General features: G+C 62.4%; 52 protein-coding genes (2 of these 52 only partly in view). 41 read left to right on the top strand and 11 right to left on the bottom strand.

All coding sequences use genetic code 11. The annotated features are described in order from the left end of the window. The 3 genes in view from ASE39_RS07430 to ASE39_RS07420 are tightly spaced (at most 40 nt apart) and all read right to left on the bottom strand, a layout consistent with a single transcriptional unit that may run on beyond the window. Window positions 1-735 carry the 5' portion of an acetate--CoA ligase family protein gene (locus ASE39_RS07430; protein WP_057270702.1) on the bottom strand. The gene continues 1,368 nt to the left of window position 1, outside the view, so only the first 735 of its 2,103 coding nucleotides appear in the window; its start codon is at window positions 733-735; the stop codon falls past the left edge of the window. 40 nt (window positions 736-775) lie between these two features. Continuing rightward, on the bottom strand, window positions 776-1,924 hold the full coding sequence (locus tag ASE39_RS07425) for an acyl-CoA dehydrogenase family protein (protein WP_057228300.1): 1,149 nt from the start codon (window positions 1,922-1,924) through the stop codon (window positions 776-778). 36 nt (window positions 1,925-1,960) lie between these two features. After that, window positions 1,961-2,773, bottom strand: coding sequence for an IclR family transcriptional regulator (locus tag ASE39_RS07420; RefSeq protein ID WP_057270701.1), 813 nt, complete (start codon window positions 2,771-2,773; stop codon window positions 1,961-1,963). A 189-nt stretch (window positions 2,774-2,962) separates the two neighbouring features. Here ASE39_RS07420 and ASE39_RS07415 point away from each other — a divergent pair, with 189 nt between their 5' ends. The 10 genes from ASE39_RS07415 (at window position 2,963) to ASE39_RS07370 (ending at window position 10,884) form a co-directional block, all read left to right on the top strand. Beyond that, the gene (locus tag ASE39_RS07415; RefSeq protein ID WP_057270713.1) at window positions 2,963-3,943 is read left to right on the top strand and encodes a tripartite tricarboxylate transporter substrate binding protein; all 981 of its coding nucleotides are present in this window, start codon (window positions 2,963-2,965) and stop codon (window positions 3,941-3,943) included. 78 nt (window positions 3,944-4,021) lie between these two features. Further along, window positions 4,022-4,432, top strand: a complete 411-nt coding sequence (locus ASE39_RS07410; protein ID WP_082615356.1) for a hypothetical protein — start codon at window positions 4,022-4,024, stop codon at window positions 4,430-4,432. After that, window positions 4,429-5,604, top strand: a complete 1,176-nt coding sequence (locus tag ASE39_RS07405; RefSeq protein WP_057270699.1) for a thiolase family protein — start codon at window positions 4,429-4,431, stop codon at window positions 5,602-5,604. Before ASE39_RS07410 ends, ASE39_RS07405 begins: the two co-directional genes overlap by 4 nt. Window positions 5,605-5,637: 33 nt before the next feature. Beyond that, window positions 5,638-6,447 carry an enoyl-CoA hydratase-related protein gene (locus ASE39_RS07400; protein WP_057228311.1) on the top strand — a complete coding sequence of 270 codons (810 nt, stop codon included), beginning with the start codon at window positions 5,638-5,640 and terminating at the stop codon, window positions 6,445-6,447. Between the two features lie 51 nt (window positions 6,448-6,498). Further along, window positions 6,499-7,314: an SDR family NAD(P)-dependent oxidoreductase gene (locus tag ASE39_RS07395; RefSeq protein WP_057228313.1), complete on the top strand. Its 816-nt coding sequence runs from the start codon at window positions 6,499-6,501 to the stop codon at window positions 7,312-7,314. 103 nt (window positions 7,315-7,417) lie between these two features. Further along, window positions 7,418-8,386 (top strand): tripartite tricarboxylate transporter substrate binding protein, encoded by a 969-nt coding sequence (locus ASE39_RS07390; RefSeq protein WP_057270698.1) that lies wholly within the window; start codon window positions 7,418-7,420, stop codon window positions 8,384-8,386. Continuing rightward, on the top strand, window positions 8,386-9,219 hold the full coding sequence (locus ASE39_RS07385; protein ID WP_057270697.1) for an SDR family NAD(P)-dependent oxidoreductase: 834 nt from the start codon (window positions 8,386-8,388) through the stop codon (window positions 9,217-9,219). The genes ASE39_RS07390 and ASE39_RS07385 overlap by 1 nt, the downstream gene beginning before the upstream one ends. Beyond that, window positions 9,216-9,719, top strand: coding sequence for a nuclear transport factor 2 family protein (locus ASE39_RS07380; RefSeq protein ID WP_057228319.1), 504 nt, complete (start codon window positions 9,216-9,218; stop codon window positions 9,717-9,719). The genes ASE39_RS07385 and ASE39_RS07380 overlap by 4 nt, the downstream gene beginning before the upstream one ends. After that, window positions 9,719-10,528 (top strand): SDR family NAD(P)-dependent oxidoreductase, encoded by an 810-nt coding sequence (locus tag ASE39_RS07375; RefSeq protein WP_082606937.1) that lies wholly within the window; start codon window positions 9,719-9,721, stop codon window positions 10,526-10,528. The genes ASE39_RS07380 and ASE39_RS07375 overlap by 1 nt, the downstream gene beginning before the upstream one ends. Before the next feature lie 56 nt (window positions 10,529-10,584). After that, entirely contained in the window at window positions 10,585-10,884 is a 300-nt protein-coding gene (locus ASE39_RS07370; RefSeq protein ID WP_057228321.1) for a putative quinol monooxygenase, read from the top strand. Between the two features lie 338 nt (window positions 10,885-11,222). On the opposite strand, the gene ASE39_RS07365 is transcribed toward ASE39_RS07370, so the two are convergent. The 6 genes from ASE39_RS07365 to zorA form a co-directional block, all read right to left on the bottom strand. Further along, window positions 11,223-11,846, bottom strand: a complete 624-nt coding sequence (locus ASE39_RS07365) for a tyrosine-type recombinase/integrase (protein ID WP_057270712.1) — start codon at window positions 11,844-11,846, stop codon at window positions 11,223-11,225. A gap of 662 nt (window positions 11,847-12,508) precedes the next feature. Further along, window positions 12,509-13,831 carry a DUF2130 domain-containing protein gene (locus ASE39_RS07360; RefSeq protein WP_057270696.1) on the bottom strand — a complete coding sequence of 441 codons (1,323 nt, stop codon included), beginning with the start codon at window positions 13,829-13,831 and terminating at the stop codon, window positions 12,509-12,511. 60 nt (window positions 13,832-13,891) lie between these two features. Then, on the bottom strand, window positions 13,892-17,173 hold the full coding sequence (locus ASE39_RS07355; RefSeq protein WP_057270695.1) for a DEAD/DEAH box helicase: 3,282 nt from the start codon (window positions 17,171-17,173) through the stop codon (window positions 13,892-13,894). A 3-nt stretch (window positions 17,174-17,176) separates the two neighbouring features. Beyond that, window positions 17,177-19,114: an EH signature domain-containing protein gene (locus tag ASE39_RS07350; RefSeq protein WP_057270694.1), complete on the bottom strand. Its 1,938-nt coding sequence runs from the start codon at window positions 19,112-19,114 to the stop codon at window positions 17,177-17,179. Next, complete coding sequence (locus tag ASE39_RS07345; protein ID WP_057270693.1) at window positions 19,093-19,860, bottom strand: flagellar motor protein MotB; 768 nt, start codon at window positions 19,858-19,860, stop codon at window positions 19,093-19,095. The genes ASE39_RS07350 and ASE39_RS07345 overlap by 22 nt, the downstream gene beginning before the upstream one ends. Window positions 19,861-19,875: 15 nt before the next feature. After that, entirely contained in the window at window positions 19,876-22,053 is a 2,178-nt protein-coding gene (zorA, locus tag ASE39_RS07340; RefSeq protein WP_057270692.1) for an anti-phage ZorAB system protein ZorA, read from the bottom strand. A 1,004-nt stretch (window positions 22,054-23,057) separates the two neighbouring features. On the opposite strand from zorA, the gene ASE39_RS07335 reads away from it, so the two are divergent. The 31 genes from ASE39_RS07335 (at window position 23,058) to ASE39_RS07185 (ending at window position 56,009) form a co-directional block, all read left to right on the top strand. After that, window positions 23,058-25,487: a class I SAM-dependent DNA methyltransferase gene (locus ASE39_RS07335; protein WP_057270691.1), complete on the top strand. Its 2,430-nt coding sequence runs from the start codon at window positions 23,058-23,060 to the stop codon at window positions 25,485-25,487. Window positions 25,488-25,516: 29 nt separating this feature from the next. After that, window positions 25,517-26,719 carry a restriction endonuclease subunit S gene (locus ASE39_RS07330; protein WP_199864251.1) on the top strand — a complete coding sequence of 401 codons (1,203 nt, stop codon included), beginning with the start codon at window positions 25,517-25,519 and terminating at the stop codon, window positions 26,717-26,719. A gap of 72 nt (window positions 26,720-26,791) precedes the next feature. Beyond that, the gene (locus ASE39_RS07325; RefSeq protein WP_057270689.1) at window positions 26,792-27,550 is read left to right on the top strand and encodes a hypothetical protein; all 759 of its coding nucleotides are present in this window, start codon (window positions 26,792-26,794) and stop codon (window positions 27,548-27,550) included. Window positions 27,551-27,575: 25 nt separating this feature from the next. After that, window positions 27,576-28,508: an endonuclease NucS domain-containing protein gene (locus ASE39_RS07320; protein ID WP_057270688.1), complete on the top strand. Its 933-nt coding sequence runs from the start codon at window positions 27,576-27,578 to the stop codon at window positions 28,506-28,508. Next, a complete protein-coding gene (locus tag ASE39_RS07315; protein ID WP_082615354.1) occupies window positions 28,505-31,699 on the top strand; it encodes a type I restriction endonuclease subunit R in 3,195 nt (1,064 codons plus the stop codon). Before ASE39_RS07320 ends, ASE39_RS07315 begins: the two co-directional genes overlap by 4 nt. Further along, on the top strand, window positions 31,689-32,432 hold the full coding sequence (locus ASE39_RS07310) for a SprT family zinc-dependent metalloprotease (RefSeq protein WP_057270687.1): 744 nt from the start codon (window positions 31,689-31,691) through the stop codon (window positions 32,430-32,432). Before ASE39_RS07315 ends, ASE39_RS07310 begins: the two co-directional genes overlap by 11 nt. A 67-nt stretch (window positions 32,433-32,499) precedes the next feature. Next, window positions 32,500-33,660: a hypothetical protein gene (locus ASE39_RS07305; RefSeq protein WP_057270686.1), complete on the top strand. Its 1,161-nt coding sequence runs from the start codon at window positions 32,500-32,502 to the stop codon at window positions 33,658-33,660. 96 nt (window positions 33,661-33,756) lie between these two features. Further along, entirely contained in the window at window positions 33,757-33,927 is a 171-nt protein-coding gene (locus tag ASE39_RS26745; protein WP_158004242.1) for a hypothetical protein, read from the top strand. A gap of 1,527 nt (window positions 33,928-35,454) precedes the next feature. Further along, window positions 35,455-35,715: a hypothetical protein gene (locus tag ASE39_RS25715; RefSeq protein ID WP_081474688.1), complete on the top strand. Its 261-nt coding sequence runs from the start codon at window positions 35,455-35,457 to the stop codon at window positions 35,713-35,715. 633 nt (window positions 35,716-36,348) lie between these two features. Further along, window positions 36,349-36,549 (top strand): hypothetical protein, encoded by a 201-nt coding sequence (locus tag ASE39_RS26290; protein WP_139019220.1) that lies wholly within the window; start codon window positions 36,349-36,351, stop codon window positions 36,547-36,549. 8 nt (window positions 36,550-36,557) lie between these two features. Continuing rightward, entirely contained in the window at window positions 36,558-36,866 is a 309-nt protein-coding gene (locus ASE39_RS07285) for a hypothetical protein (protein ID WP_242421378.1), read from the top strand. Between the two features lie 161 nt (window positions 36,867-37,027). Next, window positions 37,028-37,495, top strand: a complete 468-nt coding sequence (locus ASE39_RS07280) for a Spy/CpxP family protein refolding chaperone (protein ID WP_057270683.1) — start codon at window positions 37,028-37,030, stop codon at window positions 37,493-37,495. Between the two features lie 17 nt (window positions 37,496-37,512). Further along, window positions 37,513-37,839 carry a hypothetical protein gene (locus ASE39_RS07275; protein WP_035198355.1) on the top strand — a complete coding sequence of 109 codons (327 nt, stop codon included), beginning with the start codon at window positions 37,513-37,515 and terminating at the stop codon, window positions 37,837-37,839. A gap of 17 nt (window positions 37,840-37,856) precedes the next feature. After that, window positions 37,857-38,582, top strand: coding sequence for a response regulator transcription factor (locus tag ASE39_RS07270; protein ID WP_057224823.1), 726 nt, complete (start codon window positions 37,857-37,859; stop codon window positions 38,580-38,582). Then, entirely contained in the window at window positions 38,579-39,982 is a 1,404-nt protein-coding gene (locus ASE39_RS07265) for a HAMP domain-containing sensor histidine kinase (RefSeq protein WP_057270682.1), read from the top strand. Before ASE39_RS07270 ends, ASE39_RS07265 begins: the two co-directional genes overlap by 4 nt. Before the next feature lie 421 nt (window positions 39,983-40,403). Further along, entirely contained in the window at window positions 40,404-41,369 is a 966-nt protein-coding gene (locus ASE39_RS07260) for an ABC transporter substrate-binding protein (protein WP_057270711.1), read from the top strand. Between the two features lie 22 nt (window positions 41,370-41,391). After that, a complete protein-coding gene (locus ASE39_RS07255) occupies window positions 41,392-42,228 on the top strand; it encodes an ABC transporter permease (protein WP_057270681.1) in 837 nt (278 codons plus the stop codon). Further along, a complete protein-coding gene (locus ASE39_RS07250; protein ID WP_056419373.1) occupies window positions 42,225-43,004 on the top strand; it encodes an ABC transporter ATP-binding protein in 780 nt (259 codons plus the stop codon). The genes ASE39_RS07255 and ASE39_RS07250 overlap by 4 nt, the downstream gene beginning before the upstream one ends. Window positions 43,005-43,155: 151 nt before the next feature. After that, window positions 43,156-43,872 carry a histidine utilization repressor gene (gene hutC / locus ASE39_RS07245; protein WP_225585014.1) on the top strand — a complete coding sequence of 239 codons (717 nt, stop codon included), beginning with the start codon at window positions 43,156-43,158 and terminating at the stop codon, window positions 43,870-43,872. Between the two features lie 64 nt (window positions 43,873-43,936). Beyond that, the gene (gene hutH, locus ASE39_RS07240) at window positions 43,937-45,478 is read left to right on the top strand and encodes a histidine ammonia-lyase (protein WP_057270680.1); all 1,542 of its coding nucleotides are present in this window, start codon (window positions 43,937-43,939) and stop codon (window positions 45,476-45,478) included. A gap of 40 nt (window positions 45,479-45,518) precedes the next feature. Beyond that, entirely contained in the window at window positions 45,519-47,243 is a 1,725-nt protein-coding gene (gene hutU / locus ASE39_RS07235) for a urocanate hydratase (protein ID WP_057270679.1), read from the top strand. A 106-nt stretch (window positions 47,244-47,349) separates the two neighbouring features. Continuing rightward, window positions 47,350-48,096: an IclR family transcriptional regulator gene (locus ASE39_RS07230; RefSeq protein ID WP_242421377.1), complete on the top strand. Its 747-nt coding sequence runs from the start codon at window positions 47,350-47,352 to the stop codon at window positions 48,094-48,096. Window positions 48,097-48,127: 31 nt separating this feature from the next. After that, on the top strand, window positions 48,128-48,877 hold the full coding sequence (locus ASE39_RS07225) for a glutamine ABC transporter substrate-binding protein (protein WP_057270677.1): 750 nt from the start codon (window positions 48,128-48,130) through the stop codon (window positions 48,875-48,877). A 26-nt stretch (window positions 48,878-48,903) separates the two neighbouring features. Beyond that, window positions 48,904-49,572 (top strand): amino acid ABC transporter permease, encoded by a 669-nt coding sequence (locus tag ASE39_RS07220; RefSeq protein WP_010465675.1) that lies wholly within the window; start codon window positions 48,904-48,906, stop codon window positions 49,570-49,572. Further along, window positions 49,569-50,363 (top strand): amino acid ABC transporter ATP-binding protein, encoded by a 795-nt coding sequence (locus tag ASE39_RS07215; protein ID WP_277814399.1) that lies wholly within the window; start codon window positions 49,569-49,571, stop codon window positions 50,361-50,363. The genes ASE39_RS07220 and ASE39_RS07215 overlap by 4 nt, the downstream gene beginning before the upstream one ends. Before the next feature lie 58 nt (window positions 50,364-50,421). Further along, window positions 50,422-51,312: a phytanoyl-CoA dioxygenase family protein gene (locus ASE39_RS07210; RefSeq protein ID WP_057270676.1), complete on the top strand. Its 891-nt coding sequence runs from the start codon at window positions 50,422-50,424 to the stop codon at window positions 51,310-51,312. Beyond that, complete coding sequence (locus tag ASE39_RS07205; protein ID WP_242421376.1) at window positions 51,312-51,953, top strand: HutD family protein; 642 nt, start codon at window positions 51,312-51,314, stop codon at window positions 51,951-51,953. Before ASE39_RS07210 ends, ASE39_RS07205 begins: the two co-directional genes overlap by 1 nt. A gap of 88 nt (window positions 51,954-52,041) precedes the next feature. Next, a complete protein-coding gene (gene hutI / locus ASE39_RS07200; protein ID WP_057270709.1) occupies window positions 52,042-53,385 on the top strand; it encodes an imidazolonepropionase in 1,344 nt (447 codons plus the stop codon). Next, window positions 53,375-54,772 (top strand): formimidoylglutamate deiminase, encoded by a 1,398-nt coding sequence (locus ASE39_RS07195; RefSeq protein ID WP_057270675.1) that lies wholly within the window; start codon window positions 53,375-53,377, stop codon window positions 54,770-54,772. Before hutI ends, ASE39_RS07195 begins: the two co-directional genes overlap by 11 nt. Window positions 54,773-54,801: 29 nt before the next feature. Next, on the top strand, window positions 54,802-55,623 hold the full coding sequence (gene hutG / locus ASE39_RS07190) for an N-formylglutamate deformylase (protein WP_057270674.1): 822 nt from the start codon (window positions 54,802-54,804) through the stop codon (window positions 55,621-55,623). Window positions 55,624-55,799: 176 nt separating this feature from the next. Then, window positions 55,800-56,009: a hypothetical protein gene (locus tag ASE39_RS07185; protein ID WP_010465662.1), complete on the top strand. Its 210-nt coding sequence runs from the start codon at window positions 55,800-55,802 to the stop codon at window positions 56,007-56,009. Window positions 56,010-56,045: 36 nt separating this feature from the next. Here ASE39_RS07185 and asd read toward each other — a convergent pair whose 3' ends face one another. Together asd and ASE39_RS07175 are read right to left on the bottom strand one after the other, a co-directional pair. Further along, window positions 56,046-56,897 carry an archaetidylserine decarboxylase gene (gene asd / locus ASE39_RS07180; protein ID WP_057270673.1) on the bottom strand — a complete coding sequence of 284 codons (852 nt, stop codon included), beginning with the start codon at window positions 56,895-56,897 and terminating at the stop codon, window positions 56,046-56,048. A gap of 63 nt (window positions 56,898-56,960) precedes the next feature. Next, window positions 56,961-57,671, bottom strand: partial view of an ABC transporter ATP-binding protein gene (locus tag ASE39_RS07175; RefSeq protein ID WP_057270672.1) — the 3' portion only. Its footprint extends 3 nt past the window's final position; 711 of the gene's 714 nt are visible here — the last part of the coding sequence; its start codon lies beyond the right edge, outside the window — the gene reads right to left on this strand; the stop codon is at window positions 56,961-56,963.

Here is a 57,671-nt window from a genome sequence, read left to right as displayed (position 1 = left end):
CACCTTGAGCGCGATCACGGGCTTGCCGTTGGCGGCGGCAAGGTTCACGGCGGCCACAAACTTTGCGCCATCCTTGATGCCCTCCAGCAAGGTCACGATCACCTTGATGTCGGGAGCATCGGCCATGTAGTGGATGAAGTCAGCCACCTGCAGGTCCACCTCGTTACCGGTAGAGGCCCACAGGCCGATGCCGATGCCCCGGTCCATGGCCTGCATCACGTTGCGTCCCAGTCCGCCGCCCTGCGTGGCCAGGCCGATGGGCCCCTTGACCAGATCGTGCGGGAAAGAGGGCGAGAAGGTCAGGCCCAGGCGATGGTTGACGTTGGTAAGGCCTGGGCAGTTGGGGCCATACAGGCGCATGCCGCCCGCATCGGCAATCTCTTTGAGCCGCACCTGGGCGCGTTCGCCTTCTTCGCCGGCCTCCCCAAAACCTGACGTCAGCACGATGGCAAACAAAACACCTCGCGCTGCGCATTCTTCGGCCACCGCCAGTACGCCCGATGCGGGCACCACGATCACCGCCACGTCCGGCGTTGCGGGCAGCGATGCCACACTGGGCCAGCAGCGATGCCCGCGAATCTCTGCCTTGGTCGGGTTGACGAGGTAAATGTCTCCGTCGAACTCGGAATGGTCCAGCAGATTGGTCAGCGTGCGCTCGCCAATGCTCTGCGGGCGGTCCGAGGCGCCCACAAGGGCAATCGAGCGCGGGCGTATCAGTCGTGAAAGGTCAGTCAATGTTGTCTCCTGGTCGTTATGGGTGCAGCGATGCCGTGGATCAGACAATCGCCGAGATACCCAGGATTTCGCGCCCGGCAATCAAGGTCTGCACTTCGGTGGTGCCTTCGGGAATCGTCCCGCCGCGCGTGTCGCGGAAGATGCGCTCGATGGGGTAGTCGGTGGCGTAGCCCAGGCCGCCGTGCACCTGCAGTGCCATGCTGGCGACTTCGTGTGCGGCCTCGGTGGCATAGAGCTTGGCAATCGAGCATGCGGTGCGCGCATCGGCATTGGCGTCCAGTGCGGCGGCCGCGCGCAGGCTCAGTGCCCGAGCGGCTTCCACGCGGATCGTCATGTCCACGATGAGCTTTTGAACTAGCTGAAAACTGCCGATGGGCTTGCCGAACTGGGTGCGGGTTCGGGCGTAGTCAATGGACAGGTCGAGCGCCGCTTGGGCGGCGCCCACGGCACCCATGGCAATGTTGACGCGCGCGCCGTCCAAGCCCATGAGCATCTTCTTGAGTGCGTTGCCTTCTTCGCCCAGCAGGTTTTCGCGGGGCACCTTGACGTTGTCGAACGCCAGCTCCGCAGTGCCGGTGCTCCGCAACACCATAGTGTCAACATTGCGCACCTCATAAGGCGATACATCACGCTCTACCAAGAAGGTGGAGAGCCCTCCCTGGCAATCGGGGCTGAACGTGCGGGCAACCACGATGCCGAAGTCGCCAAAGGCTCCGTTGGTGATCCACAGCTTGCGGCCGTTGAGGACATAGTGGTCGCCCTGCAGGTCTGCGCGGGTCTGGACCTGCGCAATGTTCGAACCCGTGCCCGGCTCGCTGATGGCGTTGAACACCTTGCGTTCGGATGCCAGCAGGGGCTTCAGGAAGCGTTCGCGTTGCTCTTCATTGGCTTCGGCTGCCAGCTTGTTGATGGCCGCGTTGGTGATGTTCACCATGGTCCGCAGCGACAGCCAGGTGTAGCCCGCCTCTTCCATGAGCATCGCCCAGGTCATCTGGTCCATGTCCATGCCGCCCAATGCCTCGGGCAGACGGCCGCCGATGTATCCGAACTGGGACAGCTCTTTGAGGAGTTCGAAGGGGAAGGTCTTGTCCCGGTCGTGCTGGGCCACGCGGGGTGCGACCTCGCTTTTCATGAAGCGGCGCACGCTGTCGCGCAGCATTTCTTGTTCGGAACTCATCGTTGCATACATGGCTATGTCTCCTGGGTTGAATGCATGGACCCGCCGCTATGCGGGCGTGGTGTCTTTGGTGGCCGCGCTGCGCCGGCCCGAGGCGGTGGCGCGCAGCGTGGGCGCGGGGTTCTGGGGGTGGAACACGAGCGCCCGTACCTCCTGCAAGGCCTGCAGGCACGCGTCTTTGGTACGACGCAGCCGTTCGGTGGGGCCGGCGATCGACAGCGCGAGGGGTTCGTCGCCCAGATAGCCAGCCACGGCGATGGCGGCCAGGCCGTCAAAGCCTTCGTTCTCCACCCACATCCAGCCTTGCTCGCGCGCTTGCGCGATCTGCGCCTCCAGCGCTGCGAGGTCGGTGATGGAGCCGGGGGCGATCTGCTTGAGCGGCTTGAGCCGCAGCTGGCGTGCAGCCTCTTCGGGCGTGCCCAGCGCCAGCTCGGCCTTGCCCAAAGCGGATACGTGCAGGGCGATCTTGTTGCCCACGTTCTCCACATAGCGCAGCGGGTGTGTGCCCTCGGCAAACGCCAGGACCTTGACCACGCCGGCCTCCACGCGGCCGCACATGCCGGTCTCTCCAGTCTTGTCGCGCAGCAGTTCGCAGGCCTCGGACGCCACCGCGTAGAGCGAATCCCCCGCAGCGATGCCTTTGGCAACCGTGAGCAGGCGGGCCGTGGGATAGAAGCGCCGGGTCCGCGCTGTCCGCATCAAGTAGCCCAGCTCATGCAGCGTGTGCAAGAGATCGGAGCAACTGCTCTCTGGCAGGTCCATCAGGCGCGCAAGGTCTGAGTTGGAGAGTTCGCGGCGCTCCCGGGCAAAGACCTCCAGAAGGGCCATGGTGCGAGACGCAGCGGGGACGATGGTGGGCATAAGTTCTCCGGTATTTCGTAGATATCAACGAATCATAGCTTTGACAGCAGGACTATTTATTGAGGAAATCTCTGTGAAATCTCGTTCTTTGCTTTCGATACGAAGATCAAAACTTCTTGCTTGCCTACGAAATATTGAAGTATTCTACGACCAGCCGCAATTCAGTGGCAACAAAAAATGGAGACAAGCATGCGTAGAACCTTCCGAAAACTGGTTGTTTTTGTCATCGCCTCATTGGCCTTCGGTGTGCTGCACGCTGCGGGAGATGCGTGGCCCAGCAAGCCCATCACGTTTGTGGTGCCGTTCCCACCCGGGGGCATTACGGACAGCACGTCGCGGCTTTTGGCCAAGCTGCTCAGCGCACAGCTGGGACAGTCAGTGGTGGTGGACAACCGCCCCGGGGCGGGCGGCTCCATCGGTGTCGAGTCGGCCTCGCGCCAGCAGCCCGATGGCTACACCATCATTTACGGCACGCAGGGAACGCATGGCGCCAATCTGGCGCTGTACAAGAACGTGCGCTATGACCCCGTGGCGGACTTTGTGCCCGTGCACGCCATGTCGGAAACGCCGCTCATGCTGGTGATCAACCCTTCGCGCCCGTTCAAGACGGTGCCCGAGCTGATTGCCTATGCCAAGGCCAATCCCGGCAAGCTCAACTACGGCTCCGCCGGACCTGGCACGGGCACCCACCTGACGGCCGAGCTGTTCCAGACCGCCGCCGGCATCAAGATGACCCATGTGCCGTACCGCGGCAGCGCGCCGGCACTGAGCGACCTGATGGCCGGCAGCATCGATCTGATGTTCGACTACCCGGCGGTGGTGCTGCCCCAGGTGCAGGCGAACAAGCTCAAGGCGCTGGCGGTCACCTCCAAGACGCGCCTGGCCAGCTCGCCCGACGTACCCACCGTGGGTGAGCTGGGCGTTCCCGAAGCCGAATCCACAGCCTGGGGCGCTGTGTTCGTTCCGGCCAAGACACCGCCAGACATCGTGAAGCGCCTGGGAGACGAGATCGCCAAGGCCATCGTTCACCCCGAAATGCTGCAGGCCACCGAGAAGTTCGGCAGCGTCCCGTTCGTCGGCCTGCGCGACGCCAAGCTGGGCGCCTTCGTGAAGTCGGAGATGACACGGTGGCGTGCAGTGGTTCAGCAGTCGGGCGCCAAGCTTGATTGACAGGCTGCGGGCAATCCATGCCCGCCCAGCAGCTTTCTTTTTCCCTCCCTTCTTCCTATGACCGATTCAAAGACTTCCTTGAAACCGTTGCAGCCCACTCTGTATGAGCTGGCTGAAGACGGCCACTCGCTCAACTTCTTCTTTGCACAGTGCGGCGCCTGCGGGGGGCTGAGCTTTCCTGCCAACGCGCCGGGCTGCATGCACTGCGGAGAGCCGCTGAGCGAAGCCCTGCGCGTGACCCGTCCAGGCGGTGGAGACCTACTGGAGTTCGTGACGCTGCATGTGCCGCTGCTGCCCGGCATGGCGGCGCCCAGCGTTGCGGGGGACATTCGCATCGCGCCCGGCATCGTCGAAGAAGGTGTGATGGCCGTGGCAGATGAATCGGCGCTGAAGCACGGTATGACGGTTCGCGCCGTTGCCGAAGTGAAGCCGGAAGAAGGCGTTTACGTCTGCCGCTTTGTGCCCGTGAATGAAGGAGCCGCTCAATGAGCAATACACAACAATCCACGTCGCGCAACTGGCTCGATGCCAATGGCGGCGTGTTTATCGCCGGTATTGGTCTGCATCCATACCAGTTCCCGACCGGAACGCCTTACACCGAGCTGGGCCTGACAGCGGTGCGCGCCGCACTGGCGGACTCGGGGCTTCCATGGGGCCGCGTGCAAAGCGCGTACGTGGGCACCACCTCCATCGGGATGGCAGCCGGCCGCGTCATGCTGCGCCACCTGGGGTCGACGGGCCTGGCGGTGACACAGGTGGAAAACGCATCGGCCTCCGGGTCGTTCGCCTTCCGCCAAGCCTGCATGGAAGTGGCCACCGGCATGAGTGATGTGGTGCTGGCAGTCGGAGTGGACAAACATGGCGACGGGCGCCGCGCCGCCAACAAGGACGGCCTGGAGCGACTGAGCGAAACGGCCACCATTCCCGCCGCCAAGTTCGCGATGATGGCGCGTACCTACCTGCGCGAGCGCGGAGCATCCGTGGAGGAAATGGCCAACGTGGCCGTGAAGAACCACGGCAATGCGGCGCGCAACCCGTTCGCGCAGTTCCGCAAACCGCGTACGCTGGAGCAGGTGCTTGCATCGCCCCGCGTGGTGGGAGACCTCACGGTGCAGCAATGCTGCCCGCGCGGCGAAGGCGCTGCTGCGGTGATGGTGGTCTCTGGCAACGCGATCCGAAAATTGGGACTGGATGCCCGGCGCTGCGTGCGTGTCAAGGCGTCGGTCGCAGGCAGTGAACGGCCCGAAACGCACTACGGCGACAGCGCTGTAGAGCTGGTCCGCACCAGCGCACAGGCTGCTTTTGAACAAGCGGGCATCGCCCCAAAAGAGCTAGACCTGCTGGAACTGCATGACGCCTTCTCGGTGGAGGAGTTGCTGTACAGCGAAGCGATTGGTGTGTGCGATCCCGGCGAAGGCGCCCACTATCTGGCGCGTGGCGATTCGCACATTGGCGGCCGCTGCGCCATCAACGCGTCGGGCGGCCTCATCGGCATGGGCCACCCGCTCGGCCCCACGGGTATCGGCCAGTTGGCGGAAATCACCCGCCAGCTGCGGGGTGAAGCCGAAGGCCGGCAGCACCCCAACGCGCGGTGGGGCATGGCCCACATGATCGGTCTGGGTTCTGTGTCCGTCGCCCATGTGCTGTCGGCATCGGCGTGACGGCACTTCAGATCTCTTTTTGAAAGCAAGCCAATGACTACCTCTGATATCCAGGACCTGGGCACATTGCTCTATGAGGTGCGCGACCGCGTGGCCGTGATCACCCTCAACCGGCCCGACCGCATGAACACGCTGGGCAGCACCATGAAGCCGGACCTGGCGCGCGCCTTCTTCGAGCTGGCGCGCAACGACGAACAGGTGCGCGCGGTTCTGATCACCGGCAGCGGCGACAAGGCATTCTGCGCGGGCGCTGACATCAAGGAGCGCGCTACCGACGTGGTGCGCGGCACGGAGTATTTCGTGCGGCAGAAAGCAACCCACGAACTGTTCCGCAACATCGAAGAGTTCGAGAAGCCCGTGATTGCGGCCATCAACGGTGTGGCCCTGGGCGGCGGGCTGGAGATTGCCTTGTGCTGTGACCTGCGCATCGCGGCCTCCCACGCGCGCTTCGGCCTGCCCGAAATCAAGCTGGGCGTCATTCCAGCAGCCGGTGGCACACAGCGACTGCCACGGCTGGTGGGTGAAGCTCGGGCCAAAGAGCTGATCCTGACAGCCGACTTGGTGGACGCGGAAACGGCACTGCGCTACGGCCTCGTCAGCCGTGTGGTGCCGCAAGCCGAGTTGATGACAGCTGCACTGGAACTGAGCCAGCGCATTGCGCAGCACCCGCCGCTGGCGGTCCGTTTTGCCAAACGTGCCATCAACCGAGGCATGCAGACCGACCTGGACTCGGGCCTGGAATACGAGCGCTATGCGGCCGCAATGATCGTGGACAGCGAAGACCGCATCGAGGGCATGCGCGCCTTTGTCGAGAAACGCGAACCCCAATTCAAAGGACGCTAGGGCCTTACCGCACTGGCGACTTCATCAGACAACACACACGAAAGGTATCCCATGGAACTCGGATTGAACGGACAGGTCGCGCTCGTCACTGGCGGGGGGCAAGGTGTAGGCCGGCAGATTTGCATCGAACTCGCCGCCGAAGGTGCGCGCGTGGTGGTGAACGACCTGTTTGCCGAACGCGCCCAAGCGGTGGCGGATGAGATCAACGCCGCAGGCGGGCAAGCTTATGTCGCACCGGCGGACATTACCCAACAGGAGGCGGTCGATGCCATGGTGGCCAATGCCGCCGAGCATTTCGGCGCACCCATCACGGTGCTGGTCAACAACGCGGGCATCATCCCTGAGCGCCGCGAAAAAGGGGGCCGCACACCCGCCTTCGTGGACACCCCCGTGGTCGACTGGGCCAAGATCGTGAACCTGAATGTCTACGGCACCATGCACTGTTGCCGCGCCGTGTTGCCGGGCATGGTGCAAAGTAAGACGGGTCGCATCATCAACATCATCTCGGAAGCGGGCCGTATCGGCGAGGCCAACATGGCGGTGTATTCGGGGGCCAAGGCTGCGATTGCCGGTTTCGCCAAGGCCCTTGCACGGGAGCACGGCCGCCATGCGGTCACCGTCAACTCCATCGCTCTGGGCGCCGTGTCCCATGAGGGCATCAAGGACGGTCCGTTGAACATCCACGCCACGGTAGAGAACAACGAGCTGCTGGGCAAGATGCTCAATGCATATCCCATCTCCAAAGGCGTGGGCCGCCTGTCCCGTCCGGGCGACGTGTCGGGCATCGTGGCGTTCCTGGCGTCGGACCGCGCGCTGTTCATCACGGGGCAGACCATCGGCGCATCCGGCGGTTTCGCGATGGTTTGATGCAGGACGGGGTGGTCGGTCAAACCGCCTCTGCGCCGCTCAGGTGCTAACCGTGCTGCGTTCTCATGCAGCACGACCGAACACACAACAAGGAGACAAGACCATGATGAATCGCCGCCATTTCTCGGCATCCATGGGGGCTCTGGCACTCTCGCCCTCGGTATTTGCACAGAGCGCTTATCCGCAGCGCCCGATCACCCTCGTCGTTCCTTTCTCCGCAGGCAGCGTGGTGGATGTCCAAGCCCGCCTGATCGCACGCGCGCTGAGCGACAACTTGGGCCAGCCCATCGTCATCGATAACCGGGTGGGGGTGAGCGGCTCCATCGGTGCCGAGTTCGTGTCCCGAGCGGCGCCCGACGGCTACACCCTGCTGATCGGCACGCAAGGCACGCAGGGCACCAACACGGCGCTCTTCAAGAACATCCGCTACGACCCGGTCAAGGACTTTGTGGCCATACACGGGCTGACGGGGAACGCGAATGTCCTGGTCTCCAACCCCGGCATGAAGTTCAGCACCGTGGCGGATGTGATTGCATTTGGCAAGCAGACCCCTGGGAAGCTCAACTTCGGGTCTGGCGGCAACGGCACGTCGGCGCACCTGTGCCTGGAACTGCTGCAAACCCAGACCGGTGCGCGTTTCAACCACATCCCCTACAAGTCCAGCACGGCGGCCATGGTCGATGTGATTGCCGGGAACCTGGATGTGATGTTCGACTACGTGCAGACCTCCCGGGCGCAGATCCGGGACGGGAAAATCACAGCACTGGCCGTCACCAGCACCAGCCGCCTGGCCGTGCTACCCAACGTGCCGACCATGGCCGAGGCCGGAATACCGAGCGTGGTGGCCATGAACTGGGGCGGGGTCTTTGCACCAGCTAACACGCCAGCGCCCATCGTCAAGCGCTTGTCCGACGCGGTAGGCCAGGCACTGAACTCGCCCGAGGTCACGGCGTCGCTGGACGCAGTGTCGAGCGTCAAGATGGGCATGCCACACGAGCAGTTCGCACCCTTCGTGGCGGCCGAGGCCGCCAAATGGGGCGAGGTAATCCGCAAGTCCGGAGCGAGCCTCTGATGCCGGCGCCCCAAGTGGCCGTGGTCACGGGTGCGGGCAGCGGCATTGGCCGCGCGCTGGCGCTGGCATGCGCCCGCGAAGGCATGGCGGTGGTGGCGGCCGACATCGAGGCCAAAGCCCTGGCGCAAACGCAGGCGCTGGTAGAGGCGGCAGGCGCCGCGTGCATGGTGCAGCGCTGCGACGTGTCCAACGCCGCAGACGTGGAGCGACTGGCCGAAGCCAGCTGGGGCCATTGGGGCGGTGTGGATTGGCTCTTCAACAACGCCGGTGTGGCAGTGCTCGGGACCGCCTGGGATGCCACGGACGACGACTGGAGGTGGGTGCTGGGCGTGAACCTGATGGGGGTGGTGCATGGCGTGCGCAGCTTTTTGCCGCGCATGCAGGCCCGGGGCAAGCCGGCCCACATCATCAACACCTCATCGGCTGCTGGCCTCGCCACCATCGCAGGTTCCGCCGTGTACTGCGCCAGCAAGCATGCAGTCGTCGCTTTCTCGGAATGCCTGGCCAAGGATCTGGAGCAGGTGGATTCGCCCATCGGCGTGTCCGTCTTGTGCCCCTCCCTGGTGGCCACGCACATTGACCAGTCACAACGCAACCGACCAGCCGCATTGCCAGAGGTGGGCCCCACGGCTGCCGCCTATGGAGAGCGCGTGCGTGCCGGCATGGCCGCTTCAGCCATCACTGCCGAGGATGTTGCACGCGCTGCGGTCGACGCGATTCATGCGCGCCGCTTCTATGTCATTCCCCATGCCCACACGGGTGCGTCCGTGTGGGACCGCACCCAAAAAATCATGGGCGATTTCCACCACATTCACCAGGAGAGTCTTCAGTGACCGCAGCCCACCCATCCGCCGACCTTGCCGCCTTGCACAACCATGTGACGGTGCTCACAGAACGCGTTGAACGCATGGAGAGCATCGAAGCCATCCGCGCGCTGCGTGCACGCTACCACGAATTGGTGAATGAGGATGCGGGCAACCGACTCTACGAACTGTTTGCCCCCGATGCGTATGTGGCCTACGGCGGGCGCCCCGAAGTGCGGGGCCGCGACAACATCCGTGCGTTCTTCGCATCGTTTCCGGTGCAAACGGCCCGGCAGTTCATCCACAGCCATGTCGTACAGGTGCAGGGCGACCGAGGCACAGGTTCCAGCTACCTGGACGGCCGACCTGTGAAGGACGGCAAGAGCTTTTACGTGGTGGGCCGCTTTGACGACGAGTACATCCGCCTGGAAGGCCAGTGGTTCTTTCAACGCGTCACCTTGAGCGTGCACTACATGATCGAAGCCACCGAGCGCTGGGACCACCTCATTCCGCTGCAAGGAACTCGTTGATGCACAGCACCGCCACCATGGCCTCGTTGCCATCCTTGTTTGATCTGACCGGCCAGCGAGCGCTGGTGACGGGCGCTGCCAGCGGTCTCGGGCTGGCCATTGCAGAAGCCCTGCTGGAGGCGGGTGCGGAAGTCGTGCTGTCCGACAGCGATGCGCCAGCGCTGGACGCCGAAGTGCAGCGCCTGCGCAAGACGTACACAAAGGTGCAGCAGCGAGTGATCGACGTCAGCGACGGCGCCGAGGTGGACCGCCACCTCGACGTCATCGCGGCCGCAGGGCCCATCGACTGCGTGTTTGCCAATGCGGGCATGAGCGCTGGACGCGGTTTCCTGGCCGAACAAGGGCGCCTGGAAAATGTGGACCCGGCAGCATGGGAAAAGGTACTTCAGGTGAACCTGACGGGCGTGCTGACCACGCTGCGCGCCGCCAGTCGTCACATGAAGCCCCGCCGACAAGGGAGGATCATCGTGACATCGTCCATTGCCGGGCTGAGGTCGGAGGCACATTCCGGCTACGCATACGTGGCCTCCAAGGCTGCGGTGAACAACGTGGTGCGCCAGGCGGCCATCGAGCTGGCGCCGTTCAACATTCTGGTCAACGCCATCGCCCCCGGCCCTTTTGCCACCGGCATCAACGGAGGCCGCTTGCGTCTGCCGGAGAGCGCCGAGCGTATGCGCACCTACATCCCGCTGGGCCGCATCGCCCAGCCGCACGAGATCCAAGGGCTGGCGCTGCTGCTGGCTTCGCCGGCATCGAGCTACATGACCGGAGCCATCATCCCCATCGACGGCGGTGCGAGCGCGCGTTAGCGCCTGAGACCATCAGTTCATTCCTATCCAACCACGAACACAGTGAAAGCAGCACCATGATCATCGTCACAGGCCATGTGATTGCACGCCCAGACACACAAGAGGCCGTTGAGCAGCTGGCCGTGGAGCATGTCCTGCGCTCCCGGGCAGAGCCAGGGTGCATGTCCCACGAGGTGAGCCGCGATGTGCAGCAGCCGCTACGCTTCGTGTTTGTGGAGCGCTGGGAAAACATGGCCGCACTGCAAGCCCATTTCCGCGTGGAAGCATCGCGCACGTTCGCACAGTCAATGGCAAGCTTGTGTCAGGAGTCACCGCAGATCGATATCTATGAGGCGGCAGCTGTTGCGGTACGCTGAAGGCGGCAGTTCCAGCCTGGCAATCCAGCCCATGAGATGGAATGACGGGATCGATTTTTCGCTGAATGACATTTGTGACCTCAAAACAGGCCACACATCATTCTTGTTGAGCGGTGACCGATTCCAGCGCGCTCGGTATGAAAGTCCTGACTTTGGCAAGCTCGGTGCCAAAACCGTAGGTTTGACTTGTCGTCTTCAGACTGCAAGCAGCTATGCGTTCCCGCAGCGCTAACGTCCGCTTTGACTCCAGAGAAACACGCCCAGCAGACTTCACAGCGCACCAACCCACGCCTCCAATCCGACGACAGAGTGAGGCGTGGATTTACGAATATCCCGGGTCAAATCTCCGTTTGTTCTGAGATTTCAAGTGCATCGTCTACTTCTATGCCGAGATACCGCACCGTTGATTCCAGCTTGGAGTGACCAAGCAGCAGTTGCACAGCGCGCAGGTTCTTTGTGCGTCGATAGATCAAAGTCGCCTTGGTCCTGCGCATCGAATGAGTTCCATACTCTGAGCGATCAAGCCCAAGTTCATCGACCCAATGTCCAAGAATCCTAGCGTACTGTCGGGTTCCCAGGTGGGGCGATCCGTGCAGTCTGCTGGGGAATAGGTAGTCATCAGATCTCAGCGCAGCCTGCTTGATCCATGCTGATAGGGCGTCCCGAGTCACTGCGGTAATCTCGAACTGGACTGGGCGCTTGGTTTTACTTTGCAAAATCGTCGCCCGTGATGCCAATTGATCGCCATGTGACACGTCGCGAACCTTCAGTGCAACAAGATCACATCCACGAAGTTTGCTGTCGATGCCTAAGTTGAAGAGTGCCAGCTCGCGAAGGCGTCGCTCCATCTGAAGTCGCACACGCAGAGCCCAGATTTCCTTGATCTTGAAGGGTGCCTTTTGCCCGACGATCTTGCCCTTGTTCCAAGGCTCATGATGCGCATTGCAGGTCGAAGTGTCCATGGCGGTCCCCCATTGATGGAGATGGCCTCGGAGCATGCGCGCATGCGGCACGTAGATATTGCGATTCATCAAAAAAATCACCTAGACCGGAGGGGCACTTGCTGCAATCTATGCGCAGCCCTCGCGTAGCTTGTGGGGAGCCAACCCCTGTACATGCGCCAGCTTATCCCGCAAGCTCAGCCAAGGCCACCGTACGTAGTGCCCGACGGCGCGATGCCGACGATCTCTGGCTCCGCAACTTGATACTTCACAAATGGGTCTTCTTCCACCCGGCTTTCATCTCGGCCTTGTCGCACGAGCTTCCGGTTGCTGGGATTAAGCGGAAATTGGTCTGCTAGCGGCGGAAGGCTGCAATCGCTGCTGAACGGACCTCTGGCGTGGCAGCTGTGGGCTGATCTGAGTAAGTCACGATTCGGCGCCTGCGCGGTAGCAACCTCCAACGCCAACCGCTCAGGGTTGCCTGTCCTGAGCTGCCGCTTTTCTCTCGGAGCCGACGGCTCGATTGGGCTGTCCGCATGCCGGCATCAAGTACTGCTTCTGCCTGGTGCGGCAGGGCGTTTCGACTCAAAGCGGTCGGCTTTCGATTGGCAAATCGACCAAGCCTAAACCTTGTATGGATGGGTAGTGGTCCTAAGGCAATTGGCTAAGGAAGATCCGCTGGTTCATTCCTCGCTCGATGTGTCATCAACAGGGAGCGCAAGAACCTCCAGTGAGTCGATCTGCCGTAGCTCTGGGAGGGAGTCTTGGGCAATGCCTTGCAGTTCACCCACTACGGTTGTCATGCTCTTCATAGCACGATCAATCTGTACCTGCCGTTTTGCCCAGATCCTTTGAAGGGCTCTTTTCTCGCTTTCAAGTTCCGACTGCATCGTTGCGAAAGACTCAATGACGGTGCGCATGCGTTGGGCGAAGGCGGGACTGGCGACATAGTTGTAGAGTTGCTCGATCTTTTCGTCTCGGCCCATGTTGGCCTGGCGCAGCTTGTGCGACTCCAGTAGCATCACGCGCAGAGTCTCCGCCATAGGGCGTACGACATGGGGCGACACTACCCAAATGTCGCCGACCCGGGTGAAGGGTTCGGTGACCCCTTTTGGCATAGCGGTGGTCACCAAGACCGCCAGTTCGGCTTTGGCCTCCTGCTGGTCGTCCTTGAGCTTTTGCACCCATTTGTCAGACCAGTGCTCGGCCCTCTTGGCTTCCCAGATGATCTTACCGGCTGCGATGCCCGTCGGAGTGCGCACGGTCTGGATCACGTCGGCACCGCGCACACCCTTTTTGACCTCTTCGATCAAGTCGTGGAAGAAGGTGGTGGTCAGGGACTGCTCAATCTCCAGCTCCAGCACCTCGCCCTGCAGTTGTTGCGAGCCCTGCTCCAGTTTCCGGCGCAGGTCCTCGTTGCTCTTCTGTGCGTCCTCGATCTTCTTCTTCCACTCGGCCTCCATCAGCGCAAAGCGTTCGGCCTCGCGTTGCGACACCGCTGCGGTGATCTTTCCGCGCTCTTCATCCAGCTTGCGCTGAAGGCTCAGTTCCAAGTCCCGCTGTTGATCCTCAAGCTCTTGCTTCTGTCGCCGCAGCGCTATCTCCTGTGCGCGGAAGTTCTTCAGTTCCGCGTCCTTGCGCTGCAGGTCTTCCTCCAAGGCGAGGCGTGCCTGCTCCGCGTCTGCTACGGCCTTGGACCATGCCTCCTCTCGAACCTTCTCGATCGAATCTTGTGCTTCACGCTCCGAGCGCTTGGCAGCTGCCACCTGGTCCTGCAGCTTCGCAATCTGCTCTGCAGACTGCTGCATGGCCTTGCGTTGTGCCTCTTGAGTCAGATGCAGCTCCAGCTGCTCGCGCCGCTCTTTCAGCAAAGCCTCGAACTCCTCGGCATGCCGGTCAATTGTCTGGCGAGTGATCCCGTCGCCCAGGCTGAACTCGTTGGCGCATTTCGGGCAGACGATGCGTTCGTCCGGGTCCAGGATGATCTTTTCGTGCATGGAACTCATTGAGTGTTTGGGTGATGACAGCTTCCGGTCGCTATGAGCGAGCACTTTCATTGGCCCGGGTCAACCGAAGTCGGCGAAGTCGGAGGCCTTGAGATCGCTGCAACCGTTGAGGATGTCTGTGGCCAGCGCGCGTTTGCTGCCCAGCAAGGCGTCCAGCTTGACGTCGAAGCTTGGGAACAGGTCGCTAACCACGCCAGGGTAGTAGACATTGACGGTTCGGGTCTGGCCGATCCGGTAAGCACGCGCCGTGGCCTGATCTTCCTTGGCGGGGTTCCATGTGCGGGTGAAATGGACGACATGGTTGGCCGCCTGGATGTTCACACCAAAACCCACCGCCAGAGGCGAAAGGATGATCACGTTGAAGCCCGGGGAACGCTGGAAGGCGTCGATCAGCTGCTGTCGGTTGTCCATCGCGCGGGGGTCTGCTGACGTGTCGCCATTAACGATGCTGGCAGCGATACCGAAGAAGGCCGCGATCACACGTTGCAGCTGCAGCTGCAGCTCCCGGAACTCACAGAAGATGATCACCTTGTGATTGCCGGCGCCATCGGCGGCCAGTGCCTTGAGCCGGTCCACCAGCCACCCCATCTTCGGTGACTCGTTCACGATCTTGTCGATCGGCGCTTTGTGGCTGTCCGGCACGGCATAACCGTGCGGGTCCGAACAGATCTTGCGAATCGCCTGCAACGCCTGCAACTGAGCCGACGGATTGCTGACCCGCTGTTCCTTCAGAGTCTTGAGCGCACCCTCATACAGACCTTGCTGGAAGGGAGACATCGGGAGTAGCTTGCAGAGTTTGTCCTCGACCGGGGTGGGCAACTCCGTGGCGACTTCCGTCTTGCGCCGGTGCAGGATCTGCGGCTGGATCACGGCGCGCAACTCCTCCACCTTTGCTATCTGCTCGGGCGTCTTGGCCTCGATCGGCTGGCGATAGGTGCGGGAAAAATGGCTTAGCGCGCCCAACATGCCGGGCTGAACGAAGTCGAACAGGCACCAGAGATCGGCCAGCGTGTTCTCCACCGGAGTTCCCGTGCAGGCGATGCGAAAGCGCACCTTCTGCTTCTTGGCCGACCTTGTCACCAACGCCGCAGGCGTCTTGATCTTCTGGGCTTCGTCGCAGACCATGACCGACCACGGTTGGCTTGCCAGCGCAAATTCCAGGTCGCGCATTGTTTCGTAGGTGGTGAGCACCAGGCGTGCATCGCCAACCCAGCCCTTCTTCAACAGCCGGGTGACGCCTTGTGCCTTGAGATCAGCATCGAGTTCGTGCCTGCCCACACGCATCGATTTGAGCGTGCTGCCATACAACATCAGCAGTGGCAGGGTGCCTGGCTGGAAGAACCTATCCAGCTCGTTGCGCCAGTTCTCCAGCAGTGCAACAGGCGCCACCACCAGAGCTGGCGGTAGCGTCGGATCGGTCTCGAAACAACTGGTGATGAAGGTGAGCAATTGAAGTGTCTTACCCAGTCCCATGTCATCGGCCAGCACCGTGCCACGACAGTGTTCCGGTGATGCCTCCCACAGATGCTGCAGCCATGCCACGCCGACCCGCTGGTGCGGTTTGAGTTCGATCTCAGGGCGCAGGGTCTGCGGTAGCAACGGCTCTCGGTCCGAGGGCATCTGCAGGGACTCTGCGCGCGCCTCGGTGTAGTCAACGTCTTCAAGGTTGCGTTTAATGACCAGGCGCTTCTTGGGCTCGGCTGCGGGGCGATCACCCGGCGGCTGAAAGCTGTGATCACGCAACTGCTGTTGTGCCTTGGCCAGGGCGTCAACCGCGCGTCGGGCATCAACGATTGGCACCGCCGTGCGTAAGCCTGGCAGATTGACCGAAGACTGACCGGCCTGCTCGGCGGCCTTGACCGCCTGCTGCAGCGTCGGCACGTCGTTGAAGGCTAAAGGCACGTAGGTCGGGCTTCCGCCGGCGGGGTCTTCCACGCGCACGCCGACGCTGACATTCCCTTCAAACCAGCCGCTGCCCTGATCGTTTCGGGCTATGACCGGGGTCACAAAAGGCTTCTCGACGCCGATCTCTGCGACGCGGTCCGAGTAGTGGCTCAGGTCCAGCACCTCGGCTGCGGTCCAGAGCTGTGGGCTGGCCCATTCGCGGCCCCATTGCTCTAGATCGACCAAGTGGCGCTCGGTGTCACCCACGATCTCCAGCTCACGCCGTTGCCAGGTCACGCATTGCGAGCCATCGGTGAACGCTCGACCTAGCTTGCCGGTAAACCGCTGCAAATCATCAGAGTTGGCGAACCACAGCACTTCAGAGGCCTGGCTCTCATTGCCGAGCTCTTCGACCATGAGACCGACCCGGTGAACCTCACCGAACTCGCCTCGTTCGACATGCGGCGTGAACTGCTCGAACCGGATGCCCGCTTCTTCGCGGGCCTTCTCGAACTGTGCAGGATCGATGACCTGCTCCGCCGATTCACCCAGCACTGCGAAAGGGTTGCGGACGAACGCCTCGGCTCGGGGGCCAGTGGCTCTGCGACCCGGCATGCGCTTGATCTCCGCAAGCACCGCTTTCACTTCAGGAGTCACCACAACCCGAACCAGCGAGGGTCCGTCGGGCACGTCGTAGCTGTCCTGCAATGGCAAACGGTCGAACTGGTTCAGCCAATGCGCAGGCGCCTCGTCAAAACCTGGGATGACCTCCACCACCTTGCCATCGTCCTCACCGCGACGCTCCATCGCCAGTCGCAGCCGGTCCGGCGTGAGTACGATGGTGCGGGCGACATAGTCCGACACCGGACAACCGGTAGACGTGGCCAGTTTGCGCATGCGCCCAAAGGCCTGCTCCTTGAAAGACTGGCTGCGTTCCTCCGGCGGTGTCCCGTGGAAGCGGGTCAACTCCTCCAGTAGTTGGTGCAAAGGCTCGGACAACAGCGCTGCACCGCTGGGTGCCTGCAGCACGCGCCCCACCAGCTGCGGCACCGGTTGCAAACGTCTGCCCTGACCGTCCACCCATTCGTCCAACAAAACGGCAAAGTCGGGGTCCATCAGAGCCCCCTTGCTCACCAACCGAGGGCGAGCCGCCGTATCTGGCGGGATCAGCAAGGCTTCGCGGTAAGCGCTCAACTCGGGATGTCGCAGCAGCGCATACACGTCCTTCCATGGCAGCAGGAACTCGGTTTCCAGTCGGTCGCCGAAGCCTTCCATGAAGATCTGCGCCAACCTGGCACCCAGGTCGGCCGCTTCGGCATAAGAAAAGGGCAGTGCCAGCCATTCGCAGGTAGTAGGTGCCGGCGACGCGTAGCGAACGCCGACGGAATCGAAAGCGACGGCAGGACCTTTGCGGGTTTGGGGTGGGGCTGGTTTCTTTGCGAACAGCGCGTCAAACATTCATCAATCCTCGTCCTTGAGCCAGTAGCCTTTGCCTTCAGTAAAGCGAAACCGAAAGAGCTCAAGAACCATAGCGACACTTGGCTTCTGGTTCTTGTCAGGTATCAGCGCCCACAAGGCACCCCCCTTGTGACGGTTGTCCTCCCATTCGACGCCATGCTTCATGAACAAGCCCTGGAGTTGCGAGAACTCGACATCCGTCAGACGTTTCTTTTGCCCTGCGAGCTGCGTTACCGATGGCTTTTGCCTAGCGCTGTCGGTGTTCTGGGCACCGTTCGCTGACGCGCGAATGCCCGCTTGCTGTGCTCGTGGGGGAGGGGTTGGCCACGCGGGCTTCGAATCGAAGCCCGTGTAGTCAGCCGTCTTGACGGCAGGTGGGAGCAGTGAGTTTCGCTGGTGAGAAGTGACAGGCGCGACTGGCTTGGGCGCTGTCACTGGTGTCGATTGGGCACGCCAATGCCCGACTGCATCGGGAGTGTTGCTTATAGGGTTGAACTCTTTGAGCTCGCCTTTGCTCATAGGCACGGACTGAAGCAGTTTTTTGAGTTCGTAGTCGAATTTGAATTCCCATTGGGCCGTGTGAGAAAGTCGCTTGGCGTAGGCCTTCTGCTTGAGCTGATGCAAATTCAGAACCGCGTTGTCCAGACTCGTCTGAAAATCCGAAGTGGCAAACACATAACACGCGTTGCCCGTCACACCGAACTCAATCACCAAGAGCTGTCCGATCCGCATCACGAAGGCATTATTCAGGTGGTTGCTGTCCACAAGTTTCCGGTCTCGGCCAGACATGCGTTTTCGCAGGTCCAGAAACTCAGGGGTCCTGTTGCCTTGGGCATCGCTACCCAGCACAAACCACATATCTGAGATCTGGGGCTCCCACTTTAGCCAGTATTCCAGACGCCGAAAATCGGCTGCGCCATCCGCTGCCAGAAGCCCGAAGAAGTCTTTGATCAGACGCTGCTTAAGCCAGCTGTTGACCATCAGGCGGGCAGGCTCATGGTTCACGGCCGCATCCCAGGCTGTTCGCTTCAGCCATGGGTTGCCGATCCACTCCACACAAGTGTCACGCAGCGCTGGGTGCTCAGGGTGATCCGTGCATTGCGCGTAGCGCGCCACCACCAGCGCAACGGCTCTCACGGCCAGGATTGGTGGCAGTGTCAGCGAAGTCTTGCCATGAACTAGATCTAGCACCGATCGCATGCGCTTTTTGAATTCGGCGTCATCGCATTGACACACACGCTTCACGTAGGCCATGAGCGCCTCTTCCCAGACCCAGGAGTTGCTGGAAATACCTAGTCCGGTGCACACCCTGCGCAGCTCGGTATAGTCATCTCGCGCTAGCGCATCAGCGTAGCGGCTGCAGGGATCCGAAGTGAGCAGATTTCGATGCTCGCTCAGGGTGTTCAGCCACTCGGGCACAGTCCCACGTTTTGAAGAGGTCGACTGCAATGGGGCCAGCTGATCAGCAAGGTAGTTGCGCAGTCCGATCCAGCGCTCGTCGGCCTCTCCCGGCTTTTCCAGATTGCGCTCGAAGCCGAAATAGCCTGATAGCAGGCCTTGATAGCAGCGACGAAACTGCTTGGGTTGCTGGGTGCGCTGATTAACCAGCTCCAGCATGGCCTCGAACAGAGGCCGCCGGTCGATCATCCGCCAAAGGTCGTGTCCCACCGGCACAGTGGAGCCATAGCACACGTATTTGAGCTCGGTAAACGAAGCCACCTGGCGGCTTCTCGCGAAACGCAGCAGCGCAGCCTGCAGTTGGTCCGCAGCCGGTTGGTCGTTGCCCTCGCCGCCAAGGTCGTGCCTGATGCGTTTGAGTGTCTCCGTCATCACGCGCGGGTTGCCCCACTCGATCGCGTGGACCGCGCGATGAACGTCGAGCTCGCTGCGCAGACGGTCGCGCAGATGATCCAGGGCGTTTAGCGGCTGAAGATGGGGCATCGTTCGTTAGGGTCCAGGGCCTGGGCGAGGGCAGCCTCATCGACAGGGGGGGGCGGGCTCTCCAGCTCATCGCGGCGTTCCTGCCGCGTTTTAAACTCCAGCTTGAACTCGATGCGTCGGCTGTCATCGGCCGTCGCCCGCAAAGAGTTGAACGATGCACCGCCCACAAAGAACTTGGTTGCGATCAGCTTCCGGTCTTCGTCGGACATGGCGGTCTCGCCTGCCTCTGGTGCACGAAGCAGCTCGCAGATCACGCGCTCGCTGCGCTCCAGGCTCAGGTTGAGGTTGAACAGGTATTTGCCGGTCTGGCTCGCGTAACCTTCCACCACAGCGCGCTTGAACCAGTGCTTGCCGGCATCCGAATCACGCAGTTCCGACAGCAGCTTGGGCGTGAACTGACGCACCAGTGCCCGCTGCGGAACGGACAGAGTGTTCTGGCCTTCACGCTCAAATCGCCCGCGTGGCCCGAAGTCGATAGTGTTCCCGATCACACGCACACCCTCGAACTCTTTCTGAGAAACGACCTTGCTCACCTGCTGCATCAGGTGGGCGATCGCCTCTTTACGTTCACGGTCTTCCTGCTCCTCTTGTGACACCTTTTTGGTCACCGCCAGCAGTGCCACGCTCATGGCCACCAGGAAAAGCACCATCAGCGCGGACATCAGGTCTGAAAAGGAAATCCAGAAGGGTTTTTCACCTTCTTCGCGCCCGCGTTTGGACGCTGATAAGCGCACACCACCTAGCATGGTCTATTGCCTCTCTCAGGCTGCCGATGGCAGGTTGTCGAGCACGTCGCCCAAGTCCTGGATCGCACCCTTTAACAGGCCTGTGGCGTGCGCGAGCTCCTCGTGGAATGCCTTGTTGCCCTCGCGCATCGTGGCCATCATCTGCTGAGCAAACGCGCCGTGGGCTTCCCCCAGCACGTCGGTCACCCCTTGCAGGTAGGTTTCTGTGGTGCGCTGCGCTTCGGTTAGACGCTGGCTTGCCGCCTGCAGGCTGTCCACCAGGCCAGACGACATTGATGCCTCCCGCTTGGCGAGTTCGACTGTTTCGCGCAGGTCCCCCACCAGAGAAGCAAGCGCATCGCGCACGAGGCGTTGATCACCCAGCACTTGCTGCGTGACTGTCAACGCGGCACCAAGAGTGGTGGCCGACCCGGTCAGCTTGTCCGCCATGTCATTCAGGCCGTCACTGTTGGTCTTCATTCGGTCCAAATTGTCGCCCAGGCGGGATGACGCGCCATATAGCTTTTCAGCCCCTTGGCTCATGCTGTCGATGGTAGCCTGCGCCCGTGTCTGCAGACGCTCCACCGTACTCTGCATAGACACGCTGGCCTGCTGCACCGCGTCGGCCAGACGGGCAATCTGTGCGGACTGCTGCTCCATCAGCTCGCTAGACTTGGCGGTCAGTTCTGACTCACGGTTCGCATGCTCTTCCTGCGCTTTTTGGGTCTGTGCCTGCAGGGCCTGCACCATGCCACTGGCGGAATCACCTAACTGTCCCAACATGCGCTGTGTCGCTTCAGCCGACTCGGATTGGTTTCGGGCCGCAGACGCCTGCATCTGGTCGAGGAAGCTGTTAAGGCGCTCACTGGTCGCAGCCTGTTGCTGGCTGTGCGCCTGCTCGGCCGCGTGCGCCTGGTTGCGAAGGCCCAGCACCAGCGCGCTTGTGCTCTCACTGAGCTCGCGCATCATGCCCATGGTCAGCTCGGCCGACTCGCTCTGCCCCTTGGCGACACTGTCCTTGAGCTGGTCGATGAACAAGCGCATCTGATCGTTCGCTTCGGTCTGGCGGGCCTGCATCTGCTGCAGGGTGTCCTCCATGCGCCGGGCCATGGCGTCGGCCGCACCGGCGCCGGCCTGCTGAATCTGCCCGGCCAACTGGTCGAAGCGCTGCGACGCATTCTGAATAGTGCTGGCCGTCTGCACAAGCATCTCGCTCATTCCTCGCATCTGCGAGCCAAACATGCTGTGCATCTGCTCGGTGAAGTTACCAAGCACATCAGTCAGCAGCTTGTTTACCGCTTCGCCCTGGCTATTGCCCACCTGCTGCACTGCGTGGGAGATGCGCGTTAGCGGGTCGGCTAGCCCCTCGGTCAGGCTGGTGGTGATCGAATGCCCCAGCGCCTGGCTGGTTGATGTCATGGTCGCGATCTGCTGCTGTGTCAGTTCCGACAGCACCTGCTTGAGATCGGTGACCAGCGACTCTTTCATCTGCATTGCCTGCGTGGCCGAGGTTTCGGACGCCTCCACCAGGCGCTGCAGGTATTCCTCGCCCGCGCCCGTGTCGAAAAGGCTGTCGATCAGGCTGCACAGACGCTCCAGTTCCGTGTAGCGGCCATTGATGATCGATTTCTCGATCGTAGTGACCGCCATAGCCAAGGCGATGGCAATCCCCGACACCATGAACGCACCGCCCACGCTCACGATCAGCGTCTCTAGGCTGCCGCGCACGACGCTGGCGTCGTCCGACACCTTGAAGCCCTGCAGACCCACGATGAGGCCCGAGAAGGTACCGATGATGCCCAGCCCAGTCAGGATGCCGGGCAGGTGCTTGTAAAACTCGGTGCGCAGCGGCGCCTCGATCAGACCTTGGTCTGTGAAGAAAGCGTTGGCCATGCTGGTGGCGCGCCAGCGCCTCACCTCCATCACCCCCATACCGTTGGCCTGCTTCTGACCATGCAGAGTGTCGCGGTATTCGTCCCAGCAGTGGCGCAATGCCTCGCTGACCATAGCGTCATCGCGCACCCGGTCCAGGTCAAGCACCGGGCCGGTGGCCTTCAACTGCTCCAGCCGCAGGCGCGCGTCTCGTAGCTCGCGGCCCACACGCCACCCGGGCCGCAGGAACTGGATTAAGAAGAACGCGACGGCGATGGCGAGTAGGGCGCCGACGCCCCAGTGCAGGGCGGACGAGATCAGGGCAGAGGTCTCAGGCGTCATGAGTATCGGAAGCGAAAAGCGGAAGTTGTGAGGACGCAGCGCGGCGTTTAGGCCAGACGCTTGCCGGGACAGCTGCGGGTTGAGGTACCAAGTGGGTCTGTTGCGGTGTTGCTTTCCGTGCGGATGTACTCCAGGAGCGTAGCGGCGAGCCCGTCGTCAAGGTCCTGCGGCACCAATTCGGCGCAGAAGGCTTTGGCCAATATGACAGTTCTCAGGCGTTCTGCTTGGCACCGCTGCCCAACCGGCGGGTCGCGCAGCCCCAAAAATTGAAATCTCCTGAATCTGTCGATTGGCCAAACATGCAATCCCCAAGTTGCGAGGTCGTTCGTGATCGTCTCATGCAAATTGCAATATTTTGCAACACGTTCTACGGCACTTGATTCAATACGTATCCCAAAGTTTGGTGAAGCTCAATAAGGTCTACATATTGGCTCAAGAACACAAGTCCTGGCATGGTTAAAACAGTGCATTAAAAATAGGAAACGGCGCTGGTGTAGTCATGACTTCGTTCAGTCCAAGAGCGATCATTCGCTGAAGTGCCCGTCTTACGAGAAAGACATACATCGTGCGCGATCGGGACAAAGTGGTGCCAACTGAGCATGCGTTGCGACGATGTCCGCAGTCCTTTCAAAACCCGGTCATTCTTTTGGCCCCAGGTGGTTTGGGATATAGACCGCAAACTGGCCGAGGGCGTGAGTGCAGTGCGTGACTTTCAAGTCAGCCATCGCTGCAGAAAAGAGCTCCGGCGTACCCGCTTCAGACTGGCTGCTTTCGCTTGATCCGCAGTCGTTACGCGACTGCTGCTATCAGAAGCAGGCAGTCAAAACGCTGCTGCCACAGCTTTGCGTTAGGCGGCCTCCGCATACATGCGTCAAAGCTTCAGTTGAGACACTGCCAGCCGCCCTCGGATTTCCGTATTGTGAAATTTGTGGCGATAAATGTGCGGCGTGGCGCAGTACATTCAACGGTTACACGTTTGCCAAAATAGATAGCAAGACCCCCGCATGGCCCTCAAGAAATCCGAACTCTATTCATCCCTCTGGAAATCCTGTGACGAGCTGCGCGGCGGCATGGACGCCAGCCAGTACAAGGACTATGTACTGGTGCTGCTGTTCGTCAAATACGTGTCTGACAAGTACGCAGGCAACCCCAATGCGCTGATCGAGGTGCCCGCTGGCGGCAGCTTTGCCGACATGGTGGCGCTAAAGAACGACAAAGAGATCGGCGACAAGATCAACAAGCTGGTGGGCCGCCTGGCCGATGCCAACGACACCCTCAAGGGTGCCATCAACGTGGCCGACTTCAACGACGAAGAAAAGCTGGGCAAAGGCAAGGAGATGGTCGACCGGCTCACCAAGCTGGTCGGCATTTTTGAGGGGCTGGACTTTGGCCGCAACCGCGCCGAGGGCGACGACCTGCTGGGCGATGCCTATGAATACCTCATGCGCCACTTCGCTACCGAGAGTGGCAAGAGCAAGGGCCAGTTCTATACCCCGGCCGAAGTCTCGCGCGTGATGGCGCAGGTGATCGAGCTGGGCCGCGCCACCAGTGGAAAACAAAGTATTTTTGACCCCACCTGCGGGTCGGGCTCGCTCTTGCTCAAGGCGCACGACGAAGCCAAGAGCCGCACCGGCCTCGACCTGGCCCTGTACGGCCAGGAAATGGACAACGCCACCGCTGCGCTTAGCCGCATGAACATGGTGCTGCACGACTGTCCTACAGCCGAGATCTGGCGTGACAACACACTGGCCCACCCGCACTTTTTGTACATGGGTGCACTACAAACCTTCGATTACGTGGTGGCCAACCCGCCGTTCAGCACCAAGGCCTGGAGCAACGGCTTCGATCCGCTGAACGACCTGTTCAGCCGCTTTGAGTACGGTGTGCCACCCGCCAAGAATGGCGACTTCGCCTTTCTGCTGCACATCCTCAGAACCCTCAAAAGCACCGGCAAGGGAGCGGTCATTCTCCCGCACGGCGTGCTGTTTCGCGGTGGGGCTGAGGGCAGCATTCGCGCCAACATCGTGAAGCGGGGTTTTATCAAAGGCATCATCGGCCTGCCGGCCAACCTGTTCTATGGCACCGGCATTACGGCCTGCATCATCGTGCTGGACAAGGAAGGCGCTGCGGGCCGCACCATGGAGGGCGGTGGCATCTTCATGGTGGATGCCAGCAAGGGTTTTATCAAAGACGGCAACAAAAACCGCCTGCGCGCCCAAGACATGCACCGCATCGTGGACACCTTCACGCGGCAAGACGGCGGAGACCCCAATTACGCCCGCCTGGTGCCACTGGCCGAGATTGCCGCCAACGACTACAACCTCAACCTGCCGCGCTACATCGACAGCACCGAGCCCGAGGACTTGCAAGACATTGAGGCCCACCTCAAGGGCGGCATACCCCTCGTGGACATTGATGGCCTGCAGCGCTACTGGCAGGTGCTGCCTGCCGTGCGCCAGGCGCTGTTTGCGCCGGTGGCAGACCCCGAGCGTTGCGGCGCCCACTGCCAGCTCACGGTAGAGCCCAGCCAGATCAAAGCCACCATCTTTGGTCACACCGAGTTCGCTACCTTCAACCAGACGGTGACCGAGCGCTTTGCCACCTGGAAGGCCGCCAACACGCCGCTGCTCATCGGCATTCAGGTGGGCGACCGGCCCAAGGCGCTGATTGAAACCCTGTCCGAGAGCTTGCTGCAAGCGTTTAGCGCCGCGCCGCTGATTGACGCCTACGACGTGTACCAGCACCTCATGGACTACTGGGCCGAGTCTATGCAAGACGATGTGTGGATGATTGCGACCGACGGCTGGCTGGCCGTGCAAGATGGCAAGCCCAATGTGGACCTGATTCCCACCGCCCTGGTGGTGGCCCGCTACTTTGCCGCCGAACAACAGGCCGTGGAGGCGCTGGTGGCCAAGCGCGACGCCATAACCAGCCAGATTGAAGAGCAGGATGAAGAACATGGCGGCGAAGGCGGTTTGCTGGAAGAGGGGAAAACCGACAAAGGCAAGCTCACCGCCAAGAGCGTGAAAGACCGCCTCAAGGCCCTGTTAGCCCTCACCGTGCGCGCGGAGATTGCTGATGCCCAAGACGAAATCAAAGTCCTAAAAGCCTACGCAGCCCTGCTGGAGCAAGAGGCTGCCGCCAGCAAAAAGGCCAAAGACGCCCAGAAGGCGCTGGACGCCAAAGTGGCGGCCCAGTACGCGGAACTGACCGAGGCCGACATACAGGCCCTGGTGGTGCAAGACAAATGGCTGGCCACGCTTGCCGCCAGCGTACAGAGTGAGTTGGATCGCGTCAGCCAGGTGCTAGCCGACCGTATCCGGCAGTTGGCGCAACGCTACGCTATGTCGCTGCCTGCGTTGAGCGATGAGGTGGAGGTGCTGGCGGGCCGGGTGGACGAACACCTGAAAGCGATGGGGTTCGTATGGAAGTGAGGCCAGGGTACAAGCAGACTGAGGTAGGGGTGATTCCAGTGGAATGGGGGGTGAGACCGCTTGGCGAAGTCGGCAACGTTCTGATGTGCAAGCGAGTGCTTAAACATCAGACGCGCGACCATGGTGAGGTGCCGTTCTACAAGATAGGGACGTTCGGTGGAGTCGCGGATGCATTCATACCTCAAGCTCTCTTTGACGAATTCCGGCGGAAGTACTCATTTCCGAGAAAAGGAGATGTCTTAATTTCGGCAGCGGGAACAATTGGAAGAACAGTAATCTACGACGGTGATCCAGCCTACTTTCAAGACAGCAACATTGTTTGGATTGACAATGACGAGTCGACTGTCACGAACGCTTTTCTTTGGCATGCTTACCAAGTCACCAAATGGTCTGTCTCACACGGGGGGACGGTTGCGAGGTTGTACAACGACAACCTTCGGTCAGACATCTACATACCTGTTCCTCTTGTCGCTGAACAACGCGCTATAGCTACCGCCCTCTCGGATGTTGATGCGCTGCTCGCCAAGCTCGACCAGCTCATCGCCAAGAAGCGCGACCTCAAACAGGCCGCCACGCAGCAACTCCTCACCGGCCAGACCCGGCTGCCGGGGTTTAGTGGGGCGTGGTCCACTATCAGCATTGCAAAAAATGCGTCCCTTAAAGCGCGAATTGGTTGGCAGGCTCTCACAACCGAAGAGTATTTGGCAAGTGGAACCTACTACTTGGTCACTGGTACGGACTTCGTCGGTGGTCGTGTAAGTTGGGGGGGCTGTCACTTTGTAGATAAGTGGCGATACAGCCAAGATCGAAACATTCAACTTCAAAACGGTGATGTGCTTGTCACCAAGGACGGAACAATTGGCAAAGTAGGATTTGTCCAAGGTCTACCTGGTCCCGCCACTTTGAATAGTGGCATCTTTGTTATTCGGCCGTTGCAAGAATCATTCTTCCCGGCGTTTTTCTTCTGTGTCCTTCGGTCGCAGATATTTGATGATTTCATTTCCAAAATTACAGCAGGTTCGACGATCACGCACCTGTATCAAAAGGACTTTGTTGGATTTGAATTTCTGGCCCCGGGACTAGCTGAGCAAACAGCTATCGCCACCGTCCTCTCGGACATGGACGCTGAACTCGCCGCCCTGGAGGTCCGCCGCGACAAAACCCGCGCGCTCAAGCAGGGCATGATGCAGGCGCTGCTGACCGGCCGCATCCGGCTGGTCGGGGCTAATTAATGGTCAAATTGGCCTCTAGGCCCCGTAAAATTGCGCAAACAGCTACCAAAACCATAGCGTTTAAAGCGCCCAATGACCCAGCCCCACCTGGAAACTTCGTTCTACATCGGCTGGGATGTGGGGGGATGGAACTGCGACAAGAACGGCAAGAGCCGCGATGCCATCGTCGTCCTCGACGCTGCTTTGCAGATCGTTGGCAAGCCATGGCGCGGCAATCTGCGCACCACCCTCAACGCCGTCAATCGGACGGATGTTTTCATCGACGCCTTGTTTGCTCTGTGTGGCTGCTCCAGCGGGCTGGCATTGGGGGCTGAGGCCGCGCAGCCCCCGGCCCCTCGCATCACCCAGGCCATCGACACACCGCTGGGTTTCCCACAGGCGTTGGTGGAGCTGGTCACGGGCTTGCCGTGCGTGGAGCCCATCGACCAGTCCAGCACCAACCCCTACCTGTTTCGCCACACCGAGCGGTTTCTGTTTGCGCATGGCCTGAAACCTCTGTCTGCCGTCAAAGACATGATCGGCAGCCAGGCCACCAAGGGGATGCACGCCCTGGCCAAGTTTGCGCCGCATCGCACAAGCTGCGGGGTCTGGACAGATATCCGCCATCTGGTGGCCCTAGAAGCCTACCCATCAGCCTGCAGGACGTCTCACATCATGGCAAATCTGCTCCAGGGCTTCCCCGCGCTGGACCATCCGGACCAGACCGACGCGTTGACCTGTGCGCTGGTGGCATACCTGTTTGATCAGCGGCGGGAGGCCTTGGCAGCGCCGTATGCCAGTGTGCCGCCCAGCGAGGGGTGGATTTGGGTGACGAGGGATTCGCTGGCATAGTTGGGGATAGGAGGGGTACACATCAATGAAGAACTATTACCGTGTGATGCAGGGTCGGGGTGGTGCTTATGCATCCACCGCACATGCCGGGGGGTACATCGGTGCAAACTTTGAGATTCCGCAGAATCTGAATGCAGATCTGGGTGACGACTGGCGTGCGTTCAACATGAAGTTCGTTCCCATCTTCATGGCCAGGCATCCGGGCAAGACAAAGATTGGGGCAGGCCTGGCGTGCGGTGCGCTTTGGACAATAGCCAAAGGCATTGCCAAGGGTGACTTGGTGATCTCGCCCGACGGCACAGGCACCTACTTTGTGGGGGAGGTCAGTGGCGATTATTTCTATGTGGACGGAGAGCCATTTCCTCACCGTCGCCCGGTGAGGTGGTTGTCACAGACCATTCAGCGTGCAGACATGAGCGAGGCGCTGCGCAATTCCACTGGTTCCATCGGCACCGTGAGCACCGTCACCAAATACGCTGCGGAGATTGAGCGGTTGATTGGCGTGACAGTAGCGCCCTCCAGCCCATCGGCCGAGCCAACGGTCGATGACCCTGTGGCATTTGCCATGGAAAAGCACCTCGAAGATTTTCTGGTGAAGAACTGGGCGCAGACAGACCTGGGCAAGGACTACGACATCTTTGCGGAAGACGGCGAACTGGTAGGCCAGCAGTACCCCACGGACACCGGCCCGATGGATGTGCTGGCCATTAAAAAAGACAAAAGTGAACTGCTGGTGGTGGAGCTCAAGCGCGGCCGCGCCAGCGATGTGGTGGTTGGCCAGGTATTGCGCTATATGGGTTTTGTGAAGGAAGAGTTGGCCGAGCCGGCTCAGGCTGTACGCGGTGTGGTCATTGCTTTAGAGGATGACATTCGAATACGCCGGGCACTGGCGATGACGCCGATGATTGACTTTTATCGGTATCAGATGACGTTCAAGCTGTTGAAGGGCGCCCCTTGAGCAGCACCGTCGGCCAGATCGAAAAACAAACCCAGGCACGCATCGTCGCGCTGTTGCGGGACCGTCTGCACTACACCTACCTGGGCAACTGGATAGACCGCGCTGGCAATGCAAACATCGAACCGGAGCGCCTCGCTGCCTGGCTTGCGGACCAGGGGGTAGCCCCTGCATTGGCCAGCCGCGCCATCTTCGAGCTGCAAAAGGTGGCTGGTGATACCAGCCAAACCTTGTACGACCGCAACCGTGAGGTGTATCGCCTGCTGCGCTACGGCATTAAGCTCAAGCCCGAGGTGGGCGAGAACACGGTCACCGTCTGGTTGATCGACTGGCAGCAGGTGGATGCGAACGACTTTGCCTTTGCCGAAGAGGTCACGGTGAAAGGCGCAGACGCCAAGGCTGCCACCAAGCGGCCCGACATCGTGCTCTATGTGAACGGCATCGCCCTCAGTGTGCTGGAGCTCAAGCGCTCTACCGTTTCAGTGTCCGAGGGCATCCGCCAGAACCTGGACAACCAGAAGAAAGAGTTCATCCAGCCGTTTTTCTCCACTCTGCAGTGGGTGATGGCAGGCAACGACACCGAAGGCCTGCGCTACGGCACCGTCGAGACTCCCGAGAAGTACTACCTGAAATGGGTGGAAGAGGGCGGCGACTTTGCCGCCGAGCCCAACGCGCTGGATCGGCACCTGTTGCAGGTTTGCAGCAAGGCGCGGCTGCTGGAGCTGGTGCACGACTTTGTGGTGTTTGATGCAGGCACCAAAAAACTCTGCCGCCAGAACCAGTACTTTGGCGTGAAAGAGGCGCAAGCGTTCATTGCCCGGCGCGAGGGCGGCATCATTTGGCACACCCAGGGCAGCGGCAAGAGCCTGACCATGGTGTGGCTGGCCAAGTGGATTCTGGCCAACCGCACGGGTGCGCGGGTGCTGATCATCACCGACCGCACCGAGCTGGACGAGCAGATCGAAAAAGTCTTCAAGGGCGTCAGCGAAATCATCTGCCGCACCAAGAGTGGCGCGGACCTGATCGCCAAATTGAATGACACCGAAGAAACATTGCTGTGCACTCTGGTGCACAAGTTTGGTGGCAAGAGCGGCGACGACGACGAGGGCGACGCTGCCAGCAAGGAGGCCACCAAGGCCTTTCTTGCATCGCTTCGCCACCTGCCGAAGGACTTTCAGGCCAAGGGCGACATCCATGTCTTTGTGGACGAATGCCACCGTACCCAAAGCGGTGACCTGCACGAGGCGATGAAGGCGCTGCTGCCCAATGCGGTGTTCATCGGCTTCACCGGCACGCCGCTGCTCAAGGCCGACAAACAAAAGAGCATTGAGGTGTTTGGCCGCTACATTCACACCTACAAGTTTGACCAGGCGGTGCGCGAAGGCGTGGTGCTGGATCTGCGCTACGAGGCGCGCGACATTGACCAGTCCATCACCTCGCAAAAGAAGATTGACGACTGGTTTGACGCCAAGACCAGCGGCTTGAACGACCTGGCCAAGGCGCAGCTCAAGCAGAAGTGGGGCACCATGCAGCGGGTGCTGTCCAGCCAGTCGCGGCTGGAGCAGATCGTGTCCGACATTTTGCTGGACATGGCCACCAAGCCACGCCTGATGGATGGCCATGGCAACGCCATGCTGGTGGCGGGCAGCATTTACGAAGCCTGCAAATACTACGAGCTGTTCAGCAAGACCGAGCTCAAGGGCAAGTGCGCCATCGTGAGCAGCTACGCGCCCCATGTGGCGGACTCCAAAGGCGAGACTACGGGCGCGGGCGATACCGACAATCTGTTCAAGTATGGCGTGTACCGGCAGATGCTGGCCGACTGGTTTGGCGAGCCTGCCGAGGTGGCGCAGACAAAGGCCGACAAGTTTGAGCTGGCAGTGAAGAAGAAATTCATCGACGAGCCAGGCCAGATGAAGCTGCTGATCGTGGTGGACAAGCTGCTGACCGGTTTTGATGCGCCATCGGCCACCTACCTCTACATCGACAAGAAGATGCAGGACCACGGCTTGTTCCAGGCCATTTGCCGGGTGAACCGGCTGGATGGTGATTCCAAAGAATACGGCTATGTAGTGGACTACAAAGACCTGTTCAAGCGGCTGGAAGGCGCCGTGCAGGACTACACCAGCGGTGCGCTGGATGGCTATGACGCGGAGGATGTGAAGGGCCTGCTGGAAGACCGTGTGGACAAGGCGCGCGAGAACCTGGAGGATGCGCGGGAGGCAGTGAAGGCGCTGTGCGAGCCGGTAGATCCAGCCCGCGGCACAGTGGCATACCTGAGCTATTTCTGCGCCAAGGAATCCGGCAACGCGGAGCAACTGAAAGAGAACGAACCTAAGCGGCTCAAGCTCTACAAGCTTACCGCCAGCCTGCTGCGAGCCTACGCAGCCATTGCCAGCGAACTGACAGAGGCCGGGTACAGCGAGAAAGAAATCGCCACCATCAAGGCCGAGGTGGACCACTACGCCAAGGTGCGCGATGAGGTGAAGCTGTCCAGCGGCGACTACATCGACCTCAAAGCATATGAGCCCGCCATGCGGCACCTGATCGACACCTACATTCGCGCCGACGACAGCGAAAAGATTTCGTCGTTTGACGACCTGACGTTGATCCAGTTGATTGTGGAGCGCGGGCCAGATGCGGTAGACGCCTTGCCCAGTGGCATCCAAAAGAGCGAAGAAGCGGTGGCAGAGACGATTGAGAACAACGTGCGCAAGTTGATCATCAACGAGTCGCCGGTGGACCCGGCGTACTACGACAAGATGTCCAAGTTGCTTGATGCCTTGATCGAGCAGCGGCGCAAAGGCGCGGTGAGCTACATGGAGTACTTGCAGAAGGTGGCCACGTTGGCGCAACAGTGCACCGTTCCGGGTGGCGACGGGCCAGGTTACCCGTCGGCCATCCACACGCCGGCATTGCGCGCGCTGTACAACAACTTGCACAGCAAGCTGCCCGATCTGGCCGTGGCCGTTGATGCAGCCATCAAGGCGAGCCTGCAAGCGGGCTGGCGCGACAACTCCATGAAGGTGAAAAAGGTCCGGCTGGCCATACGACATGTGCTGGCCACGGCGATACCGGTAGATTCCGGGATGATGGTGTCCGACTTAGGCGCGGCTACCGCTGCGCCGCTGGACCTGGAAAAAGAGACCGATCGCATCCTCGAACTGGCCAAGCAGCAGCACCATGACTACTGAGGCGCAGCCCGTCGCCGTGAAACGCATAGCGGTCAGCGGCATTGCGGTGGAGGTGATTCGCAAGGACATCAAAAACCTGCACCTTGGCGTGTATCCCCCGCTGGGCCGGGTGCGGGTGGCCGCGCCGCTGGTCATCAGTGACGAGGCCGTGCGGCTGGCGGTGATCGACAAACTCGGCTGGATCAAGCGCCAGCGTGCGCAATTCGCCAATCAGCCTCGCCAGTCCGAGCGTGAAATGGTCAATGGCGAAAGCCACTATGTGTGGGGCCGCCGCTATCGGCTGCGGGTGCACGAGCACATCGGCCCAGCCCGTGTGTCGTTGCGCGGTGTTGCATCCATCGACCTGTTCGTGCGGCCCGGCAGCACCGCGGAGGCCCGCCAGAATATCCTGCAGACTTGGTACCGAGCCGAGTTGCGGGTGGCTATTGCTGACTTGTTGGCGCAATGGCTGCCCCTGCTGGGCGTGCAGGTGGCGGGCTGGGGCATCAAAAAGATGAAGACCAAATGGGGCTCATGCAATGTGCAGGCACGGCGCATCTGGTTGAACCTGGAGCTGGCTAAGACGCCGGTACAGTGTCTGGAATACATCGTGGTGCATGAGCTGGTGCACCTCACTGAGCGGCACCACAATGAACGCTTCACTGCGCTTATGAACCAGCACATGCCCGACTGGCCGCAGCGCCGCCAGTTGCTCAATGAGACGCCGCTGGGGCATGAGCAATGGTCTTACTAAAGAATTTTTCAGAATTTCTTGGGCATTTGTTCATTGGTCCGCTTTTAGCCGATAGCAGGAGGGAGACGTGACATTCGAACAAGACGTCCAGGAGTACGCGAACAAAGCCCATGCCAACGCATGGCGCATCGCTTTAAAGCCAGATGAGCCAGCGCTCGTCAGCTCCTTCCTGTCTAGGAGTATGTACCGTGGCCTGCGCGATGTGATACAGAACCACGTGACGCCTAGCACTGCGGTAATGGTGCGGGGCATCTTTACCCATCAGACTCCAAAGGTTCTGCTGCAAAGCCGGTCTCAAAGCTGCGAGATTGCGGATCTCATGCTCGTGCGGCAGCATTTTTACCCGTCCCGTCGGAATCGGACTACTGGACACGCGCTTCTCTTGCAGGCGAAGAAGTGCCCTCAACCACAGACCGGCTCGGTCGCGGGCGGCACTCAAGAGTGCCAGTTCGAGCTCTACAGAGACTGGTCGCCTTTTGAGGGAACGACTCGCCTCCCCAAGGGACCGCCTGGCAGCAACTCTTGGGACTTTCGACAAGGCGGGCTCATCACCCAGGCTACAGCCGCAACATGCAGTGAGTACTTGACCGTCTTCGACAAGCACGCCTTCTCGACAGTTGCCGCAAATCCACAATGGCGGGCTTCAGTAGTGAAGGGCCCGGCCTTCCCTCAACTCGCGGGCAACTACCCGCAGAACTGCACTTGGTCCGCCGGCGGCTGCCCGACCCCGACCAGCTCGGCCTCTGCCGGTGTCATGTGTCTTGACGACTTCGGCACCGTCTTTAGGGAATTCTTCAATGGTCGTCGGGGAAGGAGCTTCACGTCTGGCATCAGCAGTGGCGCAGACCACTGGTCTATCTTCGTAAATATGATGCTCCAGATCTCAGCCCGCCCGAACGGAGACTACGTATACACGTCAAAGAATCAGGGGGTTATCGCTGGGATGCGCGGCAGAAACCTGGCGTTTGCTGAAGCCATACCCTCGCTCTTGCATAGCATCGACGATGAGGTCGATGCGTTCCTTGAGAACCCCGGCAGCACGTTCGACATGACTAACCGCATGCTTAAGTTGGTACGCTCAAGACTTCACGGTCAGAGACAGAACCTAGAAGAACATCCGCAGCGACCTGCGCCACCCGATAGCATCGATATGCCGGAGCAACCTTCGCTTGGTCACATCCCTCTGCTTCTGGTGACCACCGTTGGCGAAGAGCCTCCTACTGTCTAGGCTGCCCAGAAGCGGCACAACACGCCATGCTGTTGAACGCTGCGGTCTCGCTTCAAACGACTGGGCACCTTTGGCCAGTCCGTACCTAATGACGAAATGGATTGCCACCGCTCCCTCGACCGCTTCGGGATTGCCAATCCGATTCTTGATATCTCCACCGTCACCGGCACACCAGATACGACCTGCCGTCCGATTGAACTCGGCCCAGGTGCGGCGAATGACGGCTACAAGTTGGTCACCGTATTGTGGAAGCGCGTCACTCAGTAAACGGCATCACCCGCTGCAAGCCAGTCATTCGCTGCGATACTTGGCACTCAGGGTCTTCTCGCTGAGTGGGCGTATAAAGTTCCAACTTTGGCGCACGGGTCCTGGCTTGCCTTCTTATGGCTGATTCCCCCCAAAAAAAGTATTGAGCCTCCTCAGATACGGGGCTCCCGCACAACCGACATCGGCCACTCTCAATTGGCGGATCAGAGGGGGGTGAGCAGACATTGGATTTGCCCATTGCGCGGACAATTGGAAAGATTTGGGCTGCGCACTGAGTTTGGGGCTGAGTTCAATTGACCCGGTCTTGCTGTACCTTGTGAGCTGTGGAGCCTAAGTCCTTGATTCAAAAAATCACGTCAATCCGGGGGAACAAGTGGGGGAACAAATTCCCATCGATTTTTGAGGAAATGAGTATTTAGGCGACTCTCGGGACATCATTCAGTAGACGCCAGCCCATAACCCCATCCAAGGGCGTCCACACTAATCCAGTGGACGCCCTTTTTCTTTGGTGAATCAACGACTTGCAGTCCATGGCCGTCTATAGCCGTCCATGCCCAGCCAAGCAAAAGTGGGGGTACAAATGGGAGTACAAACCCAGAAATCTGGTGAAATCGGTGTTTTGTACCCCCACTTCCCTCTTTAGAAAGGGGTTGCCATAGGGGACTATGTACCCAGAACCAAACAACCTCCTGGGTGCAGCGGGCGCAACCCTTGCCTTCAGCGCTTCGGTTTTTCGAGTGGTCGCGAGAAATTTTCGGAGTTGATTGCGAGGGGGGGCGATAGGTCGTCCGACTCTCAAAGCACCAGGCCGTCACATCTACGGCGTGGGGAGCAGCTGTCCCTTTCTTGTTTTTGATCTTCGGCAGCTGATCGGTTATCAATGAATGGCTATGTTCCAAATGAGCTGGCTTCAGCTTCCATGGCGTCAACGTCCAGAAGTGAAAAAAATAGCCCGCACGAGGCGGGCTAAATCATTGCATCACTCGCACAGGGGGGGGCGAACCGCCGGATTTGACGGTAGGTGCATCCTAAGCCGGGTTTCGAACCGCGCACCAGGGGTGCAGCTTGCAATCGTGAAATAAGTCCGTATTGCCCAGATTGCTGAAGTGCCAACTGCGATGGCGCTGCAGGTTCCTCGCGTTTCGGCAGACGGATGCAGATGGCGTGGTGGTATTCGTCCATGTCCGGGGCTTGTTGAGCAGTTTGCCGCCATGAAGGCAGGTGGTTCAACGACTTCGTCTCTGCGCAATGGCGGTAAAGCACCGCGGCCGCCATGGATTGCTCCTGAAGAAGATCACAAAAATCGGCATGGGCTTGTGGCCCATTCTTTGGCGGACCAAGCGCCTGTCTAAATGGCAACAGTTGGGGTGTGGGTTTTAGGGCGTCACGGGCCCGCCACCAAGCTACATGGGCACTTCATTGGTAATGCGGCGTGCAGGAGCTGCAAGGTTGTAGCTTCTTGTATCAATTCTTGAGCGGCAGAGGCTCGCGCTTCACAATCTTTCCTCGTTCAAGCCGGAGGCCACCATGCCAATGGAGTACTTAAGGGAGCTGGAGCGCGACGCGCTTCCCCTGATTGAATCGGATGTCGTCAACATCGACAAACTGCGTGTCTTGCGCGCTGCTGGAATGGTGGAGGTGCAGCTTCCGCCGGTTGATTCCCCCCACCAGAAAGCCCAGGTGCTTTACATCACCGGCCTCGGCTGTGCAACGCTGAGAGCCTACGGATCTCGTGTGAGAGCGCCCCGTCGGGAGCCACATTGTGATCTGGAGTCCTCCTACGATTGATTGCCAAGCCATGGCGATGCCCGGCAGCACCTGAGGCATTGGAAGAATCTGTCCTACAGATTGATGCGCTGCACAAGAAGTGCCGTAGTCGCAGGCCAAAAATACGATGAACGTTCCGTATTACTGGCACGACCACACGAAAGGCGCATATGAGCAGTTGGTACAAATTGGCTCTGGGCAATGACGAACAGGCTTTCGAGCCAGCTTTGCGGATCCAGCAGATGTTCATGTCAAAGTTTCTGATGTGCCCTCCAGGGTCCGGGAGGGCGCTTTTTTCTTGCTATGACAAAGAGCACGACAACCTCTGGTTGTATTTTTCGCCAGCGGCCGAAGACATTGCATTGCGTGTGTATGCAGAGCCTTGTGACCCGCCGACTGCGCTGGACTCCATCGGACTGCTGGCCGGGGAAGGTGATGCCTTGGGGGACAGACGAACTCCCAGCGCTGACCACAGCAGCGTACCGCCCCACCTCGCAGGGGCGACCTCACAGCTTTTGCCCGCACATGTCACTTAACTGGGGCTGTAGGCGCAGTCTTACGTCTGTCCCCATGGGGCTCTGACATGGGCCCCGGCGGGCCCGGACCTTAATGTCCTGACGGGGCTTTTTAAAAGCCCAGCCTTTGGAGTGCACCATGTTTTTCTTCCATCCAACGTTCCACCATCTCGAAGCTTGCCCAGAGGCCCCGTTGATGCAGATGGGTCAGCCCACTGACACACTCCTGCAGCGCCAGCAAACCGACAACCTGTGTCCTGACCGCCATGACGGCCACGGTCTGGAGCGGGAGTTGCAATTTGCAGACCTTGAATATCGAGAGCTGCAAGCAATGGGTTGAATGGTGTTGTGTCTGAAGACGGATTCGTATGGGAAAAAGCGATGTCAGTGCTGACGCTGCATATCCGGCCGGAGGGGGCTCAGCAGTATCTGGTAAGGGTATTCGATGGAAAACTGCTGCTGGGCGTGCCCAGTTTGCACCCCGAAATAGACCAGGCGATCCAGGCGTATGGACAGGGCGCAGGCTTTCCTGGCGTCACGGCGTTTGACATCTGGTACGGCGGTTGGAGTGTGGGCACCATACCGCTGGACCAGATGCGTACCGGGGCCTCAGAGCTGGCAGACCGCTTGGTTGTTCTATCGGCCGTGTTGCGTTGAAATGCCCGGCTTGCCCCGTGGGCAGGCGCTGGGCAGTTGTCACACCATGCCGTGACGGCGAAACAAAATGAAATAAACCGAAACTGCGTCGAGACCACATCGGCACGCTCTGTCGGCACCATCAGGGTCATGTTCAACACCGTCCATGAAAGGACTGCACCATGAAACCCTGGATCAAGAAAACCCTGGCGGGCATCTTCGGCGTCTCTATCGCGGTAGGCGGTTTGACGGCCTGCTCCAGCGGCCACCATCACCATGGCCCGATGAGTGCCGAAAAGGTGGCCGAAGTGCGTGGCAAGGTCGTCGAGCGGGTCAGCAGCAAGCTAGACCTGAACGATGCGCAAAAGCTCAAGCTCAATGTACTGGCCGACAAAATGGAGGCGCAGCGCACAGCCTTCATCGGCAAGGCTGCAGACCCCCGCGCAGAGATGCAGGCCATCGTGGCAGGTGCCACATTCGACCGTGTGCGGGCGCAGACGCTGCTGGAGGAAAAGACCCGCGCAGTCCAGGCCAATAGCCCTGAAGTGATCGGCGCATTGGCCGATTTTTACGACAGCCTGAACCCCGACCAGCAGCAGCAAGTGCGCGAGCTGATGCAGCGGCGCAAGGGCTGGATGGCGCGCGGCTGATGGCGGGGGGCTTTCACATGTCACCCACGCTGGAACCCATCCACCGCTTGGCACAGGGCGTGCGCAAACATGGGCCTGCGCTGCTGGCGGGCATGCCCGATCCCCACGATGAGTTGATGTCGCTGGTCTGGGGGCCGCGTTTTGACCGTGAACATGCACTGGGCCTGGTTGCCCGCCGGCCCGCAACGGCGGCCCAGACCTTGCCCGCTCTGTTGGCCGCCGCCGACCACTTTGACACACTCCATTCCGGCGCGCAGGGCCGCCTTCGCAAGTTGATCGTGCGACACCGCGCATTGCGTGTGGTGGACTGTGCGGGAGGGGTGGCCCATGGAGCTAGCGCCTGACGGTGTGAGAATTGCTCATGCACCGCATCCTGCTTATTGACGACGACGCGCAGCTTGGCCCCCCGCTGGCTATCTATTTTCAGCGGTTCGAGCTGGAGTTGATCCACGCACTCAAACCCAGCGACGGACTGGCCCAGCTGGCAGCGGGCGGGTTTGACGCCGCCATCCTGGATGTCATGCTGCCTGAAATGGATGGGTTTGAACTGTGCCGCACCATCCGCAAGCAGGGCGATCTGCCCATCGTGATGCTGACGGCCCGGGGTGAGGTGATGGACCGCGTGGTAGGGCTGGAGCTGGGTGCGGATGATTACTTGCCAAAGCCCTTTGAACCGCGCGAGCTGGTGGCCCGGCTGCAGACAGTGCTGCGCCGCCGCCGTACCAGCACACCTGGCAGCGTTGCCGATGCCACGTTGGAGTTTGAAGGCCTGAGCATTGACGCAGCCCGCCGCAGCGTGGTACGCCAGGGGGCGGCGTTGGAGCTGACGGGCACTGAGTTCGACCTGCTACACCTGTTGGCGAGGGAGCCGGGCAAGGTGTTCAGCCGGGATGACATCCTCAACCAGCTGCGCGGGCACGAGGCCGAGCTGTACACGCGGGCAGTGGACATTGTGGTCAGCCGCCTGCGCAAGAAGCTGGAGCCGTTGGACTGCATCAAGACGCTGCGCAACGCGGGATATTCGCTGGCGCTGCGCAGGGCGGCAAGCGCGTCTGGCGCCCCATCCTCGACATCGATCTCGTCATGAAGTCCTCTGATTCGCTGCCTGGGCACGATCCCGGTTGTCCCTGGCACCAGCGCGCGCGCGACGCTGTCGGGTATTCGCTGCGCATCCGCCTGGTGTTGGTGTTCATGGCCCTGGCCGTGACCGTCGCGGTGGTCTTCATGGGGGGCATGCAGAAGGTGGTGGCGCTGGGCTGGAAGGAAGCCGCGCGCCCGCTGCTGATGGACTATGTGGATCGCCTCACCGCCGAGATCGGCAGTCCGCCCAGCATCGAGCGGGCCCAGGCCATTGCGAACCGGCTGCCAGTGACGTTGCGCATCGAAGGGCCGCAGGTCCACTGGGATTCGCATCCCGACCGGGCGCGCCCTGACTGGATGAGCGACAAGGTGGAGCGCCAGGACCACTGGAGCCGGGAAGACACCGGCTACCGGCTGCTGCAGCGCACCACGGTCGATGGCCACCACATCGAATTCGGGCTCAACGCGCTGTCGTGGGACAAGCGCCCACGCATTGCGTGGGGCACGCTCACGGTATTGTTGTTGCTCACCGCGCTGGCCTATGTGTATGTGCGCCACCTGCTGCGGCCCCTGGACGACATCCGGCATGGCGCACGGCGCTTTGGCAATGGCGACTTTGGCGAGCCGATTCCGGTGCGCCACGCGCACCGGCCCGACGAGCTGGGCCAGCTGGCGGGCACGATCAACACCATGGGCGAAGACATCCACCAGATGCTGGAGGCCAAGCGGGCCTTGCTGCTGGCCATGAGCCACGAACTGCGCAGCCCCCTCACGCGGGCGCGCCTGAACACCGAGCTGCTGCCCGAGTCGCCCGATGTACTGGCTCAGCGTGCAGCCCTGATGCGCGATCTGGGTGAGATGGCCCGGCTCATCACCGACCTGCTCGAAAGCGAACGCCTGGCCGGACGCCATGCGGCCCTGCACCGCGAACCCACCAACCTGGCCGAACTCGCGCGGGAGGTAGTGGCGGAGCTGGAAGTGCGGCACCCCGGGGCTACGGCGATCACGCTGCTGGTGACCGGCACCTTGCCCACCTGCATGCTCGACCGATCCCGCGTGCGCCTGCTGATGCGCAATCTGCTGGACAACAGCCTGCGCCACAACGACCCGGCGGCCCAGCCGCCGCAGATCGAACTGCGGCTGCACGAAGGCGTGGTAGAGATCGAGGTGCGGGACCACGGCCCTGGCGTACCGCCCGAGCATCTGCCACATCTGGCCCAGGCGTTCTACCGCCCTGACACTGCGCGCCAGCGCACCACGGGTGGGGTGGGGCTGGGGCTGTACCTGTGTCGCCTGGTCACGCAAGCCCACGGCGGCACGCTGCTGGTGCGCAACGCCGAACCGGGCCTGCGGGTGACCGCGCGCCTGCCGTGCCCGGACGGTACACCGCAGGGCGCTGCGGGCTGAATGCCGGTTGAGTACCGGTTGAGTACGGTGCGGTCGCCTGCCCGCTGAGGCATGGCGCACTGGGGTGGTGCGAGCGCAGCCGCCATCGGAGTGCAGTGCTGGGTTTGGCCTCCATGCCCCTGTGGAGGTTCTGGCGCTCTGTCAAACTAAAAAAATGGATAAAATTGGCCGCTAGCGCTTTATAGGTATGCGCTGGTAGCTATTGTTTTGATAGTTTCTTGATCGGGCTGATCGGGCGTCAAACCGCTCGTGCATTTGGCTGGCCCCGATCTTGCTGAACCTTGGTACCACCCCCAACACGGTGAGAGTCTAGCGTTTACCCTGTATATACAGGTATGCTTGGGCTGTCATCATGGCGGCTGCAAGCGGGTGCGACCCGGCCGGAGTGGGCAAAGGTACTTTCTTCAAACAGGAGCAGATGATGACTCGATCGGTTGTGAAATGGACGTCGCTGGCGGCAGCCGCGGCTTGCGTGATGGCAGTGGCTGCACCGGCCCAGGCGCAAGAGACCAAGATTGTGCTGGGCATGTCCGGCTGGACGGGCTTTGCGCCGCTCACCCTGGCCGACAAGGCGGGCATCTTCAAGAAGAACGGCCTCGATGTGGAGATCAAGATGATCCCGCAGAAGGACCGCCACCTGGCCTTGGCCTCCAAGTCCATCCAGTGCGCCGCCACCACGGTCGAGACGCATGTGGCATGGAACGCCAACGGAGTGCCCATCGTGCAGATCTTCCAGATGGACAAGTCCTACGGCGCCGACGGCATCGCGGTGCGCGGCGACATCAAGGGCTTTGCGGACCTGAAGGGCAAGACCATCGGCGTGGACGCACCCGGCACTGCTCCGTACTTTGGCCTGGCCTGGATGCTCAGCAAGAACGGCATGAGCCTCAAGGACGTGAAGACCACCACGCTGTCGCCCCAGGCGGCTGCGCAGGCCTTCGTGGCAGGGCAGAACGACGCTGCCATGACGTACGAGCCTTACCTCTCAACCGTGCGCGACAACCCTGCCGCGGGCAAGATTTTGGCCACCACGCTCGACTACCCGATGGTGATGGACACCGTGGGCTGCGACCCCACCTGGCTTAAGGCTAACGGCAAGGCCGCGCAGGCCCTGGCCAATTCGTACTTCCAGGCGCTGGACATGATCAAGGCCGACCCTGCCAAGTCCAACGAGATCATGGGCGCGGCCGTCAAGCAGACGGGCGAGCAGTTCGCCAAGTCGTCGTCCTTCCTGCGCTGGCAGGACAAGGCCGCCAACCAGAAGTTCTTTGCGGGCGAGCTGACCACGTTCATGAAGGACGCCACAGCCATCCTGCTGGAGGCCGGCATCATCCGCAAGGCGAATGAGGACCTGGCCGTCACGTTCGACGCGAGCTTCATCAAGTAAATAGCTGGAAGAAAAACGCGCCATGTCTGCCGTGCAACCCCTGTCCGTTACTGAGCCTAAAGCACGCGTGCGCCGGCGTTCGCTCGCTCCCCTGGAGCCTGTGACTGCCCGTGCGCGCTGGCTGCTGGGCTTCGGTTTTTTTGTGTTGTTCGTGCTGGTGTGGGCGTTCTTCACGCTGGGTGGCTATGTGTCGCCCACCTTCCTGGCCAGCCCCGTCACCATGGCCAAGGAAGGCTGGCTGCTGTTCAGCGAATACGGCTTTCACAAAGACATCGGCATGACGGTGTGGCGCGTGTTCGGCGGCTTCATCCTGGCGGCAGTGGTGGCCGTGCCGCTGGGCATCGCGATGGGTGCTTACAAAGGCATCGAGGCGTTCTTCGAGCCCTTTGTCTCGTTCTGCCGCTACCTGCCTGCATCGGCCTTCATTCCGCTGCTCATCCTGTGGGCCGGCATTGGCGAGACGCAGAAGATCCTGGTCATCTTCATCGGCTCGGTCTTTCAGATCACGCTGATGGTCGCCGTCACCGTGGGTGGCGCGCGGCGCGACCTGGTGGAGGCTGCGTACACGCTGGGCGCGGGCCACAAGGGCATCGTCACCCGCGTGCTCATCCCCGGCGCCGCGCCCGAGATCGCCGAGACCCTGCGCCTGGTGCTGGGCTGGGCCTGGACCTACGTCATCGTGGCCGAGCTGATCGGGTCGTCGAGCGGCATCGGCCACATGATCACGGACAGCCAGTCGCTGCTCAACACCGGCCAGATCATCTTCGGCATCATCATCATCGGCCTCATCGGGCTGGTGTCCGACTTCGCCTTCAAGGCGCTCAATCACCGTCTGTTTGCCTGGAGTTTTGTGCGATGAGCCGCGTATCCATTCAAGCCGTTTCGCGCGTCTTCGAGACCGCCAAGGGCCAGCGCACGCAGGCGCTACAGCCGGTCGACTTCGAGGTCAAGGACAACGACTTCGTCACCATCCTCGGCCCCTCGGGCTGCGGCAAGTCCACGCTGCTGCGCATCGTGGCGGGGCTGGACCACGCCACCAGCGGACGCGTGCTGCTCGATGGCGCACCGGTCGAAGGCCCCGGGCCCGAGCGCGGCATGGTGTTCCAGAGCTACACGCTGTTCCCCTGGCTCACCATCGAGCAGAACATCCGCTTCGGCCTGCGCGAGCGCGGCATGCCCGAATCGCAGCAAAAAGAGCGCGCCGCGTACTTCATCGCCAAGGTGGGGCTGCGCGGCTTCGAGCAGCACTTTCCCAAGCAGCTGTCGGGCGGCATGCAGCAGCGCACCGCCATTGCGCGCGCGCTGGCCAACGACCCCAAGATCCTGCTGATGGACGAGCCCTTCGGCGCGCTCGACAACCAGACCCGTGTGCTCATGCAGGAGCTGCTGCTGGGCATCTGGGAGGCCGAGCGCAAGACGGTGCTCTTCGTCACCCACGATATCGACGAAGCCATCTTCATGGCCAACCGCGTGGCCGTGTTCAGCGCCCGGCCCGGCCGCATCAAGACCGAGCTGGCGGTGGACTTGCCCCACCCACGCCACTACACCATCAAGACCAGCCCCGAGTTCATGGACCTCAAGGCGCGCCTGACGGAAGAAATCCGCGCCGAGTCCATGGCGGCAGACCTGCATTGAGCCGAACCGAGCACACCGACTCATGAGCGCCCATCCTTCCCGCCGTCCCGCTGTTGCTGTTGCTCCCGCTGCTCCCGCTCCATCACGCAGCGCCAGCCGCGTGGCCGCCCCGTCCCAGGGCGCAGCAGCCGTGGCCGCGCCCGCGCAGGCCATGGCGCTGTACGAGCAGGTCAAGGACCACATCTCGCGCAAGATCCAGGAAGGCATCTGGCGCGCGGGCGACCGCCTGCCGTCCGAGAACGAGCTGGTCACCCAGTTCGGCATCTCGCGCATGACGGTGAACCGCGCGCTGCGCGAACTGGTGGAGCAGGGCCGCATCGTGCGCGTGGCCGGTGTGGGCAGCTTTGTGGCCGAAGACAAGCCCCAGTCCACGCTGCTGCAGATCGCCAACCTGGCCGGCGAGATCCGCCAGCGCGGGCACGACTACCGCTGCGACGTGCTGGCGGTGGAGCGCATCTCGGCCACGCTCGAAGTGGCCGCTGCGCTCGACCTGCGCACCGGCGAGTCGGTGTTCCACTCGCTGTGCATCCACCGCGAAGACGGCGTGCCCGTGCAACTGGAAGACCGCCACGTGAACCCGCGCCAGGTGCCCCAGTTCGCCGCGCAGGACTTCACGCTGCTGCAGCCCTCCGAATACCTGGTGCGCAACGTGCCGTTCGACCAGATCGAGCATGTGGTCGACGCCGTCATGCCCACCGCCGAGCAGGCCACGCTGCTGGAGATGTCGCCGCAGGAGCCCTGCCTGCTGCTCACCCGCCGCACCTGGTCGCGCGGCGTGCCGATCACCGTGGTGCGCTGCCTGCACCCCGCCACCCGCTACCGTTTAGGCAGCCGTTTCCGAGCCGACGGCAACCCCGTCTCAGGCTGAACGTTCTGCCTGAAGAGCCTCGATTCTTCCGCTTGTGACTACTTGTATATACAGGATCAACGCCATGACAAAAACCACTGATTCGTCCCTGACCCTGCACCCCGGCCACGTGTCGCTGGCTGCGCTGCGCAGCATCTACGCCGCGCCCGTGCAGCTGTCGCTCGACCCGTCCGCACGCGCCCTCATGCAAGCATCGCTGGCCACGGTGCAGCGCATCGTGGATGAAGACCAGGTGGTCTATGGCATCAACACCGGCTTCGGCAAGCTCGCCAGCACCAAGATCGCCCACGAGCGCCTGGCCGAGCTGCAGCGCAACCTGGTGCTGTCGCACAGCGTGGGCACGGGCGATGCGCTGGCGGACGATGTGGTGCGCCTCATCCTCGCGACCAAGGCCGTCAGCCTGGCGCGCGGGCACTCCGGCATCCGGCCCGAGATCGTGGATGCGCTGCTGGCCATGGCCAATGCCGACGTGCTGCCCGTGATCCCGGCCAAGGGCTCTGTGGGCGCGTCGGGCGACCTGGCGCCGCTGGCGCACCTGGCCTGCGTGCTGATCGGCGAAGGCCAGGCCAAGGTCAACGGCCAGGTGGTGTCCGGTGCGGAGGCCATGCGCTCCATCGGCCTGGCGCCGTTCGTGCTGGGCCCCAAGGAAGGGCTGGCGTTGCTCAACGGCACGCAGGTGTCCACCTCGCTCGCGCTGGCCGGGCTGTTCGGCGCAGAGAGCGTGTTTGCGGCCGCGCTGGTCGCAGGCTGCCTGTCGCTCGAAGCCATTAAGGGCTCGGTCAAGCCGTTCGACGCACGCATCCACGAAGCGCGCGGCCAGGCCGGGCAGATCGCCGTGGCGGCCGCCGTGCGCGCGTTGCTGGACGGCAGCGCCATCGACACCTCTCACCCCAATTGCGGCCGCGTGCAGGACCCTTACTCCATCCGCTGCGTGCCGCAGGTGATGGGCGCGTGCCTTGACAACCTGCACCACGCCGCGCGCGTGCTGACCATCGAGGCGAACGCGGCATCCGACAACCCCCTGGTGTTCGACAACGGGGACGTCATCTCCGGCGGCAATTTCCACGCCGAGCCCGTAGCCTTTGTTGCGGACATCATCGCGCTGGCCGTAGCCGAGATCGGCGCCATCTCCGAGCGCCGCCTGTCGCTGCTGCTGGACCCGGGCCTCTCGGGCCTGCCGGCCTTCCTGATCCTCGACAGCGGCGTGAACTCGGGCTTCATGATCGCCCAGGTCACCGCCGCCGCATTGGCGGCCGAGAACCAGTGCCTGGCCAACCCCAGCAGCGTGACCAGCCTGCCGACATCGGCCAACCAGGAGGACCATGTCTCCATGGCCACCTACGGCGCGCGGCGCCTGGGCGACATGGTGCGCAATGCGGCGGTGATGGTCGGCATCGAGGCCATGGCCGCTGCGCAGGGCATGGAATTCGACCGCACCCTGAAATCCTCTCCGCTGATCGAAGCGCAATTCGCCGCCATCCGCGAGCGCGTGGCCTACCTGGAGCAGGACCGTTACCTCGCCCCCGACATCGAAGCCATGCGCGCATGGGCCCAGCAGTCCACCTGGCCTGTAGCGCTCACCCAGTGCCTGCCCAGCTTCGCCTGATTTTCTCTACGCATACCCCATTGATTCACAGGAGCCCACCATGAACGCCAACGACGCCATCATCGCCGCCGCCTCCAACAACGACCCCCGCCACGACGCCAGCCGCGTGATCCGCGCGCCGCGCGGCAGCCAGCTCACTTGCAAAAGCTGGCTCACCGAGGCCGCCTACCGCATGATCCAGAACAACCTCGACCCCGAGGTGGCCGAGCGCCCGCAGGACCTGGTGGTGTACGGCGGCATCGGCCGCGCTGCGCGTAACTGGGAGTGCTATGACCAGATCCTCGCCTCGCTCAAGGAGCTGAACGACGACGAAACCCTGCTCATCCAGTCCGGCAAGCCCGTGGGCGTCTTCAAGACCCACGCCAACGCGCCCCGCGTGCTGCTGGCCAACTCCAACCTTGTCCCTAAGTGGGCCAACTGGGAGCACTTCAGCGAGCTGGACCAGAGGGGCCTGTTCATGTACGGCCAGATGACCGCCGGCAGCTGGATCTACATCGGCACGCAAGGCATCGTGCAGGGCACCTACGAAACCTTTGCCGAGGCCGGCCGCAAGCACTACGGCGGCTCGCTCGAAGGCAAGTGGATTCTGACTGCGGGCCTGGGCGGTATGGGCGGCGCGCAGCCGCTGGCGGCCACGTTCGCGGGCGCGGTGTCGCTCAACATCGAATGCCAGCAAAGCAGCATCGACTTCCGCCTGCGCACGCGCTATGTGGACAAGCAGGCGCGTGACATTGACCACGCGTTCGAGCTGATCCAGCAGCACACGGCTGCCAAAGAGGCCGTGTCGATTGCCCTGCTGGGCAACGCCGCAGAAATCCTGCCCGAGCTGGTGCGCCGTGCCAAGGCCGGTGGCCTCAAGCCCGACTTGGTCACCGACCAGACCTCGGCCCACGACCTCGTCAACGGCTACTTGCCCGCAGGTTGGACGGTGGCCCAGTGGCGCGCCGCGCAGCAGGACGTGACACAGCACGAGGTGCTGAAGAAGGCCGCTGCCAAGTCCTGCGCCGTGCATGTGCAGGCCATGCTCGACTTCCAGCACATGGGCATCCCGGTGGTGGACTACGGCAACAACATTCGCCAGGTGGCGTTTGACGAAGGCGTGAAGGACGCCTTCGACTTCCCCGGCTTTGTGCCCGCCTATATCCGCCCGCTGTTCTGCGAAGGCAAGGGCCCGTTCCGTTGGGTGGCCCTGTCGGGTGACCCGGAAGACATCCGCAAGACCGACGCCAAGATCAAGGAACTGTTCCCCGAGAACAAACACGTGCACCGCTGGCTCGACATGGCGGGCGAGCGCATTGCCTTCCAGGGCCTGCCCGCACGCATCTGCTGGCTGGGCCTGGGCGAGCGCCACATCGCGGGCCTGGCCTTCAACGAGATGGTGAAGAACGGTGAGCTCAAGGCGCCCATCGTGATCGGCCGCGACCACCTGGACACCGGCAGCGTGGCCAGCCCCAACCGCGAGACCGAAGGCATGAAGGACGGCACCGACGCCGTGAGCGATTGGCCACTGCTCAACGCGCTGCTCAATACCTCGGGCGGCGCCACCTGGGTCAGCCTGCACCACGGCGGCGGCGTGGGCATGGGCTACTCGCAGCACTCGGGCATGGTCATCGTGGCCGACGGCACCGACGCCGCAGCCGAGCGCCTGGCACGCGTGCTGGTCAACGACTGCGGCAGTGGCGTGATGCGGCATGCGGACGCCGGGTATGAACTGGCGGTGGAGACGGCCAAGAAGCAGGGGCTGAAGCTGCCGATGGTGAAGTAGTCCGAAGAAAGTGAGGGAATGACAGGAATGTGAAAAAGGGAACTGCAATCCCATCAAATGGGAATGCAGGGTAGGAATGTCGCTGCAATACTTTGATACTGAGTCCATGACCGCCCGTGGACTGACCTCCGTTGCCGCCGCCGACCGTGTTCTGCACGTGCTGGCCGTGCTGGCGCAGCATGGTCAGCCCATGTCGGCGGCCGAGCTGGTGGAGGCCACGGGCTTGGCACGCAGCACGCTGTACCGGCAGCTTGCGCGGCTCAAGCTGTGGGGCTTTGTGCTGGAGAGCAGCGGGCACTACGCGCCCGGGCCGCTCAGCCTGCAACTGGCCCTGGGCTTTGACATGGCGTCGCACCTGGTGCACCACGCGCGGCCCGATATGCAGGCCCTGGCCCGGCAGTCCCACGAGAGCGTGGGGCTGGTGGTGGCCGTGAATGACAGCGTGGTGTGCCTGGACATGGTGGACAGCACGCAGGCCCTGCGCTGCTCGTTTGAAAAAGGGCGCAGCGTGCCGCTGCGCGCGGGGGCCTCCGCCAAGTGCCTGCTTGCCCATGTGGCCCCGGCCACGCGCAATGCCATTCTGGACCTGCACTACGGCGCAGGCACTGCTGAGCGCCAGGCGGCGCTGACCGAGCTGGAAGGCATTGCCAAGGCCGGCTACGCGGTCAGCTCTGGCGAGGTGGATGCCGGTGTCTGGGGTGTCAGCGTGCCGGTGTTCGGTTCACCCCGGCAGGCGGCCGGGGCCATCACCCTGATGGTCCCGATCTTGCGAGCCCAGGGGCAGGAGACCGCACTCACCGGCATGGCCGTCGTCGCCGCAGCCCGCATCTCCCGCCAGCTCACTTCTCCCTGATTTTCCTCACCCCTCCCCAGGAGCTTTCCCCATGAACCTTCGTCGCAACCTTCTTTTGGCCAGCCTGGCCGCCGCAGCCTTTTGCACCACGGGTGCACAGGCCCAGGACAACGTCCTGCGTGTGGGCACCGATGCCACGTTTCCGCCCATGGAGTTTGTCGAGAACGGCAAACGCACGGGCTTCGACATCGAGCTGGTGGAGGCCATTGCCAAGACCATGGGCAAGCAGGTCGAATGGGTGGACATCGACTTCAAGGGCCTGATTCCCGGCCTGATTTCCAAGCGTTTTGACATGGCGGTCTCGGCCATCTACATCACCGACGAGCGCAAGAAGGTGGTGGACTTCACCGACTCCTACTACGCCGGTGGCCTGGTGGTGATGGTGAAGGCCGACAACAAGGCCATCCACAAGCTCGCCGACCTGGACGGCAAAAAGGTCAGCGTGCAGGTGGGTACCAAGTCGGTGTCGTACCTGACCGAAAAATTCCCCAAGGTGCAGCGTGTCGAGGTCGAAAAGAACCAGGAGATGTTCAACCTGGTGGACATCGGCCGCGCCGACGCTGCCGTGACCGGCAAACCCGCAGCCTTCCAGTATGTGCGCACCCGTCCCGGCCTGCGCGTGCTGGATGAGCAGCTCACCACCGAAGAGTACGGTATGGCCCTGCGCAAGGACACGCCCGAGTTGACGAAGGCCGTCAACGGTGCCATCACCAAGCTCAAGGCCGATGGCACCTATGCGGCCATCGTCAAGAAGTGGTTCAGCAACAGCGCTGCCAAGTAAGCCACCCACGGTTGCCGAACTGAGCCATGGAACTCGATTTTTCTCCTGTCTGGGCCGGGCTGCCCCAGTTGCTGGCGGGCGCGCTGGTCACTGTGGAAATCACGGCCGCCTCGCTGCTGCTGGGCTGTGTCATGGGCCTCCTGGTAGGCATTGGCCGCCTGAACCCCAAGCGCCGGGTGGTCTACGCCCTGTGCACTGCCTACGTGGCCGCGATCCGTGGCACGCCGCTGCTGGTGCAGCTGTTCATCCTGTTCTTTGGCCTGCCGCAGTTCGGCATCCTGCTGCCCGCTTTTGTGTGCGGCGTGATTGGCCTGGGCATCTACTCGGGCGCCTATGTGTCCGAGGTGGTGCGCGGCGCCATTCAGTCCATCGACAAGGGACAGATGGAGGCGGCGCGCTCCATCGGCATGTCGTCGGGCCTGGCCATGCGCACCGTGGTGCTGCCGCAGGCCGTGGTGCGCATGATTCCGCCACTGGGCAATGAGTTCATCGCGCTCATCAAGAACTCGGCGCTGGTGTCGCTGCTCACCATCCACGACCTGATGCACGAAGGGCAGAAGATCATCAGTGTGTCGTACCGCTCGCTGGAGGTGTACCTGGCGATTGCGGTGGTGTATTTCATCCTCACGGGTGTCACTTCGCTGGTGCTGCGACGCATGGAGCTGCGCCTGCGTGCCGGGGGGATGGTGCAATGAAGAAAAATTCTGTGATGATCGGAGCAAGCCCATCCGTCGAGCCCATCGTGCGCATTCGCGGACTGCGCAAGTCGTTTGACAACCATGTGGTGCTGAACGGCATCGACTTTGACGTGCTGCCGTCGCAGGTGGTGGTGGTCATCGGGCCCAGCGGCTCGGGCAAGAGCACTTTCCTGCGCTGCTGCAACGGACTGGAGCAGCCCGAAGGCGGCACGGTCGAGATCTGTGGCCGCACGCTGGTGCAGGACGGCCGCATGCTGCCCGATCATGACCTGAACGCCCTGCGCGAAGAGGTGGGCATGGTGTTCCAGTCGTTCAACCTGTTTCCGCACCTGTCGGTGCTCGACAACGTCACGCTGGGCCCGCGCAAGCTGCGCGGCCTCTCGCGCAAGGAGGCCGACGAGCGCGCACAGGCCCTGCTGACCAAGGTGGGCCTGGTGCACAAGGCTTTGGCCATGCCAGCAAGCCTGTCGGGCGGGCAAAAGCAGCGTGTGGCCATTGCCCGCGCGCTGGCCATGGAGCCGCGTGTGATGCTGTTCGACGAGCCCACGTCGGCGCTGGACCCGGAACTGGTGGGCGAGGTGCTGCAGGTCATGAAGCTGCTGGCCAGCGAAGGCATGACCATGATGGTGGTCACGCACGAGATGGACTTTGCACGCGAGGTGGGCGATGTGGTCGTGGTGATGGACGGCGGCGGCATCATTGAGGCGGGCGTGCCCGCCACCATTTTCACCAACCCCACGCAGGAGCGCACGCGCTCCTTCCTGCAGGCCGTGCTCACGCGCGCCTGAGGCTGGGTGTGGCGTGGTGCACGACAACGGTCAACAACACAACAGGAGACAAGCCCGCATGCCCCCGCTATCACCCGCCATGGACCAGCGCTTGCAAGAGCGCTTTCACCAGCGTTTGCAGGCACGCCTGACCGCAGACGACATTGCCCGCTTCGACCGCGACGGCGCGTTGTGCATCAAGCAGCTGCTCACGCCCGAAGAGGTAGCGCTGCTGCGTGAGGGCATCGACGCCAACCTGGCCGCGCCCAGCCCGCGCGCCAAGGTGGCCAGCCGGCCCGATGACCCGGGCCGGTTCTTCGAGGACTTTTGCAACTGGCAGGACATTCCGCAGTTCGGCCGCTTTGTGCGTGAGACACCGCTGGCGCTGGCTGCGCAGCGCCTGATGCAGTCGCGCACCGTGCGGCTGTACCACGACCATGTGCTGGTGAAGGAGCCGGGCACGCGCCAGCGCACGCCCTGGCACCAGGACCAGCCCTACTACAACATCGACGGCCAGCAGAACATCAGCATGTGGATACCGGTGGACCCGGTGTCGCGTGCGGCCACGCTGGAGTTTGTGGCCGGATCGCACAAGGGCCCCTGGCTCATGCCGCGCACCTTCATGGACAACCAGGCGAAATGGTTCCCCGAAGGCAGCCTGCAGGATCTGCCTGATGTCGAGGCTGACCGCGATGCCTTCCCCATCGTGGGCTGGGAGATCGAGCCCGGTGACGTGGTGTGTTTTCACATGCTCACGCTGCATGCGGCGGGTGGGGTGGAGGGCACTAACCGCCGCCGTGTGTTCTCGGTGCGCTTTCTGGGCGACGACACGCGCCATGCGCCCCGGCCGTGGAAGACTTCGCCTGAGTTTCCGGGCCTGGCTGGCGAGTTGCCCGCTGGCGCGGAGATGGACCACCCGCTGTTTCCGCTGCTGGTGACGGGCGCCGGGCAGACGGCCGCAACATCCTGATGAACACGACGACAACAACGATGGTGATGAACTTCTTTGACCTGGTCATTACTCCGAGTACGCCCTGGAAGAACGGCGGTGGCAGCACGCAGGAGCTGGCCTGCTGGCCCCCCGGTGCGGACATGAACGGCTTTGAGTGGCGCGTGAGCCTGGCCACGGTGGACCGGCCCGGTCCGTTCTCCGTGTTCCCGGGCATTGATCGCCAGATCATGCTGCTGGGCGGCGACGGCCTGCACTTGCGCAGCCCTGGCTGGGAGCACCGGCTGGACCAGCGCTGGCAGCCGTTTGCTTTCTCGGGCGACGACGCGGTGGACGGCGCCATGCTGGGGGGCACGTCCAAGGATTTCAACCTCATGCTGCGCCGCGGCGTATGGCAGGGCGCGCTGCGGGTGGTCGGTGATGACCAGGCGCTTGGGGGCGCTGCCGCTGGCTTTTGCATGGCGCTGCACGGCGACTGGCAATGGTTGGACGCGCAGGGCGGCAATCACCGCGTGCTGCGGTCCGGGCAGGGCTTCTGGTGGGCTGGCGAAGCGGGGTCGGTGCAAGGGCGCCTTTCGCCCGTGCACGCCGGCAGCGCGGCCGGCGCCCCCGCCTTGGTGTGGATAGCGCTGGAGCACAGCTCCGGCGAAAAATACGAATAAAAATAGCCCCTGGCGCTTGATGGATAAGCGCTAGTCGCTATTTATTTTGTAGCAATTGACGCCCATGATTTCTTCGGTAGACAAAGACATGCAACCTCCACACACCCGTGCGTCGCTCCCCGGCAGCACCAACAGCACCAACAGCGCCAACAGCGTCGACAGCCCTCGCAGCGCTGATGGCATATGGGTGAACCTGAAGCCCGTGCCAGGCCTTGCCGTGGCCGACGCGCCCGTGTCCGAGGGGGAACCTATCTGCGTGGTGGTACAGGGTGGCAGCATGGTCTGGGTGGGGCCCGAAGCACAGCTGCCCGCCGACTACCAGGCCCTGCGCCGTTGGAACGCACAGGGCGCCCTGACCACGCCGGGCCTCGTGGACTGCCACACCCACCTGGTCTACGGCGGCCAGCGTGCCCACGAATTCGCCATGCGGCTGGCGGGCGCCACGTACGAAGAAGTGGCCAAGGCAGGCGGCGGCATCGTGTCGTCCGTCAAGGCCACGCGCGAAGCGTCCGAGGACGAACTCTTTGCCCTGGCAGCTCCCCGCCTGCAAGCCCTGCTCGACGAAGGCGTCTGCGCCATCGAGATCAAGTCCGGCTACGGCCTGGCGCTGGAGCACGAGCGCAAGCAACTGCGCGTGGCGCGCCGCCTGGGCGAAGCCTTCGGGGTCACGGTGCGCACCACCTTCCTCGGCGCGCATGCCCTGCCGCCCGAATACGCAGGCCGCAGTGGCGACTACACCGACCTGGTCTGCAATGAGATGCTGCCCGCGCTTGCGGCCGAAGGCGTGGTCGATGCGGTGGACGTGTTCTGCGAACGCATCGCCTTCACGCTGGCCGAGACAGAGCAGGTGTTTCAGGCTGCGCAAAAGCTCGGCATCCCCGTCAAGCTGCATGCCGAGCAGCTCTCCGACATGGGCGGCGCGGCCCTGGCCGCGCGCTACGGCGCGCTGTCGTGCGACCACATCGAGCACCTGTCGCAGGACGGCATCGCCGCCATGAAGGCCGCCGGCACCGTGGCCGTGCTGCTGCCCGGCGCCTACTACACGCTGCGCGACACGCACCTGCCGCCCATCGCGCAGCTGCGCGAGGCCGGCGTGCCCATGGCCGTGTCCACCGACCACAACCCCGGCACCTCGCCCGCGCTCAGCCTGCTGCTCATGGCCAACATGGCGTGCACGCTGTTTCGCCTGACGGTGCCCGAGGCCCTGGCCGGCATCACCACGCACGCCGCGCGCGCGCTGGGTCTGCAGGACACGCACGGCCTCATCGCCGCCGGCCGGCCTGCCCACTTCGTGCTCTGGCCGCTGGGCGACGCGGCCGAACTGGCCTACTGGTACGGCCACAAGCCCGCCTGCACCATCGTGCGGCAGGGGCGCGTGGCGGCCGACGGCCTGGGCATCCACACGCATCAGGAGACACTCCATGGCGCTTGACGCACCGCACAGCCTTTTCGCCGCCGATGCGCTGCTGCCCACCGGCTGGGCGCGCAACGTGCTGTTGCAGTGGGATGGGGCAGGGCGCTTCACCCACATCGCCGCCGATGCTGCAGCGCCCGCGGGCACGCCGGTGGCTGCGGGCCCGGTGCTCCCCGGCATGCCCAACCTGCATTCGCACGCATTCCAGCGCGCGTTCGCCGGCCTGACGGAGTACCGCGGCGAAAGCCAGGACAGCTTTTGGAGCTGGCGCAACCTGATGTACCGCTTTGCCGCACGCATCACGCCCGAGTCGCTGGAGGCCATCGCCACCTGGCTCTATGTGGAGATGCTGGAGGCGGGCTACACCTCGGTGTGCGAGTTCCACTACGTGCACCACGATCAGGACGGCACGCCGTATGCCGACGACGCCACTCTGTCGCTGGCCCTGCTGCGCGCCGCACACCACGCGGGCATCGGCATCACGCTGCTGCCGGTGCTGTACCAGACCAGCGGCTTTGGCGCCAAGCCGCCGCGGGCGGACCAAGCCCGCTTCATCCGCAGCACCGACAGCATGCTCTCATTATTGGAGCGCCTGACGCCCGCTGCACAAGCGCAAGGAGCCGGCCTGGGCCTGGCGCCCCACTCGCTGCGGGCCGTGCCGCCCGACAGCCTGCGTGCCGCTGTGCAGGGCCTCACCGCCCTGAACCCGCACGCGCCCATCCACATCCACATCGCCGAGCAGACGCAGGAGGTGGACGACTGCATCGCCTGGAGCGGCCAGCGCCCGGTGCAGTGGCTGCTCGACCACGCCACTGTGGACGCACGCTGGTGCCTGGTGCACGCCACGCACATGACGGTGGATGAATACGCAGCCGCCGCGCGCTCGGGCGCCGTGGCGGGCATCTGCCCCACGACCGAAGCCAATTTGGGCGATGGCATCTTCGACATGCCACTGTGGCTAAAACATGGCGGCCGCTGGGGCGTGGGCTCGGACAGCCACGCCTGCGTGAATGCGGCCGAAGAGCTGTTGATGCTCGAGTACGGCCAGCGCCTGTCGCGCCGCCAGCGCAACGTGCTGGCCAGCAGCACCCAGGCCGAGGTGGCGACCGCTATGACGCTGCAGGCTGTGGCCGGTGGTGCGCAGGCTTCGGGCCGCGCCGTCAAGGGACTTGCCGTGGGCCAGCAGGCCGATCTGGTGGTGTTGGACGCGCAGCATGTGGCGCTGCGCGACCTGCCCGCGCACAGCATGTTGTCGGCCCATGTGTTCGGCAGCCACCGCACCTCGGCCATCGACAGCCTGTGGGTGGCCGGCGTGCGCCGCGTGTCCGACGGCCAGCACACGCTTCACGAATCCGCAGCCAATGCCTTTGTGGCTGCCCGGACGGCCACCATCGCGCCGGACTGAGCTGTCTTTGTCTTATTTCTGAACCCGCCATGACCGAAAAAAATATACCGCCCCCGTTTGTCTTTCACCAAGGCACGCAGCCGCTGCTGATCTCCATGCCCCATGCCGGCACCTATGTGCCCCCGGCGCTGGCGGCGCGATTTACCGAGGATGCCCGCCATGTGCCCGACACCGACTGGCACATGGACCGGCTGTATGGGTTTGCCAAGGACCTGGGCGCGTCCATCCTGGTGGCCACGCAATCGCGTTATGTGGTCGACCTGAACCGCCCGCCCGACGGCGCCAGCCTGTACCCCGGCCAGAGCGTCACCGGCCTGTGCCCGGTCGACACCTTTGACGACACGCCCATCTATGCCAACGGTGATGTGCCCGATGACGCAGAAGTTGCTGCGCGGCGTGATGCAGTCTGGGCGCCGTACCACGCGCAACTGCGTACCGAGTTGGATCGCATCCGCGCCCAACACGGTGTGGCGGTGTTGTGGGACGCCCATTCCATCCGCTCGGTGTTGCCCCGCTTTTTTGAAGGCAAGCTGCCGGACCTGAACCTGGGCACGGCCAATGGTGAAAGCTGCGACCCCGCACTGGCACAGCAGCTGCTGTCCATTGCAAAGGAAGCCAGTGGCTATACCGCCGTGCTCAATGGCCGCTTCAAGGGTGGGCACATCACGCGCCACTATGGCCAGCCGGGGCAGGGCGTACACGCGATCCAGCTGGAGATGACGCAGTGCAGTTACATGCAGGAGGTCTTGCCGTTTGACTACCTGCCCGAGGTGGCGGCGCGCGTGCAGCCGCACCTGGAGCGCATGCTGCGGGCCGTGCTCGCTTTTGCGGCTTCACATGGTGGGCGGTGATTCATCGCGCGTGCCATGGGGATGTTGATATTGCTCAATTTTTTGTAGCGGCCGGTCCAGTGCGGCCAAGCTTTGATGCTAGTATGGATTGAGCGGTCCCTCCACGGGATCGTCGGGCGGGCGCTTCTTGTTTTCAGCCCCACCCTGCCAGCCAATGCGGAAGGAGCCGCAGCCCCATGGACCCAGCGGCTTATTACTACATGCCCCTTTTCAAGCCCGGTGCCTCCGTGCAATGGGGGCAACGGCGCGAGACGGTCAGCCATGTGGTGGTGCGCCGCAATGCGCTCATGATCTACTTGGTGGGCTTGGATTCGCCCGTGCACCCGGACTCCCTCCAGGTGGAGCCCACGGCTTTTCACCTCACACGCGTTCCCGACAGGTTCTGACAGCAGAAATCCGCCGCACCACGGTGTGCTGAATCTTCACCCCGCCGTGTGCTGCGCCATGGCCTCGCCCAGCTGGATGGGCCTTGTGGGTGCCCACTGCGGGTTGAACTGCAGCGGCCCCGCCGGGAACAGCATGACCACCGTCGAGCCCAGCAGGAAGCGTCCCATTTCTTCGCCCTGCCGCAGGCTCACCTGCCCCTTGGCGTAGTCCCACTGCCGCTGCGTGCCCGTGCGGGGCGGATTCACCTGGCCATGCCACACCGTGGCCATGCTGCCCACAATGGTGGCGCCCACCAGCACCAGCACGAACGGGCCCTGGGCCGATTCAAAAAAGCACACCACGCGCTCATTGCGCGCAAACAGGTCCGGCACGCCACGCGCCGTGGTGGGGTTCACCGAAAACAGATCGCCGGGCACATGCACCATGCGCGTCAACTCGCCCGCGCACGGCATGTGAATGCGGTGGTAGTCGCGCGGGCTCAGGTACAGCGTGGCGAAGTGGCCGTTGTCAAAACGGGCTGCCGCTGCCGCATCGCCACCCACCAGGGCGGTGGTGGAATAGGTGTGGCCCTTGGCCTGGAAGACCTGGTCCTTGGCGATGGGGCCAAACTGGCTGATGGCGCCATCCACCGGGCAGATCAGGTCTGCCGTGGCCAGCGGGCGAGCTCCTGGCCTCAACGCCCTGGTGAAGAAGTCGTTGAACGATGCGTAGCTGGTGATGTCGGGATTGGCCGCCTCGGCCATGTTGACGTTGTAGCGGGCCACAAAACGGCGGATCACCGAGGTGGTCAGGCTGCCCAACCGGGCCGACGCAAATTTGCCAGCCAGGGTGGTCATTGCCTGCTTGGGCATGAGGTATTGCGGCAGAACTGCCAGGCGATCAGACACGGGCGAACCCCTCGAAGACGAAAGCGAACGATTCTATCGGCGGGGCACCGTCACCCGCATGCTTCATACCCCGAGGTACTGGTCCAGCAGCTGTGGCTGCGCGTGCAGCGCGTCCGAACTGCCCTCGAACACCACTTGGCCCTTGACCAGGATGATGTTGCGGTCGGTGATCTGCGTGACGTGTTTCCAGTTCTTGTCCACGATCACGCTGCTGATGCCACTGTCCTTGATGAGGCTGCAGATGCGCCATATCTCGCGGGCGATCAGCGGGGCCAGGCCCTCGGTCGCTTCGTCGAGGATGAGCACGTCGGGGTTGGTCATCAGCGCGCGGCCAATGGTCAGCATCTGCTGCTCGCCGCCGCTGAGCTGCTGGCCGCCGTGGCCCAGGCGTTCCTTCAGGCGCGGAAATGTCTCCAGCACCCGGTCATAGGTCCAGTCGCGCTGGCCACGTGTACCTGCGCGCGCCGCCATCTGCAGGTTCTCGGCCACGCTGAGGTTGCCAAAGATGCCGCGGCCTTCGGGCACGTAGGCAATACCCAACCGGGCGACCTCGTAGGGCGGTTTGCCGGTCATGTTGCGGCCTGACACCGTCACGCTGCCCGAGCGCGGCTTGACGAGCCCCATGAGCGACTTGAGCAAGGTGCTTTTGCCCATGCCGTTGCGGCCCATGAGGCCGATGGTCTCCCCCTGGCCCACCGTAAAGTCCACGCCATGCAGGATGTGGCTGCTGCCGTAGAAGGTGTGGATGCCACGGGCATCAATCCATGGAGTGCT

The sequence above is a fragment of the Acidovorax sp. Root267 genome (assembly GCF_001429215.1).
GTDB lineage: Bacteria > Pseudomonadota > Gammaproteobacteria > Burkholderiales > Burkholderiaceae_C > Acidovorax > Acidovorax radicis.
This window is presented reverse-complemented; position numbering and strand designations above follow the sequence as displayed.

What these genes read in the sequence shown, in the direction of transcription:
- ASE39_RS07425 (WP_057228300.1), bottom strand. Translation starts at nt 1,924, where the DNA reads ATGTATGCAACGATGAGTTCCGAACAAGAAATGCTGCGCGACAGCGTG.
- ASE39_RS07420 (WP_057270701.1), bottom strand. Translation starts at nt 2,773, where the DNA reads ATGCCCACCATCGTCCCCGCTGCGTCTCGCACCATGGCCCTTCTGGAG.
- ASE39_RS07415 (WP_057270713.1), top strand. Translation starts at nt 2,963, where the DNA reads ATGCGTAGAACCTTCCGAAAACTGGTTGTTTTTGTCATCGCCTCATTG.
- ASE39_RS07405 (WP_057270699.1), top strand. Translation starts at nt 4,429, where the DNA reads ATGAGCAATACACAACAATCCACGTCGCGCAACTGGCTCGATGCCAAT.
- ASE39_RS07400 (WP_057228311.1), top strand. Translation starts at nt 5,638, where the DNA reads ATGACTACCTCTGATATCCAGGACCTGGGCACATTGCTCTATGAGGTG.
- ASE39_RS07395 (WP_057228313.1), top strand. Translation starts at nt 6,499, where the DNA reads ATGGAACTCGGATTGAACGGACAGGTCGCGCTCGTCACTGGCGGGGGG.
- ASE39_RS07390 (WP_057270698.1), top strand. Translation starts at nt 7,418, where the DNA reads ATGATGAATCGCCGCCATTTCTCGGCATCCATGGGGGCTCTGGCACTC.
- ASE39_RS07385 (WP_057270697.1), top strand. Translation starts at nt 8,386, where the DNA reads ATGCCGGCGCCCCAAGTGGCCGTGGTCACGGGTGCGGGCAGCGGCATT.
- ASE39_RS07375 (WP_082606937.1), top strand. Translation starts at nt 9,719, where the DNA reads ATGCACAGCACCGCCACCATGGCCTCGTTGCCATCCTTGTTTGATCTG.
- ASE39_RS07370 (WP_057228321.1), top strand. Translation starts at nt 10,585, where the DNA reads ATGATCATCGTCACAGGCCATGTGATTGCACGCCCAGACACACAAGAG.
- ASE39_RS07365 (WP_057270712.1), bottom strand. Translation starts at nt 11,846, where the DNA reads ATGGACACTTCGACCTGCAATGCGCATCATGAGCCTTGGAACAAGGGC.
- ASE39_RS07360 (WP_057270696.1), bottom strand. Translation starts at nt 13,831, where the DNA reads ATGAGTTCCATGCACGAAAAGATCATCCTGGACCCGGACGAACGCATC.
- ASE39_RS07355 (WP_057270695.1), bottom strand. Translation starts at nt 17,173, where the DNA reads ATGTTTGACGCGCTGTTCGCAAAGAAACCAGCCCCACCCCAAACCCGC.
- ASE39_RS07350 (WP_057270694.1), bottom strand. Translation starts at nt 19,114, where the DNA reads ATGCCCCATCTTCAGCCGCTAAACGCCCTGGATCATCTGCGCGACCGT.
- ASE39_RS07345 (WP_057270693.1), bottom strand. Translation starts at nt 19,860, where the DNA reads ATGCTAGGTGGTGTGCGCTTATCAGCGTCCAAACGCGGGCGCGAAGAA.
- zorA (WP_057270692.1), bottom strand. Translation starts at nt 22,053, where the DNA reads ATGACGCCTGAGACCTCTGCCCTGATCTCGTCCGCCCTGCACTGGGGC.
- ASE39_RS07335 (WP_057270691.1), top strand. Translation starts at nt 23,058, where the DNA reads ATGGCCCTCAAGAAATCCGAACTCTATTCATCCCTCTGGAAATCCTGT.
- ASE39_RS07325 (WP_057270689.1), top strand. Translation starts at nt 26,792, where the DNA reads ATGACCCAGCCCCACCTGGAAACTTCGTTCTACATCGGCTGGGATGTG.
- ASE39_RS07320 (WP_057270688.1), top strand. Translation starts at nt 27,576, where the DNA reads ATGAAGAACTATTACCGTGTGATGCAGGGTCGGGGTGGTGCTTATGCA.
- ASE39_RS07310 (WP_057270687.1), top strand. Translation starts at nt 31,689, where the DNA reads ATGACTACTGAGGCGCAGCCCGTCGCCGTGAAACGCATAGCGGTCAGC.
- ASE39_RS26745 (WP_158004242.1), top strand. Translation starts at nt 33,757, where the DNA reads ATGGATTGCCACCGCTCCCTCGACCGCTTCGGGATTGCCAATCCGATT.
- ASE39_RS25715 (WP_081474688.1), top strand. Translation starts at nt 35,455, where the DNA reads ATGCCAATGGAGTACTTAAGGGAGCTGGAGCGCGACGCGCTTCCCCTG.
- ASE39_RS26290 (WP_139019220.1), top strand. Translation starts at nt 36,349, where the DNA reads ATGTTTTTCTTCCATCCAACGTTCCACCATCTCGAAGCTTGCCCAGAG.
- ASE39_RS07280 (WP_057270683.1), top strand. Translation starts at nt 37,028, where the DNA reads ATGAAACCCTGGATCAAGAAAACCCTGGCGGGCATCTTCGGCGTCTCT.
- ASE39_RS07275 (WP_035198355.1), top strand. Translation starts at nt 37,513, where the DNA reads ATGTCACCCACGCTGGAACCCATCCACCGCTTGGCACAGGGCGTGCGC.
- ASE39_RS07270 (WP_057224823.1), top strand. Translation starts at nt 37,857, where the DNA reads ATGCACCGCATCCTGCTTATTGACGACGACGCGCAGCTTGGCCCCCCG.
- ASE39_RS07265 (WP_057270682.1), top strand. Translation starts at nt 38,579, where the DNA reads ATGAAGTCCTCTGATTCGCTGCCTGGGCACGATCCCGGTTGTCCCTGG.
- ASE39_RS07260 (WP_057270711.1), top strand. Translation starts at nt 40,404, where the DNA reads ATGACTCGATCGGTTGTGAAATGGACGTCGCTGGCGGCAGCCGCGGCT.
- ASE39_RS07255 (WP_057270681.1), top strand. Translation starts at nt 41,392, where the DNA reads ATGTCTGCCGTGCAACCCCTGTCCGTTACTGAGCCTAAAGCACGCGTG.
- ASE39_RS07250 (WP_056419373.1), top strand. Translation starts at nt 42,225, where the DNA reads ATGAGCCGCGTATCCATTCAAGCCGTTTCGCGCGTCTTCGAGACCGCC.
- hutC (WP_225585014.1), top strand. Translation starts at nt 43,156, where the DNA reads ATGGCGCTGTACGAGCAGGTCAAGGACCACATCTCGCGCAAGATCCAG.
- hutH (WP_057270680.1), top strand. Translation starts at nt 43,937, where the DNA reads ATGACAAAAACCACTGATTCGTCCCTGACCCTGCACCCCGGCCACGTG.
- hutU (WP_057270679.1), top strand. Translation starts at nt 45,519, where the DNA reads ATGAACGCCAACGACGCCATCATCGCCGCCGCCTCCAACAACGACCCC.
- ASE39_RS07230 (WP_242421377.1), top strand. Translation starts at nt 47,350, where the DNA reads ATGACCGCCCGTGGACTGACCTCCGTTGCCGCCGCCGACCGTGTTCTG.
- ASE39_RS07225 (WP_057270677.1), top strand. Translation starts at nt 48,128, where the DNA reads ATGAACCTTCGTCGCAACCTTCTTTTGGCCAGCCTGGCCGCCGCAGCC.
- ASE39_RS07220 (WP_010465675.1), top strand. Translation starts at nt 48,904, where the DNA reads ATGGAACTCGATTTTTCTCCTGTCTGGGCCGGGCTGCCCCAGTTGCTG.
- ASE39_RS07215 (WP_277814399.1), top strand. Translation starts at nt 49,569, where the DNA reads ATGAAGAAAAATTCTGTGATGATCGGAGCAAGCCCATCCGTCGAGCCC.
- ASE39_RS07210 (WP_057270676.1), top strand. Translation starts at nt 50,422, where the DNA reads ATGCCCCCGCTATCACCCGCCATGGACCAGCGCTTGCAAGAGCGCTTT.
- ASE39_RS07205 (WP_242421376.1), top strand. Translation starts at nt 51,312, where the DNA reads ATGAACACGACGACAACAACGATGGTGATGAACTTCTTTGACCTGGTC.
- hutI (WP_057270709.1), top strand. Translation starts at nt 52,042, where the DNA reads ATGCAACCTCCACACACCCGTGCGTCGCTCCCCGGCAGCACCAACAGC.
- ASE39_RS07195 (WP_057270675.1), top strand. Translation starts at nt 53,375, where the DNA reads ATGGCGCTTGACGCACCGCACAGCCTTTTCGCCGCCGATGCGCTGCTG.
- hutG (WP_057270674.1), top strand. Translation starts at nt 54,802, where the DNA reads ATGACCGAAAAAAATATACCGCCCCCGTTTGTCTTTCACCAAGGCACG.
- ASE39_RS07185 (WP_010465662.1), top strand. Translation starts at nt 55,800, where the DNA reads ATGGACCCAGCGGCTTATTACTACATGCCCCTTTTCAAGCCCGGTGCC.